The sequence below is a fragment of the Saccharopolyspora kobensis genome (assembly GCF_900108315.1).
Classification (GTDB): domain Bacteria; phylum Actinomycetota; class Actinomycetes; order Mycobacteriales; family Pseudonocardiaceae; genus Saccharopolyspora; species Saccharopolyspora kobensis.
Window position 1 is genome coordinate 55,405 of sequence record NZ_FNVB01000003.1, and the last position, 56,802, is coordinate 112,206.

The following is a 56,802-nucleotide window of genomic DNA, read 5'->3' on the forward strand; positions in this document are numbered from 1 at the left end:
GGCAAGTCCACCCTGCTCGCCGCGCTGGCCGGTCTGGTCCGGCCCGATCGCGGCGGCATCGGCGGCACGCCGGTCCCGCTGCACCGGATGAAGTCCCCGGAGCTGGCGCGGACGGTCGGCTGGGTGCCGCAGAACCCGGAGCACGGCTTCCTCACCACCAGCGTGCGGCAGGAGATCACCCGCACCGGGCTCAAGCTGGGCACCGGCGTCGCGGTCGAGGAGATCCTGGAGGTGCTCGGGCTGGGTTCGCTGGCCGAGGCCAACCCCTACCGGCTCTCCGGTGGTGAGCAGCGCCGGGTGGCGCTCGCCGCCGCGCTCGCGCACCGGCCCGGGGCCCTGATGCTCGACGAACCGACCGTCGGTCAGGACCGCCGCACGTGGGCGGCCATCACCGGGTGGATGCGAGCGGCCGCGCGCGCAGGCGCCACCGCAGGCGCTTCCACCCACGACCAGGCGCTGATCGAGATCGCCGACCGCGAGACGCGGCTCGACCAGGGGCGGGTGCGGTGAACGGCGTGCTGGGCAGGGCGAACCCCCTGGTGCTGGTGGCGGTGGGACTGCTGGCGCTCGTCGCCTCGCTGGGCGTGCGCTCGCTGCTCACCGCGGTGATCACCACCGGCGTCTACGTGCTCGCCCTGGCGCTGATGCTGCCGTCCCGCTCCGGTCATCCGCTGCGGTTCGCCACCGTCGTGCTGGGCGGCGTTTCGGTCGCCTACTCGACGTGGCTGCTCGGCGGCGGGCACCTCGACGTCGCCGCCACCGCTGGACTGCGCATCGCCGTGCTGGCGCTGCCCGGCGTGGCCGTCGCGCCGCTGATCGAGCCGATGGCGCTGGCCGATCAGCTCGGGCAGCGACTGCGCCTGCCGCACCGGTTCGTCGTGTCCTTCGCCGCGGCGCTGCAGCGGTTCGAGCAGCTCGGGCAGACCTGGCAGCACCTCTCGCGGGCGCGCCGGTCGCGCGGGTTCGGCCCCGGGCGCGGACCGGTCTCCCGCGGCCGCCACGCCGCCTCGGTCACCTTCGGGTTGCTGGTCACCACCATGCGCGAGGCCACCAGCGCCTCGATCGCGATGGACGCCCGCGGGTTCGCCCGGGCCCGGCGCCGCACCTGGGCCGAACCGGCGCCCTGGACCGCGACGGACACCGCCGTGCTGCTCGTCGGTGTCCTGCTCGCCGCGGTCCCGTACGCGGTGGGGCTGTTCTCGGGGGCATGACGCCGCCGGCCCTCACCCGGCGAAGAACCCGGTCACGCGGCCTGTCCAGCTCTTGACGTCCTCCGCGGTCCTCGACACGTGCAGGGTGGAGTTCGGCAGCAGTTCGTGCAGCCGCTCGGCGGTGGAGACCGGGTGGAGCGGGTCGGTGTCCCAGGTGAGGATCAGGGCGGGGTGGTCCAGGGCGGCGATCGCCTCGGGTGCGGGCAGCTCGGAGGAGCCGACCCCGCGCAGCGCGGCCGGGATCAGCTCGTCCGGGACATCGGGCGCGAGGTCGAACTTCGGGTAGTCGGCGAAGATCGGCAGCGGCTCGGCAACGGCCCACTGCCGCGCGGCGACGGCGATGACCGCCAGCCACCCGCGCCGGAACATGCTGGTGAGCACGCTGATCTCCTCACAACCGATCTTCCAGAACGAAACTTAGCCTAAGCTAAGTAATCCCGGCATCCACCCAAAGGTCAGGTACGCCACATTCCGGACAAAATCGTGTCCGGTCGCTCACGCAGCGCTACCACCGGGGCGAACGCAAGAAGTCCACAGTGGACCCACCGCGACGGCGGCGCTCGGGCGCCGACGAGCTCCTGGCGCTGAGCCGCAACGCTCCGTTGGAACACTGCGGTGATCTGCTGCAGACTCTTGCCGGACGGCGACGGATGCCGAGGAGGCGGGGTGAAGCAGGTCCCGCGGCGCGCTCCGCTGCCGCACCACCTCGCCGGTCCCGCGGATCAGCGGGCCGGAGCAGTCGTGACGGACTGACCAACGACAGGAGGCAGCACGTGAACCGCATCCGGCTCGAGGACGGCGACATCCACGTCCTGGACGACGGAGCACCGGACGCCCCGGCTCTCCTGCTGATCCACGGGTCCGGGGCCTCCGCCCGTTCGTGGGATGCGCTGGTCCCGCTGCTGACCGGTTCCCACCGCGTCATCCGCATCGATCTGCTCGGGCACGGCCGGTCCGGCAAGCCGGACGACCGCAGTTACGGCACCTCCGAACAGGCACGCCGGGTCGCCGCCGTGCTGGACGGGCTCGGTGTCGCGGGTGCCGTCGTCGTCGGTCACTCCAGCGGCGGGCTGGCGGCCACCGCGCTCGCCGAGCTCCGCCCCGATCTCGTGGCCGCGCTAGCGCTGATCAACACCGGTCCCAGCCTGAACGCCTTCAGCGCAACGGGTTCCGCCATCGAGCCCGCGCAGTGGGCGGAGCTGACCGATGAGCAGATCCGCCAGTTCATGAAGCCCGCGTTCAGCCGCGCGGGCTTCGAGATCCCGCAGCAGCTCGTCGCGGACGTGCGGGCCATGACCTTCCACACCTTCACCGCGACGATGCGGGCCGGCACCGAATACCTGGGCCGGCGGTCGCTGCCGGAACGGCTGGCCCCGCTCGGCAAGCCGCTGCTGGTGCTCTTCGGCGAGGACGACCAGCGGTGGAGGTCCTCCTCGGCCGCCGAGTACCGCGCGGTGCCGGGTGCGGTGGTCGAGCTGCTGCCGGGTCTCGGGCACTCCCCTCTCCTGGAGGATCCGCCGCGCACCGCCGCCTCGCTGCTGCCGTTCGCCGAACTCCACGCCGTGCGGCCGGGCTGAGCCCGTCAGGTGGTGGCGCGCAGCGCGCGTGCGGTCGCCGACTCGTCGCAGGCCAGGAGTTGCTGCGGGGTTCCCGCGCACACCACGCGGCCGCCGCGGCGGCCCGGGCCGGGACCGAGGTCGATCACCCAGTCCGCGCTGCGGATCACCTCCAGGTTGTGCTCGATCACCAGCACCGTGTTGCCGCGCTCGACCAGCCGGTCCAGCACCTGGAGCAGGACTCCGGTGTCGGCCAGGTGCAGGCCGGTGGTCGGCTCGTCGAGCACGTAGCAGGTGGGGTGTTCGGCGGCGGAGAGCTCCTTGGCGATCTTCAGGCGCTGGCACTCACCGCCGGACAGGTCGGTCAGGGGCTGGCCGAGGCGCAGGTAGCCCAGGCCCACGTCCACCAGCCGGCGCAGGGCGCCGGCGATCGCCGGTTCGGGCAGGCGGCGCACGGCCTCCTCGACGGTCAGGTCGTCGACGTCGGCGATGGACAGCCCGTCGACGGTGTGCGCGAGGACTTCGGCGCTGAAGCGGCGGCCGGAGCAGACCTCGCAGACCGTTTCCTGGCCCTCCATGAACGCCAGGTCGGTGTAGATCACGCCCGCGCCCTGGCACGCCGGGCAGGCACCTCCGGAGTTGGCGCTGAACAGCTTCGGGCTGGTTCCGCTGCGGCGGGCGAACAGCTTCCGGATCGCCGGGGCGATCCCGCAGTAGGTCAGCGGTGAGGAGCGGCGGTTGGTGCTCACCGGGCGCTGGTCGACGACGGTGGCCCCGTGCTGGGCGACGAATTCCGCGGCCAGGCTGGACTTCCCGGACCCGGCGACCCCGGTCAGCACCGTGAGCACACCGGTCGGGATGTCGACGGTGAGGTCGCGCAGGTTGTTGCGGCGGGCGTTGTCGACGCGCAGCTTTCCCGCGTGGGCGCGCGGTTCTCGTTCCCGGACCCGCGTCCGCAGGCCACGCCCGGTCGGCGTGTCCGCGATCGCCAGCTCGCCGAAGCCGCCCTCGAACACGATCCGCCCGCCCGCGTCGCCGGCGGCGGGGCCGAGCTCGACGATCCGGTCGGCAGCGCGCATCACGTCCGGGTCGTGCTCCACGACGAGCAGCGTGTTGCCCTTGTCCCGCAACGACTTCAGCAGCTCGATCATGGACTGCACGTCGTGCTGGTGCAGGCCGACGGTCGGTTCGTCGAACACGTACAGCATCTCGACGAGGCTGCTGCCCAGGTGCCGGACCGTCTTGATGCGCTGCGACTCGCCGCCCGAGAGCGTGGTCGTCGGTCGCGCCAGCGACAGGTAGCCCAGGCCGATCCCGGTCAGCGCGCCGAGCTTGTCCGACAGCGCCGCGACCACCGGCGCCACCCGCGGATCCCGCACCTGGCCGATGAGCCCGGCCAGCTCACCGATCTCCATCCGGCTCATCTCGCCGATGGTGCGGCCGAGCACGCGCGCGGTGCGGGCCGCTTCGCGCAGCCGCTCGCCGCCGCAGTCGCGGCAGCTCGCCGAGCGGGTGAACCGGCGCAGCACCGCCTGCTTGCGCTCGGACAGGTTGTCGGCGGTGTGCAGGTAGATGCGCTCGAAGCGGTCGATGACGCCTTCGTAGTCCTTCGGCACGTCCCGCGACAGCCGGTGCGCCGCTTCGCGGTGGAGCAGGGCTTCCCGGTCGGCGGCCGACCAGTCGCGCAGCGGCGCGGCCGGGTCGAAGGCGCCGATCCCGGCGTACTGCCGGTACCAGTACTGGCCGTTGCCGAAGCCGGGCAGCAGGATCGCGCCCTGCTCCAGCGAGCGGTCCAGGTCCAGCACCCGTTCCACGGCGGTGGTCAGCGTCTCCCCCAGGCCCGCGCAGGCCGGGCACATCCCGGCCGGGTCGTTGAAGGAGAAGTGGTTGGACTCGCCGACGTGCGGTTCGCCCACCCGCGAGAACAGCAGCCGCAGGTAGGTGAAGGCGTCGGTGATGGTGCCGACCGTCGAGCGCGCGTTGCCGCCCAGGCGCTTCTGGTCGATCAGCACCACCGGTGACAGGCCTTCCAGCAGCTCGGCTTCGGGTCGGCTCCACCGCGGCAGCCGGTTGCGCACGAACGGCGGGTAGTTCTCGTTGACCTGGTACCCGGCTTCGGCGGCGATCGTGTCGAACACCAGCGAGGACTTGCCCGAACCGGACACCCCGGCGAACACCACCAGCTCGCCGCGCGGCAGGTCGAGGTCGATGGCCTTCAGGTTGTGCGTGCGGGCGCCCCGGATCCGGATCGTCGAACTCATGGCCGCGACGGTACGAACAGATGTGGCCGGGTTCTGACCGCGATTCGGGGATGATGGGGGGCATGAGCGATGTCACCCGGCGCCTGCTCGAACTGCTCGGCCACCTGCAGACCGGCCGCCGCTTCAGCGGCCCGGAGCTGGCGGCGCGGCTGGAGACCAGCCCGCGCACGGTGCGGCGCGATGTGGAGCGGCTGCGCGACTACGGCTATCCGGTGACCACCCAGCCGGGCCCGGGCGGTTTCTACCGGCTGGCGGCCGGGCAGGCGCTGCCGCCGATGGTGTTCGACGACGAGGAGGCGGTCGCCACCGTGGTCGGCCTCGGCGTGCTGGCCGCCAGCGCGCCACCGGACACCGGGGGCATCGGCTCGGCGGCCGACCGCGCGTTCGGCAAGATCGACCAGTTCCTGCCGAAGCGGCTGCGGGCCCGGGCCGGGGCCGTGCGCGCCACCTTCGAAGCCGCCGCGCAGACCGCTCCGCCGGTCAACACCGACGCCCTGGCCACGCTGGCCGCCGCCGCGGCCCGGCACGAGCACGTCACGTTCGACTACACCACCCGCGACGGCACGACCTCCCAGCGCCGCGCCGAGCCCTACCGCCAGGTGCACCTGCACCTGCGCTGGTACCTGCTGGCCTGGGATCGCGACCGGGCGGACTGGCGCACCTTCCGGCTCGACCGGATCAGCGGCATCGCCGTTCCCGGCACCCGGTTCGAGCCGCGCCCGCTGCCCGCCGAATCGGCCGCCGAGTACCTGCGCGGCAAGCTCGCCGAACCCCGGCACCGGGCCGTGGTGACCATCCACGCGCCCGCGCCCCGGGTCGCCGATGCGCTGAAGTTCTCCGACTGCGCCGTCGAACCGCTGGGCCCGGGGCGCTGCCGGATCACCACCTGGGTCGACTCCTTCGAGTGGCTGGTGCTCAACCTCGCCTTCCTCGACGCGGACTTCGTCATCGAGGAACCCGGCGAGTTCCGCGCCCGCTGCCGGGATCTGGCCCGCAGGCTCGGCCACGCCTCGCAGGCCCCGGACGGGTCAAGCCCCGGCGAAGAAGGCGCTTAGCGCGTCGGCCGTCTGCTCGGGTTGCTCCTCCGGGACGTAGTGGTCGCACGGAAGTGCTCGGCCGCGCACGTCTCCCGCGTAGTCCTGCCAGGTGGCGAGGACGTCGTAGTGGCGGCCGGCGAGGCTGTGCGCGCCCCGCAGCGCCAGCACCGGGCAGGCGATGGTCCGGCCCGCGTCTGCTGCGTCGTGGTCGAGGTCGATCGCGGCCGCCGCGCTATGTGCAGCGCCACCGCGGCCCGGTTCACCCCGCCGTGATCGACCACCGCCAGGAAGTAGCCGAGCTGACGCGCGTCCACGTCTAGCCGGTGGCCGCCCAGGCCGCCTCGATCATCCGGAAGATCCCCTCCAGCGCGGCGTCGGGATCGGCCGCTTCGCGGGCCAGCGGGTGGGCGTCGACCACGAATCTCGCGATCGTCCGGCACGCGGTGGTGGTCCGCGGCAGGCCGAGGTCGGCGGCGATGGCCGCGGCCAGCGAGTCCGCGTGGCGCAGCCGCATCAGCTCCTCGTACTGCCGCAGGTCCGGTGATGCGTCGATCATGCGCCAGATCGGTGCGGCGCCCTCGGCCGCGCAATGCCGCACCATGGCCTGCATCTCGCGGTGCAGCGCGGCGATGAGCGGTTCGTCCGGCGCACGTTCGGCGACCGCTTGGGCGAGGCGGTGCTCGAAGTTCTCGTCCTGCTCGAACACCAGCGCCTCTTTCGAGGCGAAGTGGGAGAACAGCGTGGTCACGGCCACGTCGGCCTCGGCGGCGACGTCGCGGATGCCCACCGCGTCGTACCCGCGCTCCAGGAAGAGCCGCCGGGCGGTGTCGGCGATCTTCTGCCGGGTCGCGGCCTTCTTGCGCTCGCGGCGTCCGGGTGGCGCGGTCATGCGGGCAGTCCCGCCTCTCCGCGTTGTTCAGCGGTGGTCGCGTCCGGCATCGATCTCGCGTCGTGCGGATTCTGGTGGCTGGGTTGCATCACGGTCCCCTGGGATGCGGTTGAGCAGGACTCCGGTCGGCGTCACGGCTGACCCTATCAGCTGCAAAACAAGAACGGTTTCAAAACACTAACCGTTAGTGCTACGGTCGGCGGCATGAAGAGAGTGAGCTTCGCCGAGTTCGGCGGTCCGGAAGTCCTGCAGCTCGTGGACGCCGCGGAACCCCACGCAGGTCCGGGGCAGGTGCGCATCGCGGTGCGGGCGGCGGGCGTGAACCCGGTCGACTGGCGCATCCGCGAGGGCCAGATCCTCAAGGCCCATCCGATCGAGCTGCCCGCCGGAGTCGGGATCGACGCCGCCGGGGTGGTGGACGAGATCGGCGAGGGCGTGCGAGGAATCGAGGTCGGCGACCGCGTGTTCGGCGAAGGCCCGAACACCTACGCCGAGTTCGCCGTGCTGTCGGCCTTCGCCCGCATGCCCGAGGGGCTGACGTTCGAGGAAGCCGCGGGATACCCCTCCGTGGTGGAGACCGCGTTGCGCATCATCGGCGAGGTCGGCGTGCAGCCCGGGCAGACGCTGCTGGTCAGCGGCGCGTCCGGCGGGGTCGGATCGGCGGTGCTGCAGATCGCCCGCGACCGCGGCATCGCGGTGATCGGCACGGCCGGGGCCGCGAACCAGGATTACCTGCGCGGCTTGGGAGCCGAGGCCACGACCTACGGCGAGGGCTGGGTGCAGCGGGTGCGGCAGCTCGGCCGGGTCGACGCCGCCCTGGACCTGGCCGGCTCTGGTGTGATCGGCGAACTCGTGGAGCTGACCGGGGATCCGCGGAAGGTGGTCTCCATCGCCGATCTCGATGCGCCGAAGCTCGGCGTCCGGTTCTCCGACACCGCCGGGAGCGTGCCGGACGCGCTCGCCGAGGCGGTCGACCTCATCTCGCGGGGCAAGCTGCACATCCCCGTCGAGAAGACCTACTCCCTCGCCGAAGCAGCGGCCGCGCACGTCGACAGCCAGGCAGGCCACACCCGCGGACGCCGGGTCATCCTCGTCTGAACCACCGGCCCGGCGGAGCAACCGCCGGGCCGGTCCCGGATTCCTAGGCGAAAGCGGTCACGACCATCGCGATCAGCACGATCACCAGCAGCACCAGGTAGGCGATCGCGTGCACCCGGTCGGGGATCTTGCCGACGAGCCGCTTCACCACCGCGATGGTCGGCATCGAACCGCAGAGCAGGGCGACCGCGACGACGACGTTGACGTGGCCGAGCTGCCCCGGGTAGGCGGTGGCCGGTGTCGCCAGGGCGTACACCGCGGTGCCTGCGACCGCGACGGGAACGCTGAGCGGGTTGGCCATCGCGGCGGCATCGGCCATCGGCAGCCCACGGCGCCGGAGCAGCGGCACGGTCAGGACGCTGCCGCCGACGCCGAGGAAGCTGGCGACCGCGCCGATGCCGACCCCGCCCGCCGTCGAAGCGGCCTTGCCCAGCGGCCTGCCCCGCCCGCCGTTGTCGAGGAATCCCCTGCGGAGCAGGCTGTCGGCGATCGTGATCGCCAGGTAGCCGATGAACAGCAGGCGCAGCAGGGCGTCCGGGGCCCAGGTCGCGGCGACCGCGCCGAGCACCGCGCCGAGCGCGATGAACTCGGCCAGCGGGTGGAGGTGCTCCTTGCGCAGGCGGCCGGACCTGGCCTGCGCGAGGGTCGCCGTGGAGGCGTTGACGATCATCACCGCGGTGGAGGTGGCCACCGCGGTGTGCATGGCATCGGCGCCCGTGGTGGCGGCGACGACCGCGAACACCACCGGCACGATGATGAAACCGCCGCCGAATCCGAACAGGACGGTGGTCACGCCGGTCAGGCAGCCGAAGCCGAGCAGCACGAGGAAGGAGACGAGCACCCGGCCACGGTAGGACCGGCCATCGCTGGCGCACAATCGATGCCGCGCCACGAACGTTCGAGTTCACGCCACCGGTTCGGTTAGGGTGGCCCGGTGCGCAACGTGCCGTTGGACGAGGTGGACGGGATCGACCGCGCGGTGCTGGCGATCGGCACCGACTACCCGCCCGGGCACCTGCTGGCCTACCACCGGCACCGCCGCGCGCAGCTGCTCTACGGCGCGATCGGGATCATGCAGGTCGAGACGGCCGACGGGAGCTGGACGGTGCCGCCGCGGCGCGCGGTGCTGATCCCGCCCGGCACCGATCACCAGGTGCTGATGGACGGTGTCACCACCCGCAGCCTCTACCTGGAACCCGCGGCGGTGCCGTGGTTCCCGGTGCGCTGCCGGGTCGTGGAGGTCTCACCGCTGTTGCGCGAGCTGCTGCTCGCGGCGGTGGACGTCCCGCCGGAGTACGACCGGCACGGCCGCGACGGCGCGCTCGTCGAGTTGATCCTGCACGAGATCCGCAACCTCGCGCCGCTGCCGTTCGACCTGCCGCTGCCCGCCCGGGCCGACCTCCGGCAGCTGTGCGAGGCGTTCCAGTCGGCGCCCAGCATCCGCGAGGCTCCCGCGGAGTGGGCCGCCCGGCTGGGCGTGAGCACCCGCACCTTCAACCGGTCGTTCCTCGCCGGGACGGGGCTGAGCTTCCAGCAGTGGCGGCAGCGGGCCTGCGTCCTGCACGCGATCCGCCTGCTCTCGGCCGGGCGAACGGTCACCGGGGTGGCGGCGGAACTCGCCTACGACACCCCGGCCGCGTTCTCCACCATGTTCCGCAAGCAGACAGGAACGGCACCGAGCTCGTTCCAGCCCCGCTGACCGCCACTGTGGACGGACGGGCTCAGCTGCCCGCCGGCACCGCCATCTCGCCCAGCTCCGACCAGTCGTCCTGGTCGAGCGTGGTGTTGATGACGCGCGGGGTCTCCACCAGGTGCGGCGGCAGCTCCCGCTGCGCGGTCTGGAAGTGCGCCGAGTTGACGTGCGCGGCACCGGCCTCGCCGTCCCGGAAGGCCTCCACCAGCACGTACTCCGCCGGGTCCTCGACGCTGCGGGACCAGTCGAACCACAGGCACCCGGGCTCGGCGCGGGTGGCCTCGGTGAACGAACGGGCGATCTCGGGCCACCGGTCCGCGTGCTCGGGCTTGACGCGGAACTTCGCGGTGATGAAGATCATCGGTTTCCTCCTCCTGCTACCGGCTCTCCGGCCCGTTCTACCCCGCGCCCGGGACCCCCGCTCGCGGGCGGGGTGGAACTTGCGATCCGGATCACGCGGCGCGGATCACCGTCCACAGGAGACCGACCGGGTCAGACCCGTTCCAGGCAGGCGGTGATGACGTAGCGGCGCTGGCCGAAGTGGTCGACCGGGTACCACTGGTCGCCCGGTTGGCTGCCGCACTGCGGTCCGTAAGCGCCGCCCGTGACGGGCAGCGAGGTGACGAGGACCCGGTCGTCGGTCTGCAGCTGGCCGACCGAGGTGGCTCCCGGGTCGGGACGGGTCCGGATGTTGACGCCGTCGCCGTAAGCCCGGTACCAGGCCGGAAAACCATCCGCCATCGCGAATTCCTCCCCAGGTGGACTGCCGATGCGGCGCCAGTCTCCGGCGGGGGCGCCCCGGCCGTGCCCGGTTCGCGCCCCCATCACCCGCACGGAGCAGTCCGACGTCAGACCCGCCACGTGAGTACTGTTGCTCAGTCGGAAGCGGTGCCTCGTCGGCGGCCGGCAGTCACGGAAGGGGCAGGATGGAACTCGACCTCGGTGCGGTCCGGGCCTTCGTCACCGTGGCCGACGAGCAGCACTTCGGTGCGGCAGCGGACCAGCTGAACCTCACGCAACAGGCGGTCTCCAGGCGGATCGCGAAGCTGGAAGCCGCTCTGAGCACGACGTTGTTGCACCGCACCCAGACCGGGGCCAGGCTCAACGAGAGCGGTGCCGCTCTCCTCCCCCACGCCCGGGCGCTCCTGGTGCTGGCCGATCAGGCGGTGGATTCGGTCCGGATCCGCAACCGCCCGCTGCGGGTGGACGTGAACGACACCCGCCTCCCCGCGACCGAACTGGTCAGGGAGTTCCACGACAGCAATGCCGACGTGGAGATCGACATCATCACCTCCAACGGGCTCCGGAGCGGGCGGACCGCGCTGACCAGCGGTTCGATCGACGCCACCGTCGCGCGGGTGATGGGCACTCTCGATCCGGTCATCAAGCACCGTCCCGCCTACCTCGGTCCTCTCCACGTCCTCGTCGGCCGTACGCATCCCCTCGCCGACCGGCGCCAGGTGCGGTTGACGCACCTGCGGGACTCGATCGCCTGGATGCCGACCAACGAACCCGGCAGCGAATGGGCCGACTTCTACGACTGCCTCGCCCGCGAATTCGGGCTCACCATCGACACTTCGGGCCCGAACTTCGGCCTCGACCACATGCTGGACCACCTCGCCGCATCACCGGACCGCTTCACCTTCGGCGGCGAACTGCTGCGGGTCCCGTGGCACCCGCAGATCGTCCAGATCCCCATCGTCGATCCGACACCCGTCTACCCGCACTCCCTGCTGTGGAAGCAGGGCAACCGGCACCCCGTGCTGCCCCGGCTGATCGACCACGTCACCTCCCGCCTCCGGCCGTTCGACCCCGAACGCCAGTGGATGCCACCGGCGGACATCCGCGCGCTCGACCTCGCGGCGGCAGCCGACGAGCACCCTGCCCCGGATTCGTCCGGGGAGAGCCTCACGAACCGCTGGAGAGGACGCGCGTTCCGCGGAGGCCTTTGAGTTCCCCGAACAGGGCCGGGCTGGGCTCGACCGGGTACCGGTCCACCGCCAGCCGGGTGCGCCGCTGCCCGTGCCGGATCACGACGCGCACCGGTGTGCTCCCCCGGTGCGCCCGCAGCGTTGCCCGCAGCTCGTGGACGTAGTCCAGGTCGACGTGGCGGGCCTCCACCTCCACCGTCAGCGGGTTGGTGCCGGGGTCGGTCTCGGCCGCCGAGATGTCGACGGGCACGGCGTCGGAGGCGAAGACGCTGATGGTGCCCTCGCGTTCGTTGACGCGGCCCTTGACGGCGATCGCGGTGTCCTCGACCAGGCAGTCGGCGAACATCTCGTAGGTCTTCGGGAAGAACAGCACCTCGACACCGGCGTCGAGGTCCTCGAGCGTGACGATGGCCCACGGGTGGCCGTTCTTGTTGATGCGGCGCTGGATGCCGGAGATCATCCCGGCGATCCTGATCTGCTCCTTGCCGCCGAGCTCCCGCAGGCCGGCGATGCCGGTGTCCTGGTGGGGCGCCAGCAGCCGCTCTGCCCCGTCGAGCGGGTGCGCGGAGATGTACAGGCCCAGCATCTCCCGCTCGTAGGACAGCAGCTGCTTTCGCGGCCACTCCTCGGCGGTGAACGTCAGGTGCGCCAGCGGCGAGGACTCCGCGCCGCCCGCCGAGTCGTCGGCGCCGAACAGGTCGAACTGGCCCATCGCCTGCTGCCGCTTGAGCCCGGTGACGGCGTCGACGGCGCTCTCGTGGTGCTGGGCCAGCGACATGCGGGTGTGCCCGAGTGAGTCGAACGCACCGGCCTTGATCAGCGATTCGACGACGCGCTTGTTGCAGGCCGGGATCTCGGACTTGTCCAGGAAGTCGGTGAAGGAGGCGTAGCGGCCCTTCTCCTGCCGGGACCTGATGATCGAGGCCACCACGTTCGATCCGACGTTGCGGATCGCGCTCAGCCCGAAGCGGATGTCGGAGCCGACCGCGGCGAAGGTGTCCGCGGAGTCGTTGACGTCCGGGGACAGCACCTTCACGCCCATCCGCCGGCACTCGGCCAGGTAGACGGCCATCTTGTCCTTGTTGTCCCCGTTGGAGGTCAGCAGGCCCGCCATGTACTCGGCCGGGTAGTTCGCCTTCAGGTACGCCGTCCAGTACGCGACCAGGGCGTAACCCGCCGCGTGCGACTTGTTGTAGGCATATCCGGCGAAGGGCAGGATGGTCGCCCACAGGGTGCTGATCGCCTCGTCGGAGTAGCCCTGGGCGAGCATCCCCTCCCGGAAGCCCTCGAACTCCTGGTCCAGCACGGACTTCTTCTTCTTGCCCATCGCGCGGCGCAGGATGTCGGCCCGGCCGAGGCTGTAGCCGGCGACCTTCTGCGCGATGGCCATGATCTGCTCCTGGTAGACGATCAGGCCGTAGGTCTCGGCGAGGATCTCCTCGAGCGGTTCACCGAGCTCGGGGTGGATCGGCTCGATCGGTTTGCGGCCGTTCTTGCGGTCGGCGTAGTCGTTGTGCGCGTTGACCTCCATCGGGCCCGGCCGGTACAGCGCGTTCGCCGCCACCACGTCCGGGAACGCGGTGGGCTGCATGCGCTTGAGCAGTTCGCGCATGCCACCGCCTTCGAACTGGAACACTCCGAGGCTCTCGCCGCGGGCGAGCAGCTGGTAGGTGGCCTCGTCGTCGAGCGCCAGGCTGGACAGGTCGATGTCGACCGAGTGGTTGTCCTTCACCATGCGCAGCGCGTCACCGAGGATGGTGAGGTTGGACAGGCCCAGGAAGTCCATTTTCAGCAGGCCGATGGCCTCGCACGAGGGGTAGTCCCAGCCGGTGATGATCGACCCGTCGTCGCGCGCCCACAGCGGCACCGTGCCCAGCAGCGGCTGCGAGGAGAGGATCACCGCGCAGGCGTGCACACCGGCGTTGCGGATCAGGCCCTCCAGCCCGCGCGCGGTGTCGAAGATCTGCGACACCGACGGATCGGTCTCGATCAGGCCGCGGACCTCCGCCGCCTCGGGATAGCGCTCGTGCTGCGGGTCCACGATCCCCGACAGCGGGATGTCCTTGGCGGCGATCGGCGGCGGCAGCGCCTTGGAGATCCGGTCGGCGATCGCGAAGCCCGGCTGGCCGTGGTGCACCCGCGCGGCGTCCTTGATCGCCGCCTTCGTCTTGATCTTGCCGAAGGTGATGACCTGGGCGACCTTGTCCCGCCCGTACTTGTCGATCGCGTACTGCAGCACCTCGTCGCGGCGCCGGTCGTCGAAGTCGAGGTCGATGTCCGGCGGCGAGTCGCGCTCCGGGTTCAGGAACCGCTCGAAGATCAGCCCGTGCTCCAGCGGGTCCAGGTTCGTGATGTGCAGGATGTAGGCCAGCAGCGATCCCGCGGCCGATCCTCGGCCCGGCCCGACGTGGATGCCCTGCGACTTCGCCCAGCGCGTCAGGTCGCCGACCACCAGGAAGTACGCGCAGTAGCCCTTGGCGTCCAGCACGTCGAGCTCGACCTGGATCCGCTCGCGGCACTGCGCGGTCGGCCCGTCCGGGTAGCGCGACGGCAGGTACTGCTCGACCTCGGCGGCCAGCAGCTCGCGCTCGGTCCGGCCGCTGCCGTCGGTCACGCGCGGCATCCGGTCCTGGAAGGCCCACACGTCCTCGTAGGACTCCACCATCTCCGCGATCAGCAGCGTGTTGTCCGCCGCTCCCGGGACCTCGGAGTCCCAGTACGCCCGCATCTCCTCGGCGGACTTCAGGTAGTAGCCGTCGCCGTCGAACTTGAACCGCGACGCGTCGCCGAGCGTCTTGCCCGACTGCACGCACAGCAGCGCGCCGTGCGCATCCGCCTGGTCCACCGTCACGTAGTGGCTGTCGTTGGTCGCCAGCGGCGGGATGCCCAGCTTCCCGGAGATCTCCAGCAGCCCCTGCCGCACCGACCGCTCGATCGGCAGCCCGTGGTCCATCAGCTCCAGGAAGAAGTGCTCCCTGCCGAAGATCTCCTGGTACTCCGCCGCCGCCCGCAGCGCCTCGTCGAACTGCCGCAGCCGCAGCCGCGTCTGCACCTCACCCGATGGGCAGCCCGTCGTGGCGATGACGCCCTCGGAGAACTCCGCGATCAGCTCCTTGTCCATCCGCGGCTTGCGGTACATCCCCTCGAAGCTCGCCCGGCTCGACAGCGTGAACAGGTTCCGCAGCCCGGTGGCGTTGCGCGCCAGCATCGTCATGTGCGTGTAGGCGCCCGCGCCCGAGACGTCGCCGCCGGAGCCGAACTCGTCGGTGCCGCGCTGCTTCGCCTCGCCCCAGAACACCGGCTTCTTGTGGAACCGGCTGCCCGGCGCCAGGTACGCCTCGATCCCGATGACCGGCTTGATGCCCGTCTTGCGCGCCTGCTGGTAGAACTCGTCCGCGCCGAACATGTTGCCGTGGTCGGTCATCCCCACCGCGGGCATCCCGAGCCGCTGGGCCTCGGCGAACAGCGCTCCCACCTTCGCAGCGCCGTCGAGCATCGAGTACTCGGTGTGCACGTGCAGGTGGACGAAGGGATCCATGTTGATTCTCCCGGGGTTCGAGCGATCGCCTGAGCGGCGACATTCGAACCGGGCCCGGGCGCGGTCGTCCAACAAGCGGCGCGCCCGGATCGACAACGATCAGTTGTCGCCGGAGGCCCGGGCCGTTCCGGCACCCGCAGGTGGCGTCGGTCCGGCGGGTGGGCGAGGATCGGGATCGTCATGAGCGAGAGCGATGTCGAACTGGTCCCGATGGGGTTGCCGCACCTGGCCGGGGTGCTCGAACTGGGCAACCGGGTCTTCGACGTGTCGGAGATGCCCTACACCTCGTGGTCGTTGTCCAGCGCGGCCGTCCACCTGGACGCCCAGCCGGATGCGTGCTGGGTCGCCGAGGCAGGCGGGCGGGTGGCCGGGTTCGTGCTCGGGTCGCTGTCCTACGACGAGCGGGCCGACTGGGGTTACGTGGAGTGGCTCGCCGTGGATCCCGAGCACCAGGGCAGGGGGCTCGCGAAGACGTTGCTGGAGGAGTCCTGCGCCGCGCTGTTCGCCGCCGGCGCGACGCGGGTGATCACCGACGTCGAGCAGACCAACACCGCGTCGGCCCAGCTCATGCAGCGGTGCGGCTTCAACGACAGCGTGACCGTGACGCTGTTCGTCCGCCACGCGCCCGCCGACAGCGGCGCCGCCCGGCAGGCCCGGGTGCGGACGCACGCCACCGACCCGGCCAAGGCCCGGCTGCACGCGGCGGCCCGCAAGTCCGAACGCGACTAGCGCGGCGTCGTTCCGCTGTGGACAGCGGATGGCGCAAGGACCCGAATCACACCTCTCGCCTTTCCGGAAACAATTGCGGAAATCGTGAATCAATCCCCCTGACTCCGAAATGGCTCTTGCGATCATTCGGCGATACGGGTGATGTTCACCGGCACGGGGGTCACCCTTTCATCTGTATCTAGGGAAAAACCCCGCCCATAGACTCGGGCATCGATCAAGTCCGCAGCCAGCTCGCCGAACGAGCGAGAACATCACGACGCGCAATGCGCCGGCACCACCGCCGATCGATCTTCCCACCGGCCGGGGCGCGTTCGATTCCCGCGAAAGGAAGAGCCGGTTCGCCGTGCCCGCAGCACGGTGCTGGAAGTCCGCCAACGCATCGAGCAAGAACACCAACGGGAGGTTCGTGACGTGTCCTCACCCGCTGCCGAACAGTTCTCTTCCCTGCAGACCCGCGCGGCGCGGCTGCTCGCGACCACGACGAAGACACCGCCGCAGATGCAGTCCATCAGCTCCCGGAACCTGCTCCGGAAGCTGCCGTGGCTGACCGTCTCCAGCGGCACCTACCGGGTGAACCGGCGGCTGCAGATCAAGGTCGGGCGCGGACGGGTGTCGTTCGTCCAGGAGGGCACCGACGTCCGCATCGTCCCGGAGACCCTCACCGAGCTCGCCGCGCTGCGCGGCTACACCGATGTGGACGTCCTGACCAGACTGGCGGGGATGTTCACCGTCCGGCAGGTGACGCCGGGCGAGGTGCTCGCCGCGGAGGGCAGCCCGATCCGGGAGGTCTTCGTCGTCGCGCACGGCCGGGTGGAGCGGCTGGCGACCGGCGAGTACGGCACCGTCGACCACCTCGGCGTGATCACCGACGGCGACCAGGTCGGTGACGAGGCGGTCGGCGTGGAGGACCCGACGTGGTCGGCGACGCTGCGCTGCGCCACCTCCGGCACGATCATGGTGCTGAACTGGGACGCCCTGGGCGGGCTGCTCGAGACCGAAGAGGGGCTGCGCGCACACCTGGACGACTTCGCGCGGCGCCGCGCGCTACCGCAGAACCGGCGCGGCGAGGCCGAGATCGCGCTGTCCGCCGGGCACCTCGGCGAGGCGCTGCTGCCCGGCTCGTTCGTCGACTACGAGCTGGGGCCCCGGGAGTACGAGCTGTCGCTGACGCAGACGGTGCTGCAGGTGCACACCCGCGTCGCCGACCTCTACAACGACCCGATGAACCAGGTCGAGGAGCAGCTGCGGCTCACCGTCGAGGAGATCCGCGAGACCCAAGAGCACGAGCTGCTGCACAACCCGGACTTCGGCCTGCTGCACAACACCTCCTACGACCAGCGGATCTCCACCCGGACCGGCCCGCCGACGCCCGACGACCTGGACGACCTGCTGTCCATGCGGCGTTCCACGGACGCGTTCTTCGCGCACCCGAAGGCGATCACCGCGTTCCTGCGGGAGTGCAACCGGCGGGGCCTGGCGGTGGACGCCGCGGTGCAGGACGACGGGTCGAAAGCGCTGTCCTGGCGCGGTGTTCCGGTCTACCCGCTGGGCAAGATCGGCCTCACCGACCACAACACCACCTCGATCATCGCGATGCGCCGAGGCGAGGAGAAGCAGGGCGTCGTCGGGCTCCAGCCCGCCGAGCTGCCCGACCAGGTGCAGCCCGGGCTGAACGTGCGGTTCATGGGCATCACCGATCAGGCCATCCTGCGCTACCTGGTGTCGGCCTACTACAGCGTCGCGCCGCTGGTGCCGGACGCGGTCGGGTTGCTGGAGCACGTCGAGATCGGCCGGACGGACTCCTGATGATCGAGCTCATCGCGCACGAAACACCGGTCCCCGTGCAACAACCGCACACCGGTGGTGTGCAGGGGACCAGCGCGTGCACCGCTCCGGGAACGCAGCGGCGGACCACCGTGCTGCACTGCCCGCCCGCTCCGCCGGAGCGGCCCGAGGCCGCGGCCGAGATCAACAGCCGCGTCGTGGAGTGGATGACGGGGCTCGGGCTGGGCAGCGCGGCGAACGTCGAGGGCGTCTACAAGCACGACCCGGGGCGCGGGATCACGTTGTGCCACCCGGGAAGCCAGGACGTCGACCGGATGACCGCGGCGGGCAAGATGATCGTCGCCGAGACCGCGGTGGACGACTACTTCTGCGAGACCAACAGCCAGCGCGACTCCAACGACCAGACGATCGGGCCGAACCTGTCGCTGGCGCAGTCGGCGATCGACGCACCGTGCCTGACTCCCGGGTACCAGGCGCTGTGGGAGGAGCAGCGCACCAGCCACCCGGTGCTGCGCGCCCAGCACGAGGCCTTCGAGGACCTCAAGCGGATCAGCAGCCCGGCGCAGGCGCAGCGCACGCGGCACGACATCGCCCAGCTCTACCTCGGCTACAACGCCGAGAACGGGTGGCGACTGATCAACCGGCTGCCACCGGCGTGGCAGTACCTCGCCAACCGGCAGATGAACTCCTTCCGCCCGTGCCTGGACCTCACAGACGTGCTCGACGGCTACGAGCTGCCCGATGCGCTGCACGCCCACCCGCTGGTGCAGGACTGCACGGCGCGGGCGTCGCTGATCGCCACCCTGCACAACGACCTGGCCTCCTGCGAGCGGGAGATCCGCGAGCACGGCCTGCCGTTCAACCTGCCCGCCGTGATCGCCGCGGAGGAGCGCATCCCGCTCGACGAGGCGTTCATCAAGGCCTGCGAGGTGCACAACGAACTGATCCGCGCCTTCGAGGACGACACCGAGCGCACCACCGCCGCACTCCCCGATCCGGTGGTCGCCCGCTTCCTGACCGGGCTGTGGGCCTGGATCGCCGGAAGCCGCCACTGGCACTTCACCACCGCCCGACACTCCGCGTGAAAGGACCCGCTCGATGACCAACACGATCCAGCAGCACCCCACCACCGGCAGCGTCTACCAGGGCAGCGTCGCGGAGTACTGGAACAAGGAGGCCAACCCGGTCAACATCGAGCTCGGCGAGGTCGACGGCTACTTCCACCACCACTACGGCATCGGCGAGCCGGACTGGTCGGTGACCGAGGGCGAACCGGCCACCGCCCGCGAGCGCATCACCGCCGAGCTGCACCGGCTGGAGACCAAGCAGGCCGAACTGCTGCTCGGCCACCTCGGCGAGATCGAGCCGAAGCACCGGATCATGGACGCCGGCTGCGGTCGCGGCGGCAGCTCCTTCATGGCCCACGAGCGCTTCGGCTGCTGGGTGGACGGCGTCTCCATCTCCCGCAAGCAGGTGGACTTCGCCAACGAGCAGGCGCACCAGCGCGGCGTCTCGGACAAGGTGGCCTTCCACCAGCTCAACATGCTCGACACCGGCTTCGAGACCGGCAGCATGCGGGCGATCTGGAACAACGAGTCCACCATGTACACCGATCTCGCCGACCTGTTCGCCGAGCACTCGCGGCTGCTCTCGCGCGGCGGGCGCTACGTGACGATCACCGGTTGCTACAACGACGTCTACGGCCTGCCCTCGCGCGCGGTGTCGACCATCAACGCGCACTACATCTGCGACATCCACCCGCGCTCGGGCTACTTCCGCGCGATGGCCGCCAACCGGCTGGTGCCCACCGCGGTGGTGGACCTGACCGAGGCGACCCTGCCCTACTGGCGGCTGCGCGCCCGATCGCCGCTGGTGACGGGCATCGAGGAGGCGTTCATCGAGGCCTACACCAGCGGCGCCTTCCAGTACCTGCTCATCGCCGCGGACCGGGTCTGAACACGTGCTGCCCGGCGGCGCCGGAGGGTTCGCGCTCTCCGGCGCCGCGAGGACAAGGAGACTAAGGGGCAGGAATGGGCATGGTGGATCTGGACGAGATCCGCGCCGAGGTCGACTCCGCGCTCGCGGGGTTCTTCGACCGCGCGACGCTCGCCGGCGGGATCGAACCGCATTCCGACGACATGATCGAGGTGATCGAAGGTTTCGTGCTGTCCGGCGGCAAGCGCGTCCGCCCGGTCCTGTGCGCCCTGGGCTGGCTGGCCGCCGACCCGCAGCCGCGCTGCCGGGCACCGCTGATCGGGCTGGCCGCCGGGCTGGAGATGTTCCACGCCGCGATCCTGATCCACGACGACGTCATGGACCGCTCCGCCACGCGGCGCGGCAGGCCGACCGTGCACCGGGTGATGGCCGCGCTGCGCCCGGACCGCGGCGGCGAGGACGGCGAGTGGTACGGGACCTGCGCGGCGATCGTGCTCGGCGATCTCGCGCTGGCCTGGGCCGACAAGCTCACCTGCGAGCAGCTCAGCGCCGAGCAGCTGGGCCGGGTGCTGCCGCAGATCGCGCAGATGCGGCACGAGGTCACCATCGGCCAGTACCTGGACCTGCACTCGGCGGGCGCCCGGTCGGCGGACGCGGACCTGGCCGAGATGATCACCCGCTACAAGACCGCCTACTACACCGTGTACCGGCCGCTGTCGATCGGCGCGGCGGCGGGCAACGCCTCCCGCGAGGCGACGCGGGTGCTGCACCACTACGGCATGCCGGTGGGCAAGGCGTTCCAGCTGCGCGACGACCTGCTGGGCGTCTTCGGCGATCCGCTGCTCACCGGGAAGGCGGTGACCGACGATGCGAGGGAGGGAAAGCACACCGCGCTCATCGCCCACGCGCTGACCACCGCGAGCTCGCCGCAGGCGGTGAAACTCGGCCAGCTGTGGGGAAAACCGGACATCACCGAGTCCGAAGTGGACGTCGTGCGGGAGATCCTGACCGCCACCGGGACGGTCCGCGCCGTGGAGAACCTCATCACCGACCACCACCGCGCCGCGCTCGCCGCGCTGGAAACCCCGCACCTGCCCACCGAGGTGGCCGAGGCGCTGCGCACCATCGCCGACCAAGCAGTGGAGCGTGACCGATGACCAAGCGGGTGCTGCTGGCCTCGTCGCGCGGGACGTGCGCAGGCGTGGACCGGGCCATCGAGACGGTCGAGAACGCCCTCGCGCGCTGGGGGCCGCCGGTGTACGTGCGGCACCAGATCGTGCACAACACGCACGTCATCGCCGCGCTCGAAGCCCGAGGCGCGATCTTCGTCGAGGATGTCGCCGAGGTGCCGGAGGGTGCGCGCGTCATCTTCTCCGCGCACGGCGTGTCCCCCGTCGTGCGGACGGCGGCGTCCAGCCGGCGGCTGGAGGTGGTCGACGCGACGTGCCCGCTGGTGAGCAAGGTGCACAAGGAGGCGGTGCGGTTCGCCGGTGACGGCCGCACCGTCCTGCTGATCGGGCACGCCGGTCACGAGGAGATCGTCGGCATCATGGGCGAGGCGCCCGAGTCGATCCGGCTGGTGGAGTCCACCGGCGATGCGGCCTCGGTCGAGGTGCCCGACCCGGGCCGGGTGGTGTGGCTGTGCCAGACCACGCTCGCCATCGACGAGGCGATGGAGATCGTCGGCGTGCTCCGCGACCGCTTCCCGGCGCTGGCCGATCCGCCGTCGGACGACATCTGCTTCGCGACCCAGAACCGGCAGAACGCCATCAAGTCCGTCGCGCCGCGCTGCGACGTCGTGCTGGTGGTCGGTTCGCCGAACTCCTCCAACTCCCGGCGCCTGGTGGAGGTCGCCGCGGCGGCCGGGGCCGGGGCCGCGCACCTGGTGGACGGTGCCGGCGAGCTCGACCCCGCTTGGCTGGACGGCGCGGAGACGGTCGGCGTGACCTCCGGGGCGTCGGTGCCGGAAGTCCTGGTCACCCATCTCCTCGACCGCTTGGCGGGCCTGGGTTTCGACCAGGTCGAAACCCAGCAGGGCGTCGCCGAGCCCCAGCGGTTCAGCCTCCCGCTGCCGTTGCGCGCCGGCTGAGCTTCCAGGCGGCCCGGTGCCGGGACGCTACCCGGCACCGGGCCGGCCGGCTCAGCGGGGAGCGTCGCGGAGCACGCCGCTGACGTTGACCAGCTCCACGCAGCGGTCGGCCTGCCTGCCGGAGGGCGGGGTTCCCGGGCGGGAGCAGCGCACCGTCACGGTCACCACCTCTTCGCTGGAGACCTCCAGCGGTGTCACCCAGTGCAGGTCCTGGTTGCGGAAGGTCTCCAGGGCGATCGTGGTGATGGTGCGGTCGCCGAGCTCGATGGTGAGCAGGCCTTCGTCGCCCTGGTAGTTCGCCATCACCAGGTCGGTGACGTAGAAGATCTTGCCCTCCGGGACGCTTTCGGAGGTGCCGTTGTTGGTGCGGCCGGAACCGGTCCGCACCTCGACGGTCTGCGAGACCTGCTGGCCGCCCGCCGACTGGCCGCCCGGCGGCTGCCCGCCGGGTGTCTCGCCGGGCTGCTCGCCCGGCGGCACCTGCGGTTCCGGCTGTTCCGGGGGCGGTGGTGCGAGCAGCTTGCCCTCTCTCGCCAGCTCGATCGTCTTCTGCTCGGCCGCTTCCCGCGCCGCGGTCTCCACCGCCTTGCGCCCCAGGGTGAGCCAGAACAGCACCAGCGCCAGCAGCAGGGCGAGCAGCGCGAGCAGCCAGCGCGGCAGCAACGGCAGCTGGACCAGTTCCCCGTCCAGCTCCTCCGGCACCAGCGGCTGATCGCCGGTCGTCCCCGCGTCGACGGCGGCGGTGAGCTGGAACGGGCGGCTGACCGGTTTGCCGAACCAGAGCAAGCCGCTCGCCCGCGCCCGCAGGCGCAGCTCGGCGCGCTCCCCCGGCTCCAGCTCGGGGCGCTCCTCGTCGAAGGTGAAGCGCAGGTCCTCCGCCGGATCGGTCGCCACCAACGGCATCGCGACCGGTGTGTTGCCCTGGTTGTGCAGGTTCACCTGGAACCGGCCGCTGCGCCACGCGCGCCGGCGCTGCGGGCTGAGCGAGGCCCGGTATCGGTGGAACGGCGCGATGACGACGGTCGTCTCCGGAACCACCACCATCCCGGGCTGCTCCACCGGGACGACCCGGACCGCCAGCGGCACCTCACCGGCTCGCACGGAGGCCGACAGCGGCGGGCGCAGGACCAGGGTGACCGCGCCCTGCGCACCCGGGTAGAGCGGCAGCCGAGCGGGTTCCACCGTCACCCAGTCCGCGCACTCGCCCACGACCTCGAACTCGTAGGCCTCGACGATGTCGGTGTTGTTGCGCACCGAGAGAGTGGTGGTCGCCTCCCCGCCCGGGCTTACCTCCACCCGCGGGCTGTCGAGCTCGGCATATGGCGTCACAGCGCTGAACGTAGCCGTGTTCGCCCGCCGCGAGCAGAGCAGCGAGGGCAACGCGGGGGCAACGCTGCTGCCCCCGCGGAGATCAGCCGGTGCCCTTCGCGAATACCGTGAATTCCCGTTGCACGACAAGCACAATCCCCGCCCTTGTCGTTGATTTCACCGACGAACCACCCGATTTGCCCTGCGGTAGCGCGGAATGGAGCACCGCAGCGAGCGGCCGAACGGTCGGACCGTCCCACGCGAGAACGCGCAACACTGGATGCACGGGCGTTCTAACGAGGAGAGGCGATGACGAGGATCCCTGTCGCGGTCTACGCATCCGATCCGATACTCGAGGCCGGGGTGACCCACCAGCTGCGCCTGCGTCCCGAGGTGGAGATGCTCAGACCCAGCGACGAGCAGCGCGCCGAGGTGTCGCTGGTCGTGGTGGACCGGCTCGACGACGCCTCCGGTCAGCTGCTGCGCCGCCTGCAGCGCACCTCCTCGGTCCGCACCGGGCTGATCATCGGCGAGTTCGAGCAGGACGCGCTGCAGACCACCATCGAGTGCGGTGTGGCCGCGGTCCTGCGCCGCCGCGACGCCGACCAGGACCGGCTGGTGGGGATGATCACGGCGCTGGTCCGCGGGGAGGGCGTGCTGCCCGGCGACATGGTCGGCAGGCTGCTCGACCACGTGGGCAAGCTGCAGCGCAGCGTCGCCACGGCCGGGCACACGCTCTCCACGCTGGCCACCCGCGAGGCCGAGGTGCTCCGCCTCATCGCGGACGGCTTCGACACCAGGGAGATCTCGGTCAAGATGTCCTACTCCGAGCGGACGGTGAAGAACATCCTCCAGGAGGTCACCTCGCGCCTGCAGCTGCGCAACCGAGCGCACGCCGTCGGCTACGCCATGCGGCACGGCCTGATCTGAGCTGCCCGAAAGTGCCGAAGGGCTGCCCGCGCAACTGCCTGTCGGCTCCTGGGGACGCGCGCGGATCAGCGCCAGGATGCTGGGCACAGCCATCACCTGCGACGGAGGTCAACCGTGATCGGCGGCTCGATGCGCCTCGGAATCACGCTGCTCGGGGTCTTCCTGGTGCTCTCCGGGCTGATCGCGATCCCGGTCACCGCGCACCAGCGGCCGGCACCCGAACCGGCCCGCATCGCCTTCTCCGGGACCGGGCACCGCAGCCTGGGCATCGCCGGAGCCGGGCCGCGCGGCGGGACCGAGCCGCTGTTCGGCGGGCAGCGGCAGCACTTCGACCAGGACGTCTCCGCTCGCGGCGGGGCGATGGTGTTCACCAGCCTGCGCGACGAAGCCGCGCCGCAGGTGTACCTGCGGACGCACGACGGGCAGGTCCAGCGGCTCACCCGGGGCCGCGACGCGGCGAATCCCGAGCTCTCGCCGGACGGCCGCTGGGTGGCGTTCGACTCCGCCTCGTCGGGGCAGCGCGACGTGTGGTTGGTGCGCACCGACGGGACCGAGGCGCACCGGCTCACCAGCTCTCCCGGTGACGAGGTGAACCCGACGTTCTCCCCGGACGGGACGCGCATCGCCTACGCCGCGAACTCCAGCGGCCGGTGGCAGATCCACGCACGACCGGCCGGCGGCGGCGCCGAGCGGCAGCTGACCGCGGAGCCGACCGGTGCCGCGACGCAACCGGCCTGGAACCCGGTCGACGAGGACCGGATCGCCTACACCTTCGCGGTGAACGGCGAGCAGACCGTGCGCGTGCTGCGCGGCACCGGCACCGGAACGCCGCTGCCCGTGCAGGCCCGGGAACCCCGGTGGATGCCGGACGGTGAGGACCTGCTGCTCCTCAGTCCGCGTTCCCGCTCCGGCGCGGCGGACGGCATCGACCGGGTCTACCTGGCCGACGCCGACTCCCCGAACCCGCCGAGGCTGCTGCTGGAAGAGGACCGCAGCGTCGACTCCCCGACCTGGTGGCGCGGACGGCTGGTGGTGGCCCGCACGACCGCACACTTGCGCAACACCGCGCGGCTGCAGGACGTCCAGGTGGACGGTACCGATCCGCGCGACCTCGGGTCCGACGTGCTGACCGAGGATCCCAAGGCCGTCGATGATTCGATGCGGCTGTTCAAGCCCGAGCAGGGAGATCCGTGGACGCAGCGGCAGAGCTACTCACCGGACGGCAAGCAGATCGCGGTCAGCCGCTTCGAGACCGTCAACGGGCGGCGCGTCCAGCGGATCTGGCTGTTCGCCTCCGACGGCAGCGACCCGCGGCCGCTGCCGATCGCCGACCGCCGGGCAGGTGACTGGGAGACCGATGCCGCGTGGTCGCCCGACGGCGAGGAGATCGCCGTGGCCCGCAGGTCACCCGGTGGCCTGGACAGCCCCGGGCCGAGCCGGATCGTGGTGGTGAACGTCCGCACCGGCGAGGTGACCAAGCGGTTGGCGAACGCGGACCCGCAGCTGGACGACACCCAGCCCGCGTGGTCGCCGGACGGCCGCGCCTTCGCGTTCAGCCGCGGCAGGCCCACCGACGACGACCCGGCCCGCCGGGAGAACCACATCTGGCTCGCCGACGCCCGGACCTTCGGCTCGCAGCGGGACCTGAGCGACGTGATCTGCGAGTGCCTGGTGGTCGACGACAGCCCGGTGTTCGCCCCGGACAGCCGCAGCATCGTGTTCAACCGGGAGAAGGACGGGCTCTACCGGATGGACTTGAACGACGACAGCTGCGAGGTGCTGCTGCCGCGCGGGCAGAACAGCTGCGTCGACGTGCCCAGCGGCAACGGACCGTTCCAGCCCAGGGACGTCAGCTGGTCGGCGGACGGCCGTCGGCTCGTGCTGTCGCACCGCGCGATCGCGAAGGAGAACGCCCCGGAACACCTGTCGGTGCTGGACCTGGCCACCGGTGAGCTGAACTCGCTGACCGGCAGGCTGCCCGGGCGGCAGAAGGAACCCACCTGGCAGCCGACGGTCGACCTCGGCATCGACGCTCCTCCCGAGCAGCCCCAGGTCCAGCCCGGCGAGGTCATCACGGTGACGATCGCGGTGCGCAACCAGGGGCCGTCCGACGCCCCGGACACCGAGACGACCCTGCAGGTCCCGCCCGGCCTGCGGTTGACGGACATGTGGTCGTCCAAGGGCACCTGCGAGGGCGAGAAGTGCTCCCTCGGCACGCTGGAACCCGGCGATGCGGTCGAGGTCACGGCTCGGCTCGTCGCGGTGGTGGTGGGCGAGCACCGGCTCGTCTGGACGATCACCAGCGCGGTGCACGACACCGACGAGGGCGACAACACGAACACCACGGTGATCATCGTGACGCCGACCCCGGCGCCACCACCGCCGCCACCGCCGCCGGCCAGTCCCGGAGTCGCCCTGACCGTGGGACCGGAAACGTCCTACGTGGGCGGTCGGACCGGGGTGACCTTCACCGTGCGCAACACCGGCAGCAGCACCGCCACCGGGCTGGTGCTGGACATGGCCCTGCCGCCAGGAGTACCGGTGGTGCACGTGCCGCCCGGCTGCACGTCCGCGCAGTGCCAGCTGCCCGATCTGCCGCCGGGCGGTGTGCTCGCCAAGCAGCTGGTGCTCGCTCCGGACGCGGCTCTGACGTCGGAGATCCGGGCGAGGCTGCGGACCAGCGGAACGGACGCCGACCCCGGGGACAACGACGTCACCGCCCCCTACCGCGTGCTGCAGCCGCGCATCGTCGCGGTCCCGGCGGTCGGCGAGCCCGGGTTCGTGACCTCGGTGCGCGGCGTCGACTTCCCGCCGGGCGCGCCGGTCCGACTGGAGTGGTCGCCCGGCATCACCGCCGCAGCGGCACCGACCACGCCCGCGCCGGACGGGCGGTTCGCCGCGCAGCTGCTGATCCTGCCCAACGACCAGGTCGGTCCGCGCACCATCACCGCGTCGGGTCCGGGTTTCAGCCCGGTCACGGCGGAGTTCCTGGTCGTCGCCTCGCCCATCGCGCCGCCCGAGCTGGTGGAGTGGAGGTGAGCCGGTGATCCACGAGGTCGACGAGGCGTTGCGCCGGTTGCTGGCCGCGCACGACCTGCCCGGCGCGGGCGTCGAGCTCGGCTTCGAAGCGCCCACCACGGATTGGGCGGCCAAGCGCAACGCGCCCACGATCAGCGTCTTCCTCTACGACATCAGGGAAGAACCGGGTTTGCGGCAGAGCGGCCGGTTCGAGCGGCACGACGAGTCCGGTGCGGTGACCGGCTGGCAGGGCGCACCGCACTGGTTCCAGCTCTCCTACCTGGTGACGGCGTGGACGAAGCGCCCGCAGGACGAGCACCGGCTGCTGTCGGCGGTCCTGCGCTGCGTGGTCGGCCACGACGCGCTGGAGGCGGCGTGGCTGACCGGGACGCTGGCCGAGCTCGGCCTGACGGTGTCGTTCGAGGCGGGCGGAACGATGGCGGAGGGCCGCTCGGCGGCCGACGTGTGGTCGGCGCTGGGCGGCCAGCTCAAGCCGTCGATCAACCTCCAGGTGACGGCGCCGCTGGCAGGTGAGCGGACACCGGCCGGGCCGCCGGTCACCGAGGGCGTGGTGCTGCAAGCCGATGCCGATGCGCCGCGGCGGTTGCGCTACGACGGCCCGAGCACCGCCGAAGGGGAAGGTTTCGCGCCGTCGCGTCCTCGTCCTGAGCCGAAGCGGCGGCGCCGGGGGCCGCTCCCGTGACCGGCCCGCAGTACCTGTGGGCGCGGCTGAACGTGGTCGAGCAGCGGGTCCGGGCGCTGGTCGCGGCGCGGCGGGCGCTCGATCCGCAGCCGGACGATCCGCACCGGGGCCTCTACCTCACCCCGGAGGCCGTCGAGCGGATCCTGGCGGCGCCGGCGAAGTCGTGGCGGATGCCCGAGGCGGTGACGGCGGATCTGGACGCGCTCGCGGAGCCCGTCCCGGTGTTGCTCCAGCTGGCAGCGGATTTCGGGCTCAGCGAACTGGACGTGGAGCTGCTGCTGGTGGCGCTGGCCCCGGAGGTCGACGTCCGCTTCGAACCGCTCTACGGCTACCTGAACGACGACGTGACCCGCCGCCGACCGACGACCGGGCTGGCGCTGGAGCTGTGCGGCATGCCTTCGGCGGGCGACGGCCGGTTCCGGTTCTCCGCCGGTGCGCCGCTGGTCTCCGGTGGGCTGCTGGAGGTGCAGGAGCCCGATCGGCCGTTCCTCTCCCGCACGCTGCGGATCCCCGACCGCGTGGTCGCGCACCTGCTCGGCGATGACAGCGCCGATCCCGTCGCGGCCCGTCTCACGCGCCCCGCCGATCCGGGCGAGCCGGGCGCGCTGGCCAAGCGACTCGGTGCCGGGCTGGATTCCGGAGTCGCGTTCGTGCACCTCAACGGTGTGGAGGGCACCGTGCGCGTGGCGGTGGACGCCCTGGCGGTGAGCGGCCGAACTGCGCTGGTGCTGGATGCCGGGGAGCTGGCCGACGAGCCCGAGCCGCAGGCCGCCCTTCCCGCCCTGGTCCGGGAAGCGCGGTTGCGGCGCGCAGGAATCGTGTTCGGTCCGTTGGAGAACCTGGCTCCGGAGCGGCCCGAACGGGCGCGGCTGCTGCGCGCGGTCGTCGCCGCGACGGCGCAGGTTCCGCTGTTCCTGCACGGCTCGCGGAGCTGGGACCCGGGCTGGTCCCGGCGAAGCCCGGTGTCGATCCGCGTCGAAGCCGCTCAGCCCGAGGCGCGAGCCCGGGAATGGCGCCGGGCGCTAGCGGTGCCCGAAAGTGCGCCCATCGACGCCCTGGCGGCCTACCAGCTCGACCCCGATCAGATCAGCCGGGCGGCGTCGGTCGCCTCGCAGCTCGCGGCGCTGGAGGCGCGCCCGGTGGAGCTGGCGGACGTGCAGGCGGGCGTGCGGGCGCAGAACGGTGCTGGTCTGGAGCGTCTGGCCCGGCGCATCACGCCTGCGGTCGGCTGGGACGACTTGGTCCTGCCCGAACCGACCCGCGACCAGCTGGCCGAGCTGTCGCTGCGCGCCCGCCACCGCGACCGCGTGCTCGGCGACTGGGCCATGCGGCCGGGAGGCGGCCGGGGCCGCGGCGTGATCGCGCTGTTCGCCGGCGAGTCGGGAACCGGCAAGACCATGTCGGCGGAGGTAGTCGCGGCGGACCTGGGCGTGGACCTCTACGTGATCGATCTGTCCACAGTGGTGGACAAGTACGTGGGTGAGACGGAGAAGAACCTGGAGCGCATCCTCACCGAAGCCGCGGGCGTGAACGGAGTCCTGCTCTTCGACGAGGCCGACGCGATCTTCGGCAAGCGCTCAGCGGTCAAGGACGCCCACGACCGCTACGCCAACGTGGAGTCGGCATACCTGCTCCAGCGCATGGAGTCCTTCAACGGCATCGCGATCCTCACCACGAACCTCCGCGCGAACCTCGACGAGGCCTTCACCCGCCGCCTGGACGTGATCGCGGATTTCCCCCTGCCCGACGCAACCCAGCGCGAAGCCCTCTGGGACCGCTGCCTCGGCAAGGCAATCCCCCGGGCCTCCGACCTGGAACTCGGCTTCTTCGCAGAGCGCTTCGAGCTCGCCGGCGGCTCCATCCGCGCCTGCGCCGTCACCGCCGCCTATCTCGCCGCTGAGGCCGATGAGCCGGTCCGCACGACGACACTGCTCACGGCGGTGCGCCAGGAATACGGAAAGCTGGGCCGATTGGTACTGGAAACCGAGTTCGGGGCGGGGCCGGAGAAGACTTGAGCAACGCGACTACCGTTCACGACGAACATCGACGTAGCCGGTCTCCTCAAGAGCGTCCAACGCCTTCTCGGACGCACGCTTGCCCCCGGCGACCTGCGGTTGGTACAGGTGTTCCACGATAAGCGTGATGCGGAACCAGTAGGTCCTGTTCTGGTCGTCCTGGAGGCCGTTCCGCACCAGGTCGCGGATCGCCTCCGTGCACCCCTTCGACTTCTTCGAGGTCGCGGGCAGGCCTTCCCGGCTCTCGGACGTGCACGGTGATTTGGTCACCGTGACGACGATGTGGTTGGTCCGGTGCAGTTGAAACCTGTCGAGATTGGCCCGCAAATAGCCGATCAGAACGTCCTCCGCATGCTGGGCTTCCTCATCCGCGGTTCCCGGGATGTTCTGCGTCGTCGCCAGATTGGCGGCCGCCCCATCCCGGCTAGGGTCGATCACAGATGCATGGGTGGAATAGGACGATGCGAACCACTGGTCATTCGTCATCTGGTTGGAACTGACTCCGCGACCGGGTTGCGCTCTTTGCAGAACTGCCTCATCCGGCGGACCGTGCAGGTGTTTCTCGGCCGGATCGTGCTGAAGCCGGATCGTCATCGCCTGCTGCCCGCCCCGCTCAGCACGTTGCACGGCGGCCTCTCCCCTGGTGATCCGAGTGGCGGTCGCCTCCGCTTCGCGTTCGAAGCGGTCCGACGGGTCGGAGACCTTGAGGCCGTCGCCGTTGTCGGTGCCGGACACCGGGCCCGAGCGCTGCTGGAGGACGTGGGTCAGCTCGTGGGCGAGGGTGTGGTCGTCCGCGCCGCCTGCACCGACCACGATGTGGTTTCCGGAGGTGTAGGCGCGGGCACCGATCTCGGCCGCCGAGCGCTGCGCGGTGGTGTCGGTGTGCAGGCGGACGTTGGAGAAGTCCGCGCCGAAGCGGGACTCCATGTCGGTGCGGACGGACGTGTCGAGTGCTTGCCCTGGTGAGCGCAGCACGTCGTGCACGGTGGATCTCTGCACCTGTGCCTCATCGCTGTGCTGGGCGCCGATCATCCGCGCGACGGCGGCGTTTCCCAGGGTTCGCTGGAGGTGCAGGACGTGCGCCGCGGATCCGGGGGCCGTGGCCGGACCAGTGGTGTCGGTTTCCACCGGCCGCGCTTTCGACGCTGATTCCCGCTCGGCGTTGTCGTGCTCGCGCATCGGGTTCCTCCTCGCGACGTAGCTGCTCACCACTGGTACCGCGCAGGCGTGGTGGTCGGAATGGCCGGACGGGCAGAGCCGGGGGCACCGCTCCCGGAGGCAAGGCCCGGTTGCCCGGAGAGGCAGGGGCGCTGCCCTCGGTGTGGGCCGCGTGGACCTGTTCGCGCGCTACGCGGGGCACGAAGCTCGGTGGCACGAGCGCCTCAGACGAAGGAGCGAACATGCCGTCGTACCTGTCCCCTGGCGTTTACGTCGAGGAGGTCCAGAACGGGGCCAGACCGATCGAGGGGGTCGGGACCGCTGTTGCCGCCTTCGTCGGTTTCGCTTCGCAGGGGCCGTTCCACGAGCCGACGCTGGTGACGAACTGGAACCAGCACGTCCAGACCTTCGGCGGGTTCGACGAGAACTACCTGGGGCGCTCCGTCTACGGCTACTTCGCCAACGGCGGTGGTGCCGCCTACGTCGTGCGCATCGGCGGGCCGTCCACCGCCGCGCACACCGACCCCGCACCGGCTCCGGTGGAGATCGGCGGCTTGCGGATCGCGGCACTGCCCGGAGCGGGTGCCGACCTCACCGTCGAGGTCGCCGACGCCGAGGGCGAGAACCCGCCCGAGGACCGGTTCCGGCTGGTGGTCAGCCAGGGCGGCAAGGTGGTGGAGACCTTCGACGTCTCCACCAAGAAGAACGTCAAGAGCTACGTCGTCAGCCAGGTGCGCGAGCGGTCCAAGCTCATCGAGGTCACCGAACGCGGCAGTGCGGCGCTGACCCGGCCGGACAACCAGTCGGTCGCGCTGGCCGCCGCGCCGAGCCCGGCGGCACCGGCCGCTGTGGACGCGCGGGAGTACGTCGGGGACCTCGCCGCACGGACCGGGTTCGGCGGGCTGGAGACGATCGACGAGATCACCATGGTCGCGGTGCCCGACCTGATGAGCGCCCACCAGCGCGGCCTGATCGACGCCGAAGGCGTGAAGACCGTTCAGCTGGCGGCGATCTCGCACTGCGAGCAGATGGGCGACCGGGTCGCGCTGCTGGACGCCCCGCCCGGGCTCAACGCCCAGCAGGTCCGGGCCTGGCGGTCCGAGCAGGCCGGTTACGACTCGAAGTACGCCACCCTGTACTACCCGTGGATCAAGGTGTTCGACCCGGCCAGCGGCCGCAACGCGATGGTCCCGCCGAGCGGGCACGTCGCCGGCGTGTGGGCGCGCAGCGACGCCGAGCGCGGCGTGCACAAGGCACCGGCCAACGAGGTCATCCGGGGTGCGGTGGACCTGGAGGTCAACCTCAGCAAGGGCGAGCAGGACATGCTCAACCCGATCGGGGTGAACTGCATCCGGGCGTTCGCCGGGCGCGGCATCCGGATCTGGGGCGCCCGCACGCTCTCGTCGGACCCCGGCTGGCGCTACCTCAACGTGCGGCGGCTGTTCAACTACCTGGAGGAGTCGATCCTGATCGGCACCCAGTGGGTGGTGTTCGAACCGAACGACGACCGGCTGTGGTCGAGCATCCGGCGCAACATCAGCGCCTTCCTGCACCAGGCCTGGCGCGACGGTGCGCTGTTCGGCCGCACCGCGGCGGAGGCGTTCTACGTCAAGTGCGACCGGGAGAACAACCCGCAGGAATCGATCGACCTCGGCCAGGTGGTGTGCGAGATCGGCGTCGCGCCGGTCAAACCCGCCGAGTTCGTGATCTTCCGGCTCTCCCAGTTCTCCGACAGCACCAGTCTGGTCAGCGAGTAGTCCCGACAGCGCGGAAGGCGACGGGTAGTCATGGCACAGGGCGACACTCTCTCCACCCACCGGTTCGGCGTCCAGCTCGGCGGCATCACGGTGGAGTCGGTCAAGGAGATCAGCGGTCTGACCGTCGAGCAGGACGTGGTCGAGACCCCGCAGGTCACCCCGACCGGCGAGCGGATCTACAAGAAGCAGCCCGGTGGGCAGAAGGGCGGCGAGGTGACCATCACCCGCGGCCTGGACAAGAGCTCGGCGTTCACCGACTGGATCAAGAAGACGCTGCTCGACGGCGACGTCGAAGGCGCCCGGGAGAACCTCACCATCGAGATCCAGGACTCCCAGGGCGAAACGGTGCGCCGGATGCAGCTCTACGACGCCTGGGTCAGCAAGTGGGACGGCCCGGAGGTCAGCGCGGGCGAGTCCAACCCGGCGACGGAGAAGGCCACCATCGTCTTCGAGCGGATCGAGGTCGAATGAGGCGACGCATCTCCTCGCTCGGCGAGCTCGACGAGGTCGCGGGCAAGAACCGGCAGGTGAGAGCCGCCCCGGCCCAGCACGACGAGTTCGAGTTCGAGCTGCCCCGCGGCTACGTGCACACCGACGGCACGCTGCACCGCCGCGGCCGGATGCGGCTGGCGACCGCGAAGGACGAGCTCCGGCCGCAGATCGACCTGCGGGTCAAGGAGAACCCGGCCTACCTCAGCGTGGTGCTGCTCAGCCAGGTGATCACCGGGCTGGGCGAGATCACCGACGTGCACGCGGGCGTGGTGGAGAACATGTACGCCACCGACGTGGCGTTCCTGCAGGACTTCTACCGGCGGATCAACAGCGAGGGCCACACCAGGGCCGGGGTCACCTGCCCGTCGTGCGACACCGCGTTCGAGGTCGACCTGGCAGGTGGGCGCCTGGGGGAATCGTGACGTACGCGGCCGACCGGCTGCACGAGGAGGTCGCGTACATCGCCTACCACTTCCACTGGACGCGCGACGAGATCCTGGACCTGGACCACCGCGAACGCCGGCGCTGGGTGCGCGAGATCGCGCAGCTCAACACCCGGGTGAACGAAGGGGGGTGAACCGTTGGGCCTGCTGGACATCTTCCGCCGCCGACGCGACGACAGCCAACCGGCCCCGGATGCCGCCGCGTCCGATCGGGACGGCGGGTGGCGCCGGGTGGCGCGGGATCCCTCGGTGCTGCAGCGCGCGTCCTGCGATGTGACCGGGGCACAGCGGTTCCGCAGCTCCGTGGTCTCGTTCCGCGATCACGGTGTGCTGACCGGCCTGGGGCACCGCCTCGACCCCGGTGCGCCTGCTGGAATCCTGCACGGGCTGATCCACCCGGTCACCGGCACTCCCGTGCAGCGTTCGGTGAGCGGGGACCTGCCGGTGCGGTACCGCCGTGACGAGTCCGCCGATCCGCAGGCGACCGGTGACGTGCCTGGTGCGCCCGTCGAGAGGCGGACTTCAGTTCCGGTTGTGCAGCCGCGTCGGCTGTCACCGCCGTTGACCGTGGCGCGACCTGCCGTGCCACCGGTGTCCCGGGCCGTGCGCGTGGTGCGCCCGCGTTCCAGCGATCCGGTGGTAGTTCCGCAGGAGAACGTGAGCAGCCCGCTTTCTGATGGCACCGAAACCCGGCTGGACGTGCTACCTCCGCAGGCGGTGCAGCGCACGGCACCTCCGTCCGAGCCCGGTGACCGGCTGCGCGATCTTCCGCCGAGCGCCGTCGTGCTCCCCGCCAGCGAACCGGCCGAGAACATGCCCTTGACGAGCGTCTCGGCGGTACCCGATGTGCAGGCCAGCGGGACTCCGGTGGTCCAGCGAAAGATCGGTCCGACCGTCCGGGGGCTGTCCAGGGCGGTCGGTGAGCAACCGCCGGGGGCCAGCCCTCGACTGGGGATCGGGGCGCCGATCCCGGAGATCCCGAAGTCCGCGATTCCGGTCAGCGCTGGGAGTTCGCCGGATTCCACGCCGCTGTTGGGTGCTGCTCCCGTGGTGCATCGCCAGTCATCGGCGGCAGAACCACCGGGCCGCGCCGCTGCGGACCGGCTTGCCGGGACGACAGCGCAGGACAGCGGTTCGAGCGCCGGAACCGAGATGGCCGTTCCGCACACCGCCTCTAGTGGCACGGAACCCGCGGTGCAGCGATCAGCCGGGCGGCGGGTGCGGGAAAGCCCAGTTCGGCCGGATGTTCCAGCCGTTGCGGAGTCGTCAGCGGCTCAGGGAACCGCACGCCCCGTGGTGCAGCGGGTCTCCCTCCCCGGTTCCGACGGCGCCGGGTCAGGAGAGGCACATGCCGAACCCGGACGCCCGGTAGAAACCGCAGAAGCCGTGGCCCTGTCGAGGACTGAAGCGGCGCATCCAGAAGTCGAGCAGCCAGTACTACGGCGGGCATCGACTCCCGAACCCGAACATCCGGTGCCGGAAGCAGTCGTTCAGCGAGTGGTGCACTCCGAAGCCAGGAATCCGTCCGTGCGCTCAGAAAGCCCGCGACCGCGTCTTCCCGATGCCGGAAGCTCACCGTCCGCAGCGGCTCCAGAATTCCGCCTGGACGAGCCCGAGGTACCTCCGGTGCAGCTTCCGGTGATTCAACGACGCCCGAATCCATCGGTGGCACCGGAAGAACCCGCGGGACAGGGACCGCACTCCCCCGGTGTCGGAGGCCCTTCGAGCCCTCCGCAGACCCACCAGGACAGGCCCGTGCTGCCCGACGCACAGCATCCGGTGCTTCAGCGAGCTGCCCTTGCTGAATCCGGAGCACCGGAGCTTCCGCGCCACGCACTCAGAGCACCGGCTGCCGAGCAGCCCGTTGTGCAGCGAACTCCTGCTCCCGAACCTGAACGTCCGGGCTCTCAGCAGGTTTCGGAGAGCCGTGCGGCCACGGAGGCCGGATCACCCGTGATTCAGCAGCGATCCCACCGGCACCGTGCGCAGGTTCGGGAATCGTCCAGCAGCTCCCGGGACTATGCGCCCTCGACACCCGGTGCGCGAGCACCCGCATCCGGGAACTTACCGAGCTCCGAGGCTCCGCTGATCCAGGACGCCCCCGTACTACAGCGAATTCCGCTCCCGAGCGGTGCCAGCGACGTTGCCCCTTCCAGGACGGCCGACGAACCGCTTCCGGTGCCGTCGAGCCAGCCGTCCCCGCAAGACAACGCGTCCCAGCCTCGGGAAAGCACCCGTTCCCCTCGCCCGGCACAGCCCGCGACGACCGTCCAGCTCCGGACGCAATCCAACGATGCCGCACCCACGCGGCCTGTGATGTCCCCACCGCACGTTCAGCGGGTTCGGCCGCTGCTGGGGCAGCGACAGCTCACCACCAGGGCCACCTCCACAGCCGCTCGCCCCGCTCCACCCGTGGCACAGCTGCGTTGGGGCCGGGCAGCACCGCCACCCGCGAGCCCGGCCATGCCCGCACAGCGCAGTCCGGCAGAAGTGCAGCGCACCCGTCTTTCAACGCCGCCCCCGACGCTGCCGCTGGACGCGCCGCCGGTGAGTCGGCCGATCCCGGAACCGCACACACCGGTGCAGCTCGCGACCACGTCCGCCGACCGGCCGAGCGGGCAGCCGGGCACCCGGATTCCGGGAATCCCCGCCGGAGTGCCGGTGACCGTCGTGCAGCGGGACGCGCAACCGGCCCCGACACAGCAGCAGGACGACGCGGGTGCCAGTGGCGAACCCGATGTCGAGGAGCTGGCCCGGCGGCTCATCGAGCCCGTCGGACGGCTGCTGCGCGCCGAGTTCCGGCACGGCAGGGAACGGATCGGGCGGCTGCACGACCGCCGCCGCTAGGAAGGAGAGTTGTCGGTGCCGCAGGAGATCTTCGCATCCAGCGTGTTCTTCCGGCTGACCATCGCCGGCGACGACCTGGGCAGGTTCCACACCTGCAGCGGGCTCGGCGCGCAGGTGGAGGTGGAGCAGTTCGCCGAGGGCGGCAACAACGGCTTCAGCTGGCAGCTGCCCACCCGCATCACCTGGACCAACATCACCCTCACCCGGCCGGTCACCAAGGACACCGCCAAGATCTCCCGGTGGCTGGCGCAGACCATCCGGCGCGCCGAGCGCAAGAACGGCGAGATCGTCGCGCTGAAACCGGACCTCACGCCCATCGCCCGGTGGCAGGTCCTCGGCATCGTGCCGATCAGCTGGCAGGGACCGTCGTTCGACCCGGGCAGCGCCGAGGCCGCCGTCGAGACGCTGGAGATCGCCCACGAAGGACTGGAACCCGCGTGATGGCCACCGCACCGGGGAAGAACCTCGCCCGCGCCGCACTGCTGATCATGGAGCCGCCCGCGCAGGTCGGCGCGAAGCCGGGCGGCACGATCAAACGGGTCAAGTTCCAGTTCAACCCGAACCGGCTGTCGCTGACCAAGAGCACCGAGTGGCGGCGCAAGCCCACCCGGATGGCCAGCGAGTCGGCGCTGCCCGAGTTCGTCGGCAGCGGCCCGCGCTCGCTGTCGCTCGAAGTGTTCCTCGACGCCACCGCGACCCACGACGGTTCGGTGGAGGCGAAGGTGGAGGAGCTGATGCTGGCCTGCGTGCCCACCCCGAAGAGCCTGGCGGCGAAGAAGCCGGCCAGCCCGTGGGTCCGGCTCGAGTGGGGCACGGCCAAGACGACCTCGTTCGACGGGGTGCTGTCGAGCTTCTCGGTCGACTACTCGCTGTTCGACGTCGACGGCAAGCCGCTGCGCGCCACCTGCTCGCTGAGCATCGACGAAGCCGGCGCCGACACACCGGGCCAGAACCCGACCTCGGGCTCGGACAACGCCCGCCGCACGCACCGGGTCGTCGCCGGGGACAGCCTGCCGCAGCTCGCCTGGCACGAGTACGGCGACGCCGGGCAATGGCGGGTGATCGCCGAGGCCAACGGCATCGACGACCCCATGGTCCTCGCCCCGGGAACCGAGCTGCTGGTCCCGGCCCTCGAAGACGCTCCGGACGGTGCGTGATGGGCGGCGACAGCGCCGGGCGGTCCATCGCCGCCGACCCGGTCGTGACCTCCGGCGGGCCGCTGCCACCCGCCTGGCAGAAGCAGCTCACCGGCTGCGTGGTGGACGAGAACGTCGGGCTTCCCGACACCGCGACCCTGACCTTCCGGGACCCGGACCACGAACTGCTCACCGCGACCGGCATCACCATCGGCGCCCCGCTGGCGGTCTCGGTGGTCACCACCGGCAGCCGAGCGCCGGAGGAGCTCTTCGCGGGCGAGGTCACCGCGCTGGAGCTGGACTCCGACGGCACCGGTTCGTTCACCGTGGTGCGGGCCACCAGCAAGGCGCACCGGCTGATGCGGGGCCGCAAGGTCGTCGCGTTCCGGAACATGACGGCGACCGCGATCGTGCGGAAGGTCGTGGCAGGCGCCGGACTGCGAGCCGGCCGCATCGAAGCGAAACCGATCACCTACCCGCAGCTGTCGCAGGCGAACGTCTCGGACTGGGAGTTCCTGCAGGACCTGGCTCAGGAGCACGGCGTCGTGGTGCGAGTCGACGGCAAGGGCACCGTCGACTTCGCAGCGCTCGACGCGGCATCGGGCGCGCCCGCCCCGACCACCTCGGCGGCCAAGAGCCCGTTCGTGCTGGAGTACGGCCGCAACCTGATGGCGCTGCGCGCCGCGCTCACCGCCGCTGACCAGGTCGACTCGGTCGAGGTGCGCGGCTGGAACGTGGCCACCAAGAGCCCGCTGCTGGCCAGGGAATCCCCGGCGACCAGCGACACCGTGCGGCCGGGCCTGTCCGCGTCGAGCGCGACGCGCAAGTTCGGCGGGAAGGCGCGACTGCTCGTCACCGACACGCCGTACGGCACGCAGGCCGAGGCCGCCGCGGCGGCGCGCTCGCTGGCCGAATCGATGCGCGCGGGGTTCGGGGAGTTCGAGGCGGTGGCCGAGGGCGACCCGAAGCTGCGCGCCGGCACACCGGTCGCCCTGGGCAACGTCGGGAGCGCGTTCTCCGGCAAGTACACCGCGACGGCGGTGCACCACGTGCTGGAACCCGGGCAGGGCTACCGCACCACGGTGCTGGTCAGCTCCTCCCCGGACCGGTCGCTGGCAGGACTGGCCGCCGGTGCCTGCGCCGCCGCCCGCGGCCCGCGGATGCCCGGGCTGGCCACCGGGATCGTCACCGACATCAAGGAGGAGGGCCGGGGCGAGCGCGGCCGGGTGCGGCTGAAGTTCCCCTGGCTGGACCCCGACTACGTGACCGACTGGGTCCGCACCGTGCAGCTCGGCGGCCAGGGCGGCGGGGTGTTCGGCCCGGACGTCAACGACGAGGTGCTGGTGGGCTTCGAGCAGGGCAGCCTCGACCGGCCGTACGTGCTCGGCGGGCTCTACAACGGCCGGGACAGCCCGTCGCCGCACGACCTGCCGCTGGTGGACCGCACCAGCGGCAAGGTCAACCGGCGTTCGCTGGTCTCCCGCAAGGGACACCGGCTGGAGCTGGTCGACTCGGCCACCGGACCGCCGGGCATCCGCCTGGCCAGCGGGAACAAGCGGCTGGACATCAGGCTCGACGAGAGGGCGAACACGATCGAGATCAGCGTGCGCGGCCCCGGCGGGCGGCGGGTGCTCAGCTCCGTGAAGCTCACCGCCGGCGGCATCGAGCTCGACGCGGGAACCGGGGACATCACCCTGTCCGGCAAGTCGGTGTCGGTCAACGGCCGCACCGGCGTGGAGATCGACGGCGGCGCGAGGGCGACGCTGCGAGGCGCCATGGTCCACATCAACTAGAGCCCAGCGAGCGAGAGGAGTTCCCGCGATGCCACCAGCCGCCCGCATCGGCGACCAGACCGCCCACGGCGGTGCCGTCGGCACCCCACCGCCTGCCGCCGCTGCGAAGGTGGCCACCGTGCTCATCGGCGGCAAACCCGCTGCGGTGACGGGAAGCCTGCACGTATGCCCGATACCGCACCACGCCTTGCTGGGGCCCGGAAACGTGCTGCTGCCCGGGCCGCCGGGAGGTCGCGGTGCGGTGCTCATCGGCGGCCTGCCCGCGGCCCGCGTCGGCGACAAGACCACCTGCGGCGCGCAGATCGTCCTCGGCGCGATGAACGTGCAGATCGGAGGCGGGGCGTGAGCGATCGATTCATCGGCCGGGGCTGGGGATTCCCGCTGCGCGTCGACGCGACCGGCGGCATCGGCATGGTCGAGCGGGAGCAGGAGATCGAGGAAGCGATCCGCCTCGTGCTGGGCACCGCACCCGGTGAACGGCCGATGCGCCCCGAATTCGGCTGCGGGATCCACGACTACGTGTTCGCGCCGAGCGACGGCGCGACCGCCGGGCGCATCGCCCACGAGGTGCGCAGCGCGCTGCGCCGCTGGGAACCCCGGATCGAGGTGTCCGACGTCGTGATCGCATTCGACAGCGTCGAGGACGGCGTGCTCTACATCGACGTGCACTACACCCTGCGCGCCACCAACGATCCCCGGAACCTCGTGTTCCCCTTCTACACGATTCCGCGCAGCGGTGAGCCGGGAGACGCGAGCTGATGTCACTGCCGATGCCGAACCTGGACGACCGCCGGTTCCAGGACCTCGTCGACGAGGCCAAGCGCCACGTGCAGCGGCGCGCCCCGGAGTGGACCGACCACAACGTCTCCGACCCGGGCGTGACGCTCATCGAAACCTTCGCGCACATGGTGGACCAGCTCGTCTACCGGCTGAACCGGGTGCCGGAGAAGAACTACCTCGCCTTCCTGGAACTGCTGGGCATCCGCCTGTTCCCGCCCGCGGCGGCCCGGGCCGACGTGACGTTCTGGCTGTCTGCGGCACAAGCGGAGGTGGTGCTCCTGCCGCGCGGCACCGAGGTCGCCACCGCGCGTTCGGAGACCGGCGACGCGGTCGTCTTCGCCACCACCGAGGAGCTGCCCATCGTGCCGTGCGAGCTGACCGCGCTGGTGACGATCTCGGCCTCGGGCGAGCAGGCGAACCGGACCGACGACCTGCAGGCGAACGAGGACGTGCCGTGCTTCCAGCCGGAACCGGCGGTCGGTGACGCGATGCTGCTCGGGTTGAGCAACGCGGTGCCCCGCTGCGTGGTGGTGCTGCGGTTGGACAGCCAGGTGGAGGGCATCGGTGTCGACCCGCGGCAGCCCCCGCTGGTGTGGGAGTCGTGGGACGGGGTCGGCTGGACCGAGTGCCAGGTCTTCGACGACACCACCGGTGGGCTCAACCGGCCCGGCGAAGTGGTGGTGCACGTGCCCGCCGGGCACGCTCCCTCGGTGGTGGCCGGGGCGCGCGCCGGCTGGCTGCGCTGCCGCGTCGTCGCCCCCGAAGAGGGCCAGCCCTTCTACTCCGAGTCGCCGACCGTCCGGGTCGCGGAGGCCTTCACGATCGGCGGCATCACCGCGGTCGAGCACGCCGAGACCGTGACCGACGCGCCGCTGGGCGTGTCCGCCGGCGTGGCGGGCCAGCGGTTCCGGCTCGACCGGGCGCCGGTGCTCACCGACGGCGAGCCGGTGGTGGTGCAGGTCGCCGACGGCGAGGGCTGGGAGGACTGGCACGTCGTGGAGCACTTCGGCGACTCCGGTCCCACCGACCGGCACGTGACACTCGACCCGACCAATGGCGAGTTCGGCTTCCCACCCGCGGTGCGCGACGCGGACGGAACGCTGCGCCGCTACGGTGCGGTACCCGCGCGAGGCGCCCAGATCAGGGTGCCCAGCTACCGCACCGGCGGCGGACGGGCGGGCAACGTGGCGCGCGGCGCGATCTCGGTCCTGCGCAGCTCGGTGCCCTACATCACCGATGTCGAGAACCGCGAAGCAGCAGCGGGCGGAGTCGACGGGGAGACCGTCGACGAGGCGAAAGTGCGCGCGCCGCACCAGCTCCGGGTGCAGGAACGAGCCGTCACCGCCGAGGACTACGAGCTGATCGCGCGGCAGGCCGCTCCCGCCGCCGCCAGGATCCACTGCCTGCCCGCCGGGGCGCGCAACGAGCCCGGGGCGGCGAGGGTCCTGGTGGTGCCCGACGCCGTGGCCGATGTCGGCGACCAGATCCGGTTCGAGCAGCTGATCCCGGCGGAGCAGATGCTGGCCGCGATCGCCGCCAGGCTCGACGAGCGCAGGCTGCTCGGCACCCGGTTGATCGTGGAACCACCCTTCTACCAAGGAATCACGGTGGTGGCGCGGATGCGCGCGGGGAGATCGGACCCGACTCGGGTGCGCCGGGACACCCTGGACGCGCTCTACGGTTATCTCAACCCGCTGCGCGGCGGTATCGACGGCACCGGGTGGCCGTTCGGGCGGCCGGTGCAGCTCGGCGAGGTCTACGCCGTGCTGCAACGGGTCGAAGGCGTCGAGCTGATCGACGAGGTCCGGTTGTTCCCCGCCGATCCGATCACCGGGCAGCGGGGAGCGCCGGTGGACCGGGTCGAACTGGCCGCGCACGCACTGGTCTTCTCGCACCAGCACCAGGTGCTGGTGCAACCCGACGGAGCGGCCGAAGGCGGGGCGCCGCGATGAGCCGCCGGGAGATCCCCGACCTGGCCAGCCGCTACCCGCTGGGCGGCCTGCTCCCCGGGATGTACGCCGGGGACGACTTCGCCCAGCGGCTGACATCGGGCCTGGACGCCGTCCTCGCCCCGATCTTGTCCACCCTGGACAACATCGCGCACTACTTCGACCCGCGGGTGGCGCCCGAGGACTTCACGTCCTGGCTGGCGAAGTGGGTGGCGGCCGACCTCGACCCGGCATGGCCGCCTGCCCTGCGCCGGGTGCTGCTCCTGCGAGCCGTCGAACTGCACCGCTGGCGGGGCACCGCGCGCGGGCTGGTGGACGTGCTCCGGCTGTGCGCCGGTGTGCACGCCCGCGTGCTCGACGGCCCCGGGGCGACCTGGTCCACCCGGCCGGGCAACGCCCTCCCCGGGCCTGCCACCGCCCACGCCGTGATCCAGGTCTGGCCGGGCCGTTCCCGAGTCGACCGGGAGCAGGTCGTGACGTTGGTGAACTCGGTGTGCCCGGTGCACCTCGCCTGCTCCGTCGAGGTGCTTGCCGGGCCACCGCAGCAGGAGAGGCGGTAATTCGATGCGTTCCTGCACGACGTGCGGTGCGCAGGTCGCCCGCGACGACGACTTCTGCGGCACCTGCGGCACCTACCTGGGGTGGGGCTCGAACCCCGACGAGACGGCACCGGCCGCCGAAGCTCCGGCCCAGCGCATCCCCACCACGCCCGAGCCCGGCCCGGACCAGCCCGCGCCCGTGCAGCCGGCGGTCCCGGTCGCGCCACGGCCCGAGTCGACCGCACCGGCGGAGGAGGCCGCTCCCGACGGTCCGCCGTGCCCCGCGTGCAGCACTCCCAACCCGCCTGGTCGGCGGTTCTGCCGCCGTTGCGCGCAGCCGCTGGCACCCGCGCCGGAACCGGAGAAGACGCCGCGCCGCACCCGCCGCGCGCGGAACGTCGACGGGCACAAGGTGTTGCGCCGGCTGATCGTCCTCTGCGCGCTGCTGGTCGTGGTGGTCGGCGGCGTCCTGCTCTACCCGTTCGGCACGTACGCCGTGCAGGACTTCCTCGACAAGACCTCCGACACGGCCCGCATCGGCCCGGTGGGCACCACCGCCAGCGCGGAGGTACCCGGCCATCCGGCCGCGAACGCGATCGACGTGGTCAACGGCGAGTACTGGGGCGCCCCAGGTCCCGAGGCCTGGATCGAATTCGACTTCGACCAGCCGTTCCGGCTGGTGAGCATGCTGGTCACGATCGGCCCGTCGACCAAGGCCGAGCTGTTCGACACCCAGGCCAGGCCGACGTCCGCGCACATCACCGCGACCAGTGTCGACGGGCGCGCGGAAACGCGGATCGTGCAGCTGGCCGACCATCCCGGCCCGCAGCAGGTCGACCTCGGGGTCAGCGACGTCAAGCGGGTCCGCGTCGAGTTCCAGGGCACCACCGGCCTCACCGAGGGCAAGCACGTGGCAGTGGACCTGATCGAGTTCTTCAGGCGGAACTGAGGGCGGTCAGGTGTGGAAGCGCGTCGTCTCGCCGAGCGCCGCCCGCCCGGTCTCGATGTGGTTGACGGCCGCGGAGTCCCGGGCGTAGCCGAAGGAAATGCCGAAGAGGACCTTGCCTTCGCTGATCCCCAGGCAGTCGCGCACCACGTCGCCGTAGAAGCCGAGCATGCCCTGGGGGCAGCTGGCGACCCCGTACGCGGTCATCGCCAGCAGCAGCGTCTGCCCGTAGATGCCGATGTCGGCGGCCATCCGCTCGTCCGCGTTGGACGGCGCGAGCAGCAGGGCCACGTGCGGCGCGCCGTAGAAGCGGAGGCTCTCGGCCTGGAAGGCGTCACGCGCCTCGTGGTCCGCACGGCCGATGCCCAGCGCGCTGTACATCGTGGCGCCGAAAGCAGCCCGGCGCGCCCGGTGCACCTCGCTGTACAGCTCCTCCCGGTACGGGAAGTCCACGGAGAGGCGTTGCTCGGCGTGCGCGCTGAGCAACGCCTCGCTCAGCCGGTCGCGTGCCGCGCCGCTGAGCACTTCGACGTTCCAGGGCTGGGTGTTGGAGTTCGAGGGAGCCGCGCCCGCCAGGGAGAAGATCGCGCGCAGCGTCTCGTCGGGCACCGCTTCCGGCCGGAAGGAGCGCACTGCTCGCCTGCTCCGGATCAGCTCTTCGGCGTGTTCGGCCATGGTGGTCACTTCGGTGCTCCTCGCTGGGTTTCGGGTCGGTGGACGGCACACCCACCTGAGTACACGGTTGCGTTTACATTGCGACACGTTAGCAGACGGGAGCTCGTTAAGTACACGGGCCTGTACACTTAGCGGGTGGCCGAGCAGCAGGCGCCCCAGCGCCGCAAAGGACGAGGTGGGCGCGAACGCATCCTCGCCGCGGCGAACGCGCTCTTCGAAGCACAGGGCATCAACGCGACCAGCATGGAACAGGTGGCAGCCGCCGCCCCGGTCTCCAAGCGCACCCTGTACGCGCACTTCCCCACCAAGGACGAGCTCGTGGTCGGCCACCTCCGGGAACTCGTCGAGTCCGGCCGCACCCTGGAGGGCGTCTTCGACCGCGCGGACCTCACGCCGGAGGAGCGCATCCTCGCCTTGTTCGCAGCACCCGGCCACGAACCGATCCGCGGCTGCCCCTTCATCGACGCGGCAGCCGAATTCCCCGACCCGGCAAGCCCGGTCCACGAGTTCGCCGCCGAGCAGAAGCGCCGACTGGCAACCCTCCTCACCGAGCTGACCACCGCGCTGGGCGCGACGAGCCCCGCCGTCCTGGCCGAACAACTGGCCGTCCTGGTCGACGGCGCGGCCAGCCGCTCGATGGCGCTCAACGACGAGAATTGCCTCGAGCACGCGAAGGCCGCGGCGCAGGCGCTCCTCGCTGCCAGCACGGGTTCGACGCCTCGCTGACGCTCCAGACATCAGCCCGGGCGGCTTTCACCTCGGCGCCGTTTTTCTTTTCAGAAAATTGCGGTCAATTCGGCGTGTCGTCATGCCCGGCTATTGGAATTGATTGGCATCGCTGCGGAAAGTTCACCTATCACGCTGAAAGGCCTGGTATTTCGGCGTCTTGCCACCTGATCGAGCGATGAAGAATCGTTTTCCGCTGTGGATAGTCGTTGCCATGGACGGGCTGGCGGTGATCTCCGATCCGGGTGTGGACACTCACCCGGAGGCCGCCGCGCGCACCGACGAAGAGCTGCTCGCCGCGATCCGCGACGCCGAGGCCTCGATGCGAGCCGCCATGGCAGTTCAACTGCGAGCCATCGCCGAAGCCGAAGACCGCGGACTCCCCACCGCGCAGAGCGCCCGGAGCACCGAGGCCTGGCTCAAGAGCATGCTCAACATCGCCGGCGGCGAGGCGAAAAGCCGGGCGATGGTGGCACGTCTGGCCACCGAACGCACCACTGCCGACGGAACCCCGCTGCCCGCCGAGCTCCCGGCCACCGCCCGAGCGATCGCATCCGGCACGATCACCGTGCCGCACGCCCGCGTGATCGCCGACGGCATCCGCCGGCTGGCGCCGATCAGCACCGCCGCAGAGCTGGAACAAGCCGAGACCATGCTCGCCGGCTACGCGACCGAGCACTCCCCGCACCAGCTCTCCCGCCTGGCCGAGCGGACCCGCTACCACCTCGACCAGGACGGCGCCTACTGCGAGGAAGAAACCCAACGCCTCATCCGCGAGCTGAACTACGGCACCGCCGCCGACGGCATGACCGTCATCAACGCCCGCCTCGACCGCGAAACCGGGGCCAAGTTCCGGGCCGTGCTCCAACCTCTCGCGGCCCCGCGCCCCACCACCGACGGCGAGCTCGACCCCCGCTCGCCCGCGCAGCGCAACGCCGACGCACTCGACGCGCTGCTGGACATCGCCATCGCATCCGACAAGCTTCCCCGACCCGGCGGACAGCGCCCGCACATCGCGGTGACCATCGACTACAACGACCTCGCACGCGCGCTCAGCAGCGACGGGATGCCGGGCACGCTCACCGCGACCGGCCAGCCGATCACCGCCGAAAACGTGCGCCGAATGGCCTGCGACGCAGAAGTCCTGCCGGTCCTCCTCGGCAGCGACAACCTCCCGCTGAACGTCGGCCGCGCCGAACGCACCGCGCCGCCCCACCTCCGGGCGGCACTGCTCCTGCGCGACGACACCTGCGCGTTCCCGTCGTGCGACCGCCCGCCGGGCACTCCCGAAGCGCACCACCTGACGAGCTGGATCGACGGCGGCGCGACCGAGCTGAACAACCTCGTCATGCTCTGCGGACACCACCACCGGGCAGTCCACAGCCAACGCTGGACGATCCGGCTGGAAGAGGGCCGACCGGTATTCATCCCACCATCCACAGTGGAGGCATCCGGCCGGCCGAGACCAGGCGGCCGCCCCACGGGCAGCGAGCACAACGACATCATCCGGCGGGCCATCGGCGGCCCGGCGGACTCCTCAGCATGCGCCTGAACCACCGACGCCCAAGACGGTAGAAATACCGGCAGAGCACCGCGGTCACCTTTCCGCAACGATACGGGGAACGAAACACGTCCTATCGCTGCGAGATTGGCGAATGTTACCCAGCACGTACAAAAAGGTCGTACCGCTGAGTACGATCGCATCGATCAGATGCTCTGTACGGGGGTCACGAGGTGTGGACACAGCGAGATCAGATCCAGGCCTACCGGTTCCTGCGCCGTCGGCTGGTCTCCGCGCTCGTTTCCGCCGACGCCAACCACCCGGTGGCACCGGCCAAACGCGTCGTGCTCGGCACCGCGCTCGGGCTGGCCGTCGCGCTCCTGGTGTCCGCGGTGTTCGGTGTCATCGGCCTGCTCGCCCCGACGCGCGCGGAGGCCTGGCGGCAAGGCGGCCAGGTGATCATCGAGAAGGAGACCGGGACCAGGTTCGTCCTGGGCGAGGACGGCCTGCTGCACCCGGTGCTCAACTACGCCTCCGCCCGGCTGCTCGCCGGAGGTGACGGCACCAAGACCGTCACCGTGCCCGCCAAGTCGCTGTCCGGCGCTCCCCGGGGTGCGGCCGTCGGCATCGCCGGCGCACCCGATTCGCTGCCGCGCCCGGAGCGCCTGCTCAACGGCTCGTGGACCACGTGCACCCGGGCCGACCGGAACGGCGACGCCCCGATCACCACGATCCTGTTAGGACCGAAGGCCGGTGGCACCGAGAGCCGAGCGCTGCTCGCACGGCTCCCCTCCGGAGAACGGTTCCTGGTGACCGGAGGCCAGCGCCACCGCCTGGACGGTGAGCGCGCCCTGGTCGCCCTCGGGTACGCCGGAGCTCAAGACGTCCTGGTGACGCAGGCCTGGCTGAACACCCTCCCGGCCGGACGGGATCTGAGCCCCATCGAGGTGCCCGGAGCAGGCTCGCCCGGTGTCCAGGTGGGTTCGCAGCCCCGCTTGGTCGGGCAGGTCCTGGTGTCCGAGGTCGGCGAGTACTACCTGGTCCAGCGCGACGGCCTGGCCGTGATCACCGAGACCGAGGCGGACCTGGTGCTCGGAGCAGCGGGCACCGCCGCCGCCTACCCCGGCGAGCGCCCCCACCGGATCGAGGTCGCCACAGCCGACATCGGCGGCGTCCCGCGCTCCCCGGGCCGCGAGGACGGATATCCGGCACAGCGACCGGAACCGGTGGCACCCGGCCGAACGGCGACGATCTGCGCCTCCGACGGGCGCGTCACGTCCGGCTGGGAGTTGCCGTCGCGCCGGATCCCGGTGACCGCGCCGACCCCGGAGACGGCGAACGAGGTCTACGTCCCCGGTGGATCCGGCGCGATCGTCACCGACGCCGCGGCGGTCTACCTCATCACCGACACCGGCCTGAAGTACCCGATCCCGGGCGATGAGGCGGTTTCCGCGCTCGGCTACGGCGATCTGCCGCGGTACAGCGCGCCCGCCTCCGTGCTGGCACTGTTCCCGACCGGCACGGCCCTCGATCCTGGCCGGGCCCGGCAGGTGATCGCGGGCTGATGGGATCGGCCGAACGCGGGCTCGTCCACCTGGGACTGCACTACGCGGTGTGGGTGCGGGCGGTCGTGGTGGCCATGGCGAGCCTGGCCTCGCTCGTCATGGAGACCGAGCTGTCCCCCGGGTTGGCCGTCTTCATCGTCCTGGCGCTCAACGCCTGGAACGTCACCTACGCGATCTGCATGACCCGGGTCGGTGGGCGCTGGCCGGTGGTCGTGGACGTGCTGGTGGTGTGCGCGATCTGCATCACCCAGGCCTGGACGACGCCGGTCGACTCCGGCCCGGAGGGCACCACCTGGGTTCGGGTGTCGGCCGCGGTCATCCTCGTCGCCTACGCCTGGCACATCGGGGTGCGGGCGCTGGCCGCGGCGATCCCGCTGATCACCGCCGCGCACCTGGTCGGCACCGCGCTGGCCATGCCCGACCACTGGCTGACCGCGGCGCCGATCCACCTGTGGATGCTCATGGAGGCCACCCTCTCCGGATGGCTGTACCTGCTGGTGCGGCGCAGCGCCCAAACCGCTGATCAGCACGTCGCCCGCGGTGAGCGGCTGCGCCGCCAGGCAGCGGTCGCCGAGGCGCGCCGAACCGATGAGAGCGAGCACTTGGCGGCGCTGCACGACACGGCCTCGGCCACGTTGCTGATGGTGGGCGCCGGCGTGGTCAACGAGAAGCAGGCCTGGCTGGCCGAGCAGTCCAGCCGCGATCTGGAGGTGATCCGCGGCCGGTCCGTGGTCTCCGGCGGTGATGTCGATCTGGTGGGCATGTTGCGCGATACCGTCGCCAGGACTCCGTTGACGGTTCACGTGACCGCTCCCGGTGAGCTGGTGGTGCCGACGGTCGAGGCTGCCGCGCTGTGCCACGGGACGCGCGAGGCGCTGACCAACGTCGTGCGGCACGCCGGGACCGACAGCGCTGAGGTGATCGTCTCCCGCGATGGTGATGACGTCGTCGTCGAAGTCGTCGATGAGGGGCTCGGGTTCGACCCGGATCGCATCTCTTGCCACCGCTACGGCGTGACGCGCTCGCTGGTCGAGCGCATGCGCCGCACCGGCGGCAGCGCCGAGGTGACCAGCAGCCCCGGCTGCGGGACCCGCGTCCGGATGACCTGCCCGCTGGGCGTGCCGGAGGATCTCGGTGGCGACGCCGAGAACATCGCGGCCCGGTTCCTGCGCGGGCTGCAGTGGGCGGCGGTGGTGATGAACCTCGTCATCCTGTGCCTGCTGGACCTGCCGAAGCTGCTGACCCACCCCGAGGCCTACCGGCCGATGGCCGCCCAGTTCGCCGCCTGGGGCGGTTTCGTGGTGCTGACCCTGGTGGTGCTGGTCGCGCTGCGCCGGGGACGGTCGATCGGCCGCTGGCGCTGGCCGCTGATCGCGGTCGTCTTCGGCTTGTCCGTGCTGGGTACCGCGTCGGTGCGGCCCGAGGACCTGCTCGGTTTCGCGCACTGGTCGGAGGGCGACGCCGGCTGGACGCTGGTGCTGTTCCTGCTCGACTGCAGGCTGCTCGTCTTCGCCGTGACGCTCATCGCCCAGTACGTGTTGACCTTCGCGCAGGTGGGGCTGGCCGGTGACGCCGCGATCACGTTCGCAGATTCGGTGAACGCGACCGTGCTGATCGTCTCCTACCAGCTCTCGGTGGGCGTGATCTCGGTCGTGCTGCGCGCGCTGGCGGTGTCCTCAGCGCGCGTGGCCCGGGAGGAGGAGCAGTTGCGGACTTCCGAGGAGGTGGCGCGGCAGCTGCACCGGGACCGCAAGGACCGGTACGCGGATCTGGAGACCACGACGGTGCCGCTGCTGTCCGGGCTGGCCTCGGGTGCCCTCGATCCCGGTGACGATTCGGTGCGGCGGCGGTGTTCGGTGGAGGCGGCCAAGATGCGGCGCCTGTTCGCCGAGGACGCCTCGGTGCCCGATCCGCTGCTGCACGAGCTGCGGGCGTGCATCGAGCTGGCCGAGCGGCAGGGACTTTCGGTGCGCTTCGCCGCGACCGGCAAGCGCCCGGAGATCCCCAAGGACGTGCGACGCAAGCTCACCGAGCCCGCGGTGACCGCGCTGGCCACGGCCACCGGCACGGTGCGGCTGACGGTGGCGGGCACGGAGGATGCGGTCACGGTCAGCGTGATCGCCGATGCGCTGGAACCCGCGCTCCCGCACTCCGACGGGGATGTGTCGACGTCTGCGGTGGTCGACGGCGGACGGGTCTGGATCGAGGCGACGTGGGAGGTACGCAGGTGATCACGGTAGTGGTGGTCGACGACCATCCCGCGGTGGTGGCGGGGGTTCGCGCGTGGTGCGGGCTGGCCGATCCGCCGATCAAGGTGCTCGATTCCGGCCCGGCGGTGTCGGTGGCGTGGCTGGAGCCCGGCGCGACCGCGGACGTGGTGATCTTCGACCTGCAGCTCGACGTCACCGGCCCGGCGTACGGTGATCTCAAGCGCTTGGTGGACGCCGGGCGCCAGGTGGTGATCTACAGCATGCGGGCGGACCGGGAGACGGTGCTGACCTGCCTGGACATCGGCGCGTTCACCTATCTGACGAAGGCCGAGGGCGAGGACCACCTGGTGGCGGCGGTGCAGGCCGCGGCGGGCAACACCCCGTACCTGCCACCGTCGTTGTCCGGTGCTTTCGGCACCGATGACCGCCCGCACCGGCCCCGGTTGTCGCCGCGGGAGGCCGAGGTGCTGCTGGAGTGGTTCCACTGCGAGTCCAAGGAGATGGTCGCGCGCCGGTTGAACCTGACCGTGCACCGCGTCAACTCCTGCTTGGAGCGGGTGCGGGTGAAGTACGCCAACGTCGGCCGGGAGGCCCCGACGAAGGCAGCGCTGGTGGCGCGCGCGATCCAGGACGGTCTGGTGCGCGCCGACGAGCTCTGACCTGTGATCGGTAGGCGCCGCCGGTGCCGCAGGCTCGACCTGTCAATGGGGTACGAACAGCCACCACCGCAGGTGGCCGGACCTCGATAGCGTCGAATGCGGAAGTCCGACGGGGAGGAAGAAGCCGGTGGAGACCGAGCGGATTCGAGTCGGGGTGGTGGAGGACCACCCGCTGTACCGAGCAGCGGTGACCAGGGTGCTCGAGGAGGCCCCGGACATCGTGGTGGACGCGGTCGCGGAGTCGGTCGCGCAATTCGCCGCCCGCAGCCGGTGGCCGGGCAGCATCGTCGTCCTGGATCTGGGCATCCCGGGAGTGCGGGGCGCCGCCGCGGTGATGGAGATGGTGCGCCGAGGACATCCTGTGCTGGTCGTGTCGGCGCAGACCGATCGTGCCGAGGTGCTCGGCGCGATGCTGGCCGGGGCCCGGGGTTTCCTGGGCAAGGACGCCGACGGCGAGGAGATCCTGCACGCCGTCCGGGAGGTCGCGGCCGGTCGCAGCCACGTCGCTTCGAAGCTGGCGGACGTCGTGCTCGAAGCGGCTCCGCTCAAGCGCGGTCCGAGTGCCCGCATCGATCTGTCGCACCGCGAGGCCGAGGTCCTCGCCAGGCTCGCGGCGGGGGAACGCGACCAGGACATCGCGGTGGGTCTGCGGATCAGCATCCGCACCGTCCGGTCCTACCTGGACCGGATCCGGGACAAGACCGGCTTGCGCCGCCGCCCCGCGCTGACCGCTTATGCGATCGAGCACGGTTTCGCCACCTGCTCGGCCCCCGACCGCCTGTCGGCCTGACATCCGGGAGTCCCGCGTGATGATCTTCGCCGCTTCGCTCTGCTTGATGGTGCTGCTGGTGCTCAGCGTCCGGCTCGCGCACCGCGCCGGTTATCGGCACGGTCGTCGCTGCGAGCGGGATGTGTTGAACCGGTACCTGCACGACCGGGTTCTGCCGACGCTGGAGGCGTTGGCGCTGGGCAGCAGGTCGGACGAGAGCGCGGCTCCGGCTCGTCTCGCCGAGTTGCGCCAGGCCGCCAAGGAGCAGGCCGCGCTGATCCGCCGGGACATGGCCGCCGCTCCTGCCGCCGGCCGCGCACGGCTGGGGCCCGAGCTGGTCGCGTTGATCGAGGACCTGTCGCGCAGCAGGCTGCGCGCCGAGCTGATCCGCGCCGAGGTGGACGACACGCTGTCGGCGCCGCAGCGGACCGCAGTGCGCGATGCCGCAGGCGAGGCGCTGCGGAACACTTTGAAGCACAGCGGTACCGATAGGGCGGAAGTTCGGGTGGCGGAACGCGATGGCGGGATCTCGGTGACCGTTCGCGACCGCGGTGCGGGGTTCGACCCGGATCGCAAGCCGGGGTTCGGCATCGCGGAGTCGATCAAGGCGCGGATGGCCGAGGTCGGTGGTTCGGCGCGGGTGGAGTCCCGTCCGGACTGGGGCACGCAGGTCACGTTGTGGGTTCCGCAGTCGTGAGGTCCGCGCTCGTGGCCGCCGTGCTGGTCAGCGGTTTCGTCGTCACCCCGGCGGCTTCAGCGCAGTGCGCGTCCCCGGCCGGGGTGTACGCGGATCCGATGGGCTGGGCACAGCGGCTCACCGATGCGTCGGAGACGTGGCCGCTGGCCGATGGTTCCGGGCAGCTGGTGGCGGTCGTCGGCACCGGGATCGACGCGGGGAACGCGCAGTTCGCGCCTGGCCAGGTGGTGCCGGGTTCGGATCTCGGTGACTGCGACGGCCGCGGCACGTTCGCCGCGGGCATCGTGGGCGCGCAGCAGGTCCCGGGCACGGTGTTCACCGGGATGGCGCCGGGGGCCCGGCTGCTCGGGATCCGGTACACCGAGACGACCACCGGTGGAGGTGCGCCTTCTGCGAACGCGCTGGCAGGTGCGATCGGGCGTGCGGTGGACGCCGGTGCCACGGTCGTCCTGGTCGCCGTGCCCGCATCAAGCACGAGCCCGGCGTTGGAGGCCGCCGTGCGCGATGCGCTGTCCCGCAACGCGGTGGTCGTCTCCCCCGCCGCGGGCGAGGATCCGGATTCCCGGTCGTACCCGGCTGATCTTCCGGGTGTGCTGGTGGTCGGCGCGCTCGACGAATCCGGTGCGGCGGTGCAGGGCGAGGCCGGTGATCACCTGTCGATCGCCGCGCCCGGTGCTGATCTGGTCGGTGTTTCGGCGGGTGCGCGCGGTTTGGGGCACCGGTGGGGTGTCGATCTCCCGGCGTTCTCCGCGGCCTACGTCGCCGGTGCCGCGGCCCTGGTGCGTTCCTACCGCCCCGAGCTCGACGCGAAGCAGGTCGCCGACCGCCTGGCCCGGACCGCCAGCCGTCCGCCGAACGGCTATGACACCCGTCTGGGGTGGGGTGTGCTGAACGTGCGTTCTGCGGTGACCACGGAGCTCGCCGATGACCCGTCGGCGCTGGAACTTCCGCCACCTGCGCCCGAGGTGCCGACGATGCACCCGGCCGCGGGTCCGCCACCGCTGCCCGACCACTCCCCGCTGTCGGGCTGGCTGGCCCTGCTCGGCATCGCGGCAGCAGCGCTGGCGGTGGTCGCGAGGGCGACCATCAGGCTGGGCCGGGCGCGCCGCTGGCGCCCCGGCTCCGACACCTGACGCTTAAGGTACCTGGCGTTCCCCGACAACGGCCTCAACTCAGAGCTGCAGTGGTCCGGTCAGCACGCCACCCGGCGGATCGGGCACCACCGGCCTTGGGTGGTGAACCTCTGCGATTTCACTTGAAATCGGCTTACCGAAGTACCGGAGGCCCTGTCGAGAACATGGCCGATTTCAACTGAAATCGCAAACCACCCAAGGCGACCACCCACCGCTTTGAAACCACCCCGGCCCCATGCGCGTCGCCGACGGACACTGCAGTCGAGGGAATCCATCGCAGAGTCCCCGCACCGAGCGATCGGTGGTCGATCACCGTCTCGGTCGCCTCAGTGGAACGGCCGCTGAGCGACGGGGGATTATCGCTCAGCGGCCGGTTCTGGGGAGGTGTGCGCTCAGTGCAGCACCTGGGAGTTGTGGATGGAGCCGTTGACCACGCTGTTGATGTCGTTCCAGGAGTCCGTGCCCGGCGCGAGGATGCTGCTGTGCGATCCCACGTCCGGCAGGAACCAGCCGTCGTTGTCGCGGCTGGAGGGCAGCGGGATCACGCCGGGGAAGTCGTCCGGGTCCGGCCCGTGGGCTCGGCCCTGCGCCCACTGGATCGGGTCGCGCTCCATCGTCACCGAGTACCGGTTCTCCGGGTACGGGTTGGTCAGTTCTGTGACACCTGAGCCCATGCCGGCCGAGGCCACGTGGACCACGTTGTCGGCCCGCATGCCCGCGGCGTCGGCCAGGCCGACGATGGCGCCGCCGTAGCTGTGTCCGATCACGGTGACCTTGGCGTCCTCGCCCAGCTGCGGCCGCAGGTCGTTGTTGACGAAGTCGGCCAGCCGGGGCGCCATCTCCTGCGACGGGCCTGCGCCGCTGGCCTGGATCAGGCCCTGCGGGAAGTCGCCGTTCATCCACAGCACCGATGCGGTGCGCCCGCTGGTGTCGGCCTGGGCGTAGCTGCCGACGGTCTCGGTGTAGCGGGCGAAGTCCTCCACCCCGGTGTTCATGCCCGGCACCAGAACCGCCACCGACCGGGTGTCGGAGTCGAGCTTGCCGACCAGCGCCACCATCCGGCCTTCTCCGTCGAAGCTGAGGATCTGGGTGTTGCTGTTGAGGATCTCGTCGTAGGCGGCGATCTTCTCCCGGAGTTGCTGGATCTCCATCTCGCGGTTGACCGGGCCGACGCTGCCCTGCAGCTTGCGCATCTCTTCTTCGGCCGCGTCGCGCGCGAGCGCGATCCGGGCCCGGCTGGCGGAGTTGCGCTCGGCGATGGAGCTGCCCGCTCCCCCGTTCAGGACGGGCACGACCAGGTCCGGGTCGAGCTTCTTGATCTCGGCGGCTTTCTGCGCGTCCCACCGGCGGACGGCGGCGTTCGACGCCTCGATCCCGTCGATCATCCCGCTCAGCCGGCTGGAGGACGCCCGCAGGTTCTCCTCGCCCGCCTGGATGTTGCCGAGGTGCCCGGCTTGGGCGTGCTGCGATCCGGGCACGTTCGCGAACGCGTTCGTGCTCAGCGTGCGGGCGGTGAGGTGGCGGCGGGCTTCTCCGAGAACAGCCACTTGGTCGGGCAGCGACTGCGCCGCCGTGTCGAGGGCGGTGTGGTTCACCGCGAACCGCGTCATGTCCTTGTCTCCTCAGAAGGTTCAGACCTGGTCGATCAGGGCTCGCTGGCCCTGCTGGGCGTGCGCGGCGCGGTCGTCGTGCTGCCGGATCGTCCGCGCCGCCCAGTCCAGGTCGTCGCGGAACTTCTGGTCGGCGGCCAGCGCCCGGCGGGTGCTCTCGCAGGTGTTGGAGATGTTGGCCTGGTGGGCGCCTGCGGCCGCGGCGGAGGCCTGCACCCTGCCGAACGCGTTCTGCGACGCCGCGCCGTGGCTGAGCGCTTGCGAGGCGTTCAGCAGGGGTTTGCGGGTTCCTTCGACGAGTTTGGCCGCGGCGTCGAAGAACTTGGCGATCTCGCCCTGGAATCCGCTGGTGTTCGAGGCCTGCCGGGCGCGGACCGCGCCGCCGCCGGGGGTCGCGTTGCGCGCCCGGTCCATGAACCGCCGGTACTGCCCTTCGGTGTAGGTCGACCACTGGCCCCAACCGTGCTCGCGGAAGATCGCGTAGGCGTTGCGGGCGTTGGTCGCGGGGTCGGCGTTGGCCGCCTCGTTGCGGTGCGCGCGGTCGAAGGCGTTGCCGTGGCCGGGGTTCACCGAGCGGATCTGCCACAGGCCGACCGATGGGCCGAATGCTTCGGTCTGCAGGGACACGTCGCCGATCGCGGCCGGGTCGCCCTTGGATTCGGCGAGTGCGACGGCGACGGCGATCTGCAGGTCGTCTCCGCTGAACCCGGCGTTGGCGGCGTGCTGGGCGATCTGCTGATCGGTGAGCGCTGGCATGGTCGGATCTCCTTCAGTCGGTGGGGTCGGCGCCGAGCACCGAGGGGGTCACGACCGAGGACTCGCCCCAGACCTCCTCGGTCTCCACCAACCACGGCGGGATGCGGCGCGCCCCGGACATGTCCTGCGCCCCCGGGGCGAACGGCATCATCGGCATCATCGGCATGTGCCCGACGCCTGCGCCTGCCGCGTTCGCCGCTCCCGCCGCCGCACCCAGCACGCCCGCGGTTCCCATCGCGCTGGTGGCCGAGGCAGTCCCTCCCAGACCTGCCGCGGCGACCGGTGCGGCCGCACCGGCGCTCGGGCCACCGAGCGACATCCCGCCCGTGCCGGGCATGCTGATGGGTTTGACGGGCTTGCTGGTCTCCTCTTCCTCGGGGTTCTTCGGCTTGCCCCAGTCGGGCACCTTCGGTGGCCGGAACGTCCCGAGCCGCCCCATCCCGGCGGCCGACGCCGCGGCGAGCCCGGCGGTGAACATGTTGCCGAACAGCGGTGTCGAGGGCTGTTTGCCGGGCGGGTCCGGCACCAGCGGTGCCTGCTCGCCGGGCTGACCGGTTTCCTCGCCGCCGCCTCCGTGGCCGGGCTCGGCATCGCCGTCCGAGCCGTTCTCCGGCGCCGGGACTCCCGGAACCGACGCGTGGGTGGCCAGCGGCATGCTCTGATCTGCTTCCCGGTAGCGCGTGCCGAGCTCGGTCATGACCTGGATCGCCTTGCCGTGCGCCGCGTCCGCGGCCGCGCTCGCCTGCTGGTGTTCCTGCACTGCTCGCACTGCGGTGGCCTGGCGCTGGCGCAGCTGGGACACCATCGCGGGCGAGGCGTCGACGGGCACCTGCAGCGAGGCGGTCGCCCACTGCTTGGTCTCCGCGGGCAGTTCGGCGACCTCGACCGCGGGCGGCATCTCGGCGCGCGCTTTGGCCAGCGCGTCCGCCGAGTCG

General features: G+C 71.2%; 52 protein-coding genes (2 of these 52 cut by a window edge). 38 read left to right on the forward strand and 14 right to left on the reverse strand.

The window, feature by feature from the left end:
• Positions 1 to 510, forward strand: the end of a protein-coding gene (locus C4T78_RS08975; RefSeq protein WP_177247830.1) for an ABC transporter ATP-binding protein. The gene continues 924 nt to the left of window position 1, outside the view; 510 of the gene's 1,434 nt are visible here — the last part of the coding sequence; its start codon lies beyond the left edge, outside the window; the stop codon is at positions 508 to 510.
• Entirely contained in the window at positions 507 to 1,211 is a 705-nt protein-coding gene (locus C4T78_RS08980; RefSeq protein WP_177247831.1) for an energy-coupling factor transporter transmembrane component T family protein, read from the forward strand. Before C4T78_RS08975 ends, C4T78_RS08980 begins: the two co-directional genes overlap by 4 nt.
• A 12-nt stretch (positions 1,212 to 1,223) precedes the next feature.
• Here C4T78_RS08980 and C4T78_RS08985 read toward each other — a convergent pair whose 3' ends face one another.
• A complete protein-coding gene (locus tag C4T78_RS08985) occupies positions 1,224 to 1,592 on the reverse strand; it encodes an alpha/beta fold hydrolase (protein WP_093358411.1) in 369 nt (122 codons plus the stop codon).
• A gap of 392 nt (positions 1,593 to 1,984) precedes the next feature.
• Here C4T78_RS08985 and C4T78_RS08990 point away from each other — a divergent pair, with 392 nt between their 5' ends.
• Complete coding sequence (locus C4T78_RS08990; RefSeq protein WP_218161759.1) at positions 1,985 to 2,788, forward strand: alpha/beta fold hydrolase; 804 nt, start codon at positions 1,985 to 1,987, stop codon at positions 2,786 to 2,788.
• 5 nt (positions 2,789 to 2,793) lie between these two features.
• Here C4T78_RS08990 and C4T78_RS08995 read toward each other — a convergent pair whose 3' ends face one another.
• The gene (locus C4T78_RS08995; protein WP_093358416.1) at positions 2,794 to 5,028 is read right to left on the reverse strand and encodes an ATP-binding cassette domain-containing protein; all 2,235 of its coding nucleotides are present in this window, start codon (positions 5,026 to 5,028) and stop codon (positions 2,794 to 2,796) included.
• Positions 5,029 to 5,090: 62 nt separating this feature from the next.
• On the opposite strand from C4T78_RS08995, the gene C4T78_RS09000 reads away from it, so the two are divergent.
• Positions 5,091 to 6,083: a helix-turn-helix transcriptional regulator gene (locus C4T78_RS09000; protein ID WP_177247832.1), complete on the forward strand. Its 993-nt coding sequence runs from the start codon at positions 5,091 to 5,093 to the stop codon at positions 6,081 to 6,083.
• Here C4T78_RS09000 and C4T78_RS09005 read toward each other — a convergent pair.
• Both C4T78_RS09005 and C4T78_RS09015 read right to left on the reverse strand, forming a co-directional pair.
• Positions 6,057 to 6,233, reverse strand: a complete 177-nt coding sequence (locus C4T78_RS09005; protein ID WP_177247833.1) for a hypothetical protein — start codon at positions 6,231 to 6,233, stop codon at positions 6,057 to 6,059. The two genes, C4T78_RS09000 and C4T78_RS09005, sit on opposite strands and share 27 nt — an antisense overlap.
• 148 nt (positions 6,234 to 6,381) lie before the next feature.
• The gene (locus tag C4T78_RS09015) at positions 6,382 to 6,954 is read right to left on the reverse strand and encodes a TetR/AcrR family transcriptional regulator (RefSeq protein ID WP_093358419.1); all 573 of its coding nucleotides are present in this window, start codon (positions 6,952 to 6,954) and stop codon (positions 6,382 to 6,384) included.
• A 204-nt stretch (positions 6,955 to 7,158) separates the two neighbouring features.
• Here C4T78_RS09015 and C4T78_RS09020 point away from each other — a divergent pair, with 204 nt between their 5' ends.
• Positions 7,159 to 8,052: an NADP-dependent oxidoreductase gene (locus C4T78_RS09020; RefSeq protein ID WP_093358421.1), complete on the forward strand. Its 894-nt coding sequence runs from the start codon at positions 7,159 to 7,161 to the stop codon at positions 8,050 to 8,052.
• A gap of 43 nt (positions 8,053 to 8,095) precedes the next feature.
• Here the strand turns inward: C4T78_RS09020 and C4T78_RS09025 are convergent, their stop codons facing one another.
• Positions 8,096 to 8,893, reverse strand: a complete 798-nt coding sequence (locus C4T78_RS09025; RefSeq protein ID WP_093358423.1) for a sulfite exporter TauE/SafE family protein — start codon at positions 8,891 to 8,893, stop codon at positions 8,096 to 8,098.
• 93 nt (positions 8,894 to 8,986) lie between these two features.
• Between C4T78_RS09025 and C4T78_RS09030 the strand changes: the two genes are divergently transcribed.
• Positions 8,987 to 9,751 (forward strand): AraC family transcriptional regulator, encoded by a 765-nt coding sequence (locus C4T78_RS09030; protein ID WP_093358425.1) that lies wholly within the window; start codon positions 8,987 to 8,989, stop codon positions 9,749 to 9,751.
• Positions 9,752 to 9,773: 22 nt separating this feature from the next.
• Here C4T78_RS09030 and C4T78_RS09035 read toward each other — a convergent pair whose 3' ends face one another.
• Together C4T78_RS09035 and C4T78_RS09040 are read right to left on the reverse strand one after the other, a co-directional pair.
• Positions 9,774 to 10,106: a putative quinol monooxygenase gene (locus tag C4T78_RS09035; RefSeq protein WP_093358427.1), complete on the reverse strand. Its 333-nt coding sequence runs from the start codon at positions 10,104 to 10,106 to the stop codon at positions 9,774 to 9,776.
• A gap of 131 nt (positions 10,107 to 10,237) precedes the next feature.
• Complete coding sequence (locus C4T78_RS09040) at positions 10,238 to 10,486, reverse strand: SH3 domain-containing protein (protein ID WP_093358429.1); 249 nt, start codon at positions 10,484 to 10,486, stop codon at positions 10,238 to 10,240.
• Between the two features lie 185 nt (positions 10,487 to 10,671).
• Here C4T78_RS09040 and C4T78_RS09045 point away from each other — a divergent pair, with 185 nt between their 5' ends.
• Positions 10,672 to 11,697, forward strand: coding sequence for a LysR family transcriptional regulator (locus C4T78_RS09045; RefSeq protein ID WP_093358431.1), 1,026 nt, complete (start codon positions 10,672 to 10,674; stop codon positions 11,695 to 11,697).
• On the opposite strand, the gene dnaE is transcribed toward C4T78_RS09045, so the two are convergent.
• Entirely contained in the window at positions 11,654 to 15,220 is a 3,567-nt protein-coding gene (gene dnaE / locus C4T78_RS09050) for a DNA polymerase III subunit alpha (RefSeq protein WP_093358504.1), read from the reverse strand. The two genes, C4T78_RS09045 and dnaE, sit on opposite strands and share 44 nt — an antisense overlap.
• A gap of 174 nt (positions 15,221 to 15,394) precedes the next feature.
• Here dnaE and C4T78_RS09055 point away from each other — a divergent pair, with 174 nt between their 5' ends.
• The 6 genes from C4T78_RS09055 to C4T78_RS09080 all read left to right on the forward strand — a co-directional run bounded on the left by C4T78_RS09055 (position 15,395) and on the right by C4T78_RS09080 (position 21,752).
• Positions 15,395 to 15,943, forward strand: coding sequence for a GNAT family N-acetyltransferase (locus C4T78_RS09055; protein ID WP_093358433.1), 549 nt, complete (start codon positions 15,395 to 15,397; stop codon positions 15,941 to 15,943).
• Positions 15,944 to 16,354: 411 nt separating this feature from the next.
• Entirely contained in the window at positions 16,355 to 17,749 is a 1,395-nt protein-coding gene (locus C4T78_RS09060) for a family 2B encapsulin nanocompartment shell protein (RefSeq protein WP_258958336.1), read from the forward strand.
• Positions 17,749 to 18,813 carry a family 2 encapsulin nanocompartment cargo protein terpene cyclase gene (locus C4T78_RS09065; RefSeq protein ID WP_093358435.1) on the forward strand — a complete coding sequence of 355 codons (1,065 nt, stop codon included), beginning with the start codon at positions 17,749 to 17,751 and terminating at the stop codon, positions 18,811 to 18,813. The genes C4T78_RS09060 and C4T78_RS09065 overlap by 1 nt, the downstream gene beginning before the upstream one ends.
• A gap of 13 nt (positions 18,814 to 18,826) precedes the next feature.
• Entirely contained in the window at positions 18,827 to 19,684 is an 858-nt protein-coding gene (locus C4T78_RS09070) for a geranyl diphosphate 2-C-methyltransferase (protein ID WP_093358437.1), read from the forward strand.
• An 80-nt stretch (positions 19,685 to 19,764) separates the two neighbouring features.
• Positions 19,765 to 20,820, forward strand: coding sequence for a polyprenyl synthetase family protein (locus tag C4T78_RS09075; RefSeq protein WP_177247834.1), 1,056 nt, complete (start codon positions 19,765 to 19,767; stop codon positions 20,818 to 20,820).
• Positions 20,817 to 21,752 (forward strand): 4-hydroxy-3-methylbut-2-enyl diphosphate reductase, encoded by a 936-nt coding sequence (locus C4T78_RS09080; protein WP_093358441.1) that lies wholly within the window; start codon positions 20,817 to 20,819, stop codon positions 21,750 to 21,752. The genes C4T78_RS09075 and C4T78_RS09080 overlap by 4 nt, the downstream gene beginning before the upstream one ends.
• A 51-nt stretch (positions 21,753 to 21,803) precedes the next feature.
• On the opposite strand, the gene C4T78_RS09085 is transcribed toward C4T78_RS09080, so the two are convergent.
• Positions 21,804 to 23,081 (reverse strand): COG1470 family protein, encoded by a 1,278-nt coding sequence (locus tag C4T78_RS09085; RefSeq protein ID WP_093358443.1) that lies wholly within the window; start codon positions 23,079 to 23,081, stop codon positions 21,804 to 21,806.
• Positions 23,082 to 23,369: 288 nt separating this feature from the next.
• Between C4T78_RS09085 and C4T78_RS09090 the strand changes: the two genes are divergently transcribed.
• The 4 genes from C4T78_RS09090 to C4T78_RS09105 all read left to right on the forward strand — a co-directional run bounded on the left by C4T78_RS09090 (position 23,370) and on the right by C4T78_RS09105 (position 29,726).
• The gene (locus C4T78_RS09090; protein ID WP_093358445.1) at positions 23,370 to 23,990 is read left to right on the forward strand and encodes a helix-turn-helix transcriptional regulator; all 621 of its coding nucleotides are present in this window, start codon (positions 23,370 to 23,372) and stop codon (positions 23,988 to 23,990) included.
• Between the two features lie 129 nt (positions 23,991 to 24,119).
• Positions 24,120 to 27,029, forward strand: coding sequence for a DUF11 domain-containing protein (locus tag C4T78_RS09095; protein ID WP_143186065.1), 2,910 nt, complete (start codon positions 24,120 to 24,122; stop codon positions 27,027 to 27,029).
• Between the two features lie 4 nt (positions 27,030 to 27,033).
• Positions 27,034 to 27,711 carry a Pvc16 family protein gene (locus tag C4T78_RS09100; protein ID WP_093358449.1) on the forward strand — a complete coding sequence of 226 codons (678 nt, stop codon included), beginning with the start codon at positions 27,034 to 27,036 and terminating at the stop codon, positions 27,709 to 27,711.
• Entirely contained in the window at positions 27,708 to 29,726 is a 2,019-nt protein-coding gene (locus tag C4T78_RS09105; protein ID WP_093358451.1) for an ATP-binding protein, read from the forward strand. The genes C4T78_RS09100 and C4T78_RS09105 overlap by 4 nt, the downstream gene beginning before the upstream one ends.
• A 9-nt stretch (positions 29,727 to 29,735) precedes the next feature.
• Here the strand turns inward: C4T78_RS09105 and C4T78_RS09110 are convergent, their stop codons facing one another.
• On the reverse strand, positions 29,736 to 30,905 hold the full coding sequence (locus C4T78_RS09110) for an eCIS core domain-containing protein (RefSeq protein ID WP_093358453.1): 1,170 nt from the start codon (positions 30,903 to 30,905) through the stop codon (positions 29,736 to 29,738).
• 221 nt (positions 30,906 to 31,126) lie between these two features.
• On the opposite strand from C4T78_RS09110, the gene C4T78_RS09115 reads away from it, so the two are divergent.
• The 13 genes from C4T78_RS09115 (at position 31,127) to C4T78_RS09170 (ending at position 43,569) form a co-directional block, all read left to right on the forward strand.
• Complete coding sequence (locus tag C4T78_RS09115; protein ID WP_093358455.1) at positions 31,127 to 32,641, forward strand: phage tail sheath family protein; 1,515 nt, start codon at positions 31,127 to 31,129, stop codon at positions 32,639 to 32,641.
• 30 nt (positions 32,642 to 32,671) lie between these two features.
• Positions 32,672 to 33,112 carry a phage tail protein gene (locus C4T78_RS09120; protein ID WP_093358456.1) on the forward strand — a complete coding sequence of 147 codons (441 nt, stop codon included), beginning with the start codon at positions 32,672 to 32,674 and terminating at the stop codon, positions 33,110 to 33,112.
• Complete coding sequence (locus tag C4T78_RS09125; RefSeq protein ID WP_093358458.1) at positions 33,109 to 33,555, forward strand: hypothetical protein; 447 nt, start codon at positions 33,109 to 33,111, stop codon at positions 33,553 to 33,555. Before C4T78_RS09120 ends, C4T78_RS09125 begins: the two co-directional genes overlap by 4 nt.
• The gene (locus tag C4T78_RS36340) at positions 33,552 to 33,710 is read left to right on the forward strand and encodes a DUF6760 family protein (protein WP_170210435.1); all 159 of its coding nucleotides are present in this window, start codon (positions 33,552 to 33,554) and stop codon (positions 33,708 to 33,710) included. The genes C4T78_RS09125 and C4T78_RS36340 overlap by 4 nt, the downstream gene beginning before the upstream one ends.
• Before the next feature lie 2,278 nt (positions 33,711 to 35,988).
• On the forward strand, positions 35,989 to 36,423 hold the full coding sequence (locus tag C4T78_RS35985) for a hypothetical protein (RefSeq protein ID WP_143186066.1): 435 nt from the start codon (positions 35,989 to 35,991) through the stop codon (positions 36,421 to 36,423).
• Between the two features lie 15 nt (positions 36,424 to 36,438).
• On the forward strand, positions 36,439 to 36,864 hold the full coding sequence (locus C4T78_RS09135; protein WP_093358508.1) for a phage tail protein: 426 nt from the start codon (positions 36,439 to 36,441) through the stop codon (positions 36,862 to 36,864).
• Entirely contained in the window at positions 36,864 to 37,580 is a 717-nt protein-coding gene (locus tag C4T78_RS09140) for a CIS tube protein (RefSeq protein WP_093358461.1), read from the forward strand. The genes C4T78_RS09135 and C4T78_RS09140 overlap by 1 nt, the downstream gene beginning before the upstream one ends.
• Positions 37,580 to 39,352 carry a VgrG-related protein gene (locus C4T78_RS09145; protein ID WP_093358463.1) on the forward strand — a complete coding sequence of 591 codons (1,773 nt, stop codon included), beginning with the start codon at positions 37,580 to 37,582 and terminating at the stop codon, positions 39,350 to 39,352. The genes C4T78_RS09140 and C4T78_RS09145 overlap by 1 nt, the downstream gene beginning before the upstream one ends.
• Before the next feature lie 28 nt (positions 39,353 to 39,380).
• Complete coding sequence (locus C4T78_RS09150) at positions 39,381 to 39,698, forward strand: PAAR domain-containing protein (RefSeq protein WP_093358464.1); 318 nt, start codon at positions 39,381 to 39,383, stop codon at positions 39,696 to 39,698.
• Positions 39,695 to 40,111, forward strand: a complete 417-nt coding sequence (locus tag C4T78_RS09155; protein WP_093147011.1) for a GPW/gp25 family protein — start codon at positions 39,695 to 39,697, stop codon at positions 40,109 to 40,111. Before C4T78_RS09150 ends, C4T78_RS09155 begins: the two co-directional genes overlap by 4 nt.
• Positions 40,111 to 42,084: a putative baseplate assembly protein gene (locus tag C4T78_RS09160; RefSeq protein WP_093358466.1), complete on the forward strand. Its 1,974-nt coding sequence runs from the start codon at positions 40,111 to 40,113 to the stop codon at positions 42,082 to 42,084. Before C4T78_RS09155 ends, C4T78_RS09160 begins: the two co-directional genes overlap by 1 nt.
• Positions 42,081 to 42,641, forward strand: coding sequence for a phage tail protein (locus C4T78_RS09165; protein WP_093358468.1), 561 nt, complete (start codon positions 42,081 to 42,083; stop codon positions 42,639 to 42,641). Before C4T78_RS09160 ends, C4T78_RS09165 begins: the two co-directional genes overlap by 4 nt.
• Positions 42,642 to 42,645: 4 nt before the next feature.
• Complete coding sequence (locus C4T78_RS09170) at positions 42,646 to 43,569, forward strand: NADase-type glycan-binding domain-containing protein (protein WP_093358469.1); 924 nt, start codon at positions 42,646 to 42,648, stop codon at positions 43,567 to 43,569.
• Positions 43,570 to 43,575: 6 nt separating this feature from the next.
• Here the strand turns inward: C4T78_RS09170 and C4T78_RS09175 are convergent, their stop codons facing one another.
• A complete protein-coding gene (locus C4T78_RS09175) occupies positions 43,576 to 44,241 on the reverse strand; it encodes a nitroreductase family protein (protein WP_093358510.1) in 666 nt (221 codons plus the stop codon).
• Positions 44,242 to 44,376: 135 nt separating this feature from the next.
• Here C4T78_RS09175 and C4T78_RS09180 point away from each other — a divergent pair, with 135 nt between their 5' ends.
• The 8 genes from C4T78_RS09180 (at position 44,377) to C4T78_RS09215 (ending at position 53,501) form a co-directional block, all read left to right on the forward strand.
• Positions 44,377 to 44,967 (forward strand): TetR/AcrR family transcriptional regulator, encoded by a 591-nt coding sequence (locus C4T78_RS09180; protein WP_093358471.1) that lies wholly within the window; start codon positions 44,377 to 44,379, stop codon positions 44,965 to 44,967.
• Between the two features lie 214 nt (positions 44,968 to 45,181).
• Positions 45,182 to 46,519, forward strand: coding sequence for an HNH endonuclease signature motif containing protein (locus tag C4T78_RS09185; RefSeq protein ID WP_093358473.1), 1,338 nt, complete (start codon positions 45,182 to 45,184; stop codon positions 46,517 to 46,519).
• A gap of 182 nt (positions 46,520 to 46,701) precedes the next feature.
• A complete protein-coding gene (gene eccB, locus C4T78_RS09190; RefSeq protein ID WP_093358475.1) occupies positions 46,702 to 48,033 on the forward strand; it encodes a type VII secretion protein EccB in 1,332 nt (443 codons plus the stop codon).
• Positions 48,033 to 50,264, forward strand: coding sequence for a sensor histidine kinase (locus tag C4T78_RS09195; RefSeq protein WP_103908101.1), 2,232 nt, complete (start codon positions 48,033 to 48,035; stop codon positions 50,262 to 50,264). The genes eccB and C4T78_RS09195 overlap by 1 nt, the downstream gene beginning before the upstream one ends.
• Positions 50,261 to 50,902, forward strand: coding sequence for a DNA-binding response regulator (locus C4T78_RS09200; RefSeq protein ID WP_374703868.1), 642 nt, complete (start codon positions 50,261 to 50,263; stop codon positions 50,900 to 50,902). The genes C4T78_RS09195 and C4T78_RS09200 overlap by 4 nt, the downstream gene beginning before the upstream one ends.
• A 127-nt stretch (positions 50,903 to 51,029) precedes the next feature.
• Entirely contained in the window at positions 51,030 to 51,692 is a 663-nt protein-coding gene (locus C4T78_RS09205; RefSeq protein WP_093358512.1) for a response regulator, read from the forward strand.
• 19 nt (positions 51,693 to 51,711) lie between these two features.
• Positions 51,712 to 52,368, forward strand: a complete 657-nt coding sequence (locus C4T78_RS09210; RefSeq protein ID WP_235863901.1) for a sensor histidine kinase — start codon at positions 51,712 to 51,714, stop codon at positions 52,366 to 52,368.
• A complete protein-coding gene (locus C4T78_RS09215; RefSeq protein ID WP_235863895.1) occupies positions 52,365 to 53,501 on the forward strand; it encodes a S8 family serine peptidase in 1,137 nt (378 codons plus the stop codon). Before C4T78_RS09210 ends, C4T78_RS09215 begins: the two co-directional genes overlap by 4 nt.
• Before the next feature lie 392 nt (positions 53,502 to 53,893).
• Here C4T78_RS09215 and C4T78_RS09220 read toward each other — a convergent pair whose 3' ends face one another.
• The 3 genes in view from C4T78_RS09220 to C4T78_RS09230 are tightly spaced (at most 21 nt apart) and all read right to left on the reverse strand, a layout consistent with a single transcriptional unit that may run on beyond the window.
• Positions 53,894 to 55,111: an alpha/beta hydrolase gene (locus C4T78_RS09220; RefSeq protein ID WP_093358517.1), complete on the reverse strand. Its 1,218-nt coding sequence runs from the start codon at positions 55,109 to 55,111 to the stop codon at positions 53,894 to 53,896.
• A 21-nt stretch (positions 55,112 to 55,132) separates the two neighbouring features.
• The gene (locus C4T78_RS09225) at positions 55,133 to 55,867 is read right to left on the reverse strand and encodes a transglycosylase SLT domain-containing protein (RefSeq protein WP_093358519.1); all 735 of its coding nucleotides are present in this window, start codon (positions 55,865 to 55,867) and stop codon (positions 55,133 to 55,135) included.
• A gap of 13 nt (positions 55,868 to 55,880) precedes the next feature.
• Positions 55,881 to 56,802: the 3' portion of a WXG100 family type VII secretion target gene (locus tag C4T78_RS09230; RefSeq protein WP_093358522.1), read on the reverse strand. 278 nt of this gene lie beyond the right edge of the window; 922 of the gene's 1,200 nt are visible here — the last part of the coding sequence; its start codon lies off the right edge, out of view; its stop codon occupies positions 55,881 to 55,883.

Excerpts from the sequence above, each read along its gene's own strand:
- C4T78_RS08995 (WP_093358416.1), bottom strand. The coding sequence starts at position 5,028 with ATGAGTTCGACGATCCGGATCCGGGGCGCCCGCACGCACAACCTGAAG.
- C4T78_RS09000 (WP_177247832.1), top strand. The coding sequence starts at position 5,091 with ATGAGCGATGTCACCCGGCGCCTGCTCGAACTGCTCGGCCACCTGCAG.
- C4T78_RS09015 (WP_093358419.1), bottom strand. The coding sequence starts at position 6,954 with ATGACCGCGCCACCCGGACGCCGCGAGCGCAAGAAGGCCGCGACCCGG.
- C4T78_RS09020 (WP_093358421.1), top strand. The coding sequence starts at position 7,159 with ATGAAGAGAGTGAGCTTCGCCGAGTTCGGCGGTCCGGAAGTCCTGCAG.
- C4T78_RS09035 (WP_093358427.1), bottom strand. The coding sequence starts at position 10,106 with ATGATCTTCATCACCGCGAAGTTCCGCGTCAAGCCCGAGCACGCGGAC.
- C4T78_RS09040 (WP_093358429.1), bottom strand. The coding sequence starts at position 10,486 with ATGGCGGATGGTTTTCCGGCCTGGTACCGGGCTTACGGCGACGGCGTC.
- C4T78_RS09045 (WP_093358431.1), top strand. The coding sequence starts at position 10,672 with ATGGAACTCGACCTCGGTGCGGTCCGGGCCTTCGTCACCGTGGCCGAC.
- C4T78_RS09055 (WP_093358433.1), top strand. The coding sequence starts at position 15,395 with ATGAGCGAGAGCGATGTCGAACTGGTCCCGATGGGGTTGCCGCACCTG.
- C4T78_RS09065 (WP_093358435.1), top strand. The coding sequence starts at position 17,749 with ATGATCGAGCTCATCGCGCACGAAACACCGGTCCCCGTGCAACAACCG.
- C4T78_RS09070 (WP_093358437.1), top strand. The coding sequence starts at position 18,827 with ATGACCAACACGATCCAGCAGCACCCCACCACCGGCAGCGTCTACCAG.
- C4T78_RS09075 (WP_177247834.1), top strand. The coding sequence starts at position 19,765 with ATGGTGGATCTGGACGAGATCCGCGCCGAGGTCGACTCCGCGCTCGCG.
- C4T78_RS09080 (WP_093358441.1), top strand. The coding sequence starts at position 20,817 with ATGACCAAGCGGGTGCTGCTGGCCTCGTCGCGCGGGACGTGCGCAGGC.
- C4T78_RS09090 (WP_093358445.1), top strand. The coding sequence starts at position 23,370 with ATGACGAGGATCCCTGTCGCGGTCTACGCATCCGATCCGATACTCGAG.
- C4T78_RS09095 (WP_143186065.1), top strand. The coding sequence starts at position 24,120 with ATGCGCCTCGGAATCACGCTGCTCGGGGTCTTCCTGGTGCTCTCCGGG.
- C4T78_RS09110 (WP_093358453.1), bottom strand. The coding sequence starts at position 30,905 with ATGCGCGAGCACGACAACGCCGAGCGGGAATCAGCGTCGAAAGCGCGG.
- C4T78_RS09115 (WP_093358455.1), top strand. The coding sequence starts at position 31,127 with ATGCCGTCGTACCTGTCCCCTGGCGTTTACGTCGAGGAGGTCCAGAAC.
- C4T78_RS09120 (WP_093358456.1), top strand. The coding sequence starts at position 32,672 with ATGGCACAGGGCGACACTCTCTCCACCCACCGGTTCGGCGTCCAGCTC.
- C4T78_RS09125 (WP_093358458.1), top strand. The coding sequence starts at position 33,109 with ATGAGGCGACGCATCTCCTCGCTCGGCGAGCTCGACGAGGTCGCGGGC.
- C4T78_RS09140 (WP_093358461.1), top strand. The coding sequence starts at position 36,864 with ATGGCCACCGCACCGGGGAAGAACCTCGCCCGCGCCGCACTGCTGATC.
- C4T78_RS09145 (WP_093358463.1), top strand. The coding sequence starts at position 37,580 with ATGGGCGGCGACAGCGCCGGGCGGTCCATCGCCGCCGACCCGGTCGTG.
- C4T78_RS09150 (WP_093358464.1), top strand. The coding sequence starts at position 39,381 with ATGCCACCAGCCGCCCGCATCGGCGACCAGACCGCCCACGGCGGTGCC.
- C4T78_RS09160 (WP_093358466.1), top strand. The coding sequence starts at position 40,111 with ATGTCACTGCCGATGCCGAACCTGGACGACCGCCGGTTCCAGGACCTC.
- C4T78_RS09165 (WP_093358468.1), top strand. The coding sequence starts at position 42,081 with ATGAGCCGCCGGGAGATCCCCGACCTGGCCAGCCGCTACCCGCTGGGC.
- C4T78_RS09170 (WP_093358469.1), top strand. The coding sequence starts at position 42,646 with ATGCGTTCCTGCACGACGTGCGGTGCGCAGGTCGCCCGCGACGACGAC.
- C4T78_RS09175 (WP_093358510.1), bottom strand. The coding sequence starts at position 44,241 with ATGGCCGAACACGCCGAAGAGCTGATCCGGAGCAGGCGAGCAGTGCGC.
- C4T78_RS09185 (WP_093358473.1), top strand. The coding sequence starts at position 45,182 with ATGGACGGGCTGGCGGTGATCTCCGATCCGGGTGTGGACACTCACCCG.
- C4T78_RS09195 (WP_103908101.1), top strand. The coding sequence starts at position 48,033 with ATGGGATCGGCCGAACGCGGGCTCGTCCACCTGGGACTGCACTACGCG.
- C4T78_RS09210 (WP_235863901.1), top strand. The coding sequence starts at position 51,712 with ATGATCTTCGCCGCTTCGCTCTGCTTGATGGTGCTGCTGGTGCTCAGC.
- C4T78_RS09220 (WP_093358517.1), bottom strand. The coding sequence starts at position 55,111 with ATGACGCGGTTCGCGGTGAACCACACCGCCCTCGACACGGCGGCGCAG.
- C4T78_RS09225 (WP_093358519.1), bottom strand. The coding sequence starts at position 55,867 with ATGCCAGCGCTCACCGATCAGCAGATCGCCCAGCACGCCGCCAACGCC.